General features: G+C 44.3%; 55 protein-coding genes. 22 read left to right on the top strand and 33 right to left on the bottom strand.

The annotated features are described in order from the left end of the window. Nucleotides 1-22: 22 nt before the first annotated feature. Nucleotides 23-223: a hypothetical protein gene (locus K0O23_RS14660; RefSeq protein WP_219878192.1), complete on the bottom strand. Its 201-nt coding sequence runs from the start codon at nt 221-223 to the stop codon at nt 23-25. A 283-nt stretch (nt 224-506) separates the two neighbouring features. Here K0O23_RS14660 and K0O23_RS14655 point away from each other — a divergent pair, with 283 nt between their 5' ends. Beyond that, nucleotides 507-1,964: a hypothetical protein gene (locus tag K0O23_RS14655; protein WP_219878191.1), complete on the top strand. Its 1,458-nt coding sequence runs from the start codon at nt 507-509 to the stop codon at nt 1,962-1,964. A 2-nt stretch (nt 1,965-1,966) separates the two neighbouring features. On the opposite strand, the gene K0O23_RS14650 is transcribed toward K0O23_RS14655, so the two are convergent. From K0O23_RS14650 to K0O23_RS14620, 7 genes are all read right to left on the bottom strand, one after another. Beyond that, entirely contained in the window at nt 1,967-2,683 is a 717-nt protein-coding gene (locus K0O23_RS14650) for a glycosyltransferase family 2 protein (RefSeq protein ID WP_219878190.1), read from the bottom strand. A gap of 178 nt (nt 2,684-2,861) precedes the next feature. Beyond that, complete coding sequence (locus tag K0O23_RS14645) at nt 2,862-4,652, bottom strand: acyl-CoA dehydrogenase family protein (protein WP_219878189.1); 1,791 nt, start codon at nt 4,650-4,652, stop codon at nt 2,862-2,864. Nucleotides 4,653-4,822: 170 nt separating this feature from the next. Then, nucleotides 4,823-6,001 carry a thiolase family protein gene (locus K0O23_RS14640; RefSeq protein ID WP_219878188.1) on the bottom strand — a complete coding sequence of 393 codons (1,179 nt, stop codon included), beginning with the start codon at nt 5,999-6,001 and terminating at the stop codon, nt 4,823-4,825. Between the two features lie 32 nt (nt 6,002-6,033). Continuing rightward, nucleotides 6,034-8,436: a 3-hydroxyacyl-CoA dehydrogenase/enoyl-CoA hydratase family protein gene (locus tag K0O23_RS14635; RefSeq protein WP_219878187.1), complete on the bottom strand. Its 2,403-nt coding sequence runs from the start codon at nt 8,434-8,436 to the stop codon at nt 6,034-6,036. A gap of 24 nt (nt 8,437-8,460) precedes the next feature. Then, nucleotides 8,461-8,895 carry a MarR family winged helix-turn-helix transcriptional regulator gene (locus tag K0O23_RS14630; protein ID WP_219878186.1) on the bottom strand — a complete coding sequence of 145 codons (435 nt, stop codon included), beginning with the start codon at nt 8,893-8,895 and terminating at the stop codon, nt 8,461-8,463. 179 nt (nt 8,896-9,074) lie between these two features. Further along, entirely contained in the window at nt 9,075-9,653 is a 579-nt protein-coding gene (locus tag K0O23_RS14625) for a hypothetical protein (protein WP_219878185.1), read from the bottom strand. A 174-nt stretch (nt 9,654-9,827) separates the two neighbouring features. Then, complete coding sequence (locus K0O23_RS14620; RefSeq protein WP_219878184.1) at nt 9,828-11,588, bottom strand: AMP-dependent synthetase/ligase; 1,761 nt, start codon at nt 11,586-11,588, stop codon at nt 9,828-9,830. Between the two features lie 223 nt (nt 11,589-11,811). Between K0O23_RS14620 and K0O23_RS14615 the strand changes: the two genes are divergently transcribed. From K0O23_RS14615 to murQ, 4 genes are read left to right on the top strand one after another with little or no spacing between them, the layout of a single operon-like run. Next, nucleotides 11,812-12,978, top strand: coding sequence for a formimidoylglutamase (locus K0O23_RS14615; RefSeq protein WP_219878183.1), 1,167 nt, complete (start codon nt 11,812-11,814; stop codon nt 12,976-12,978). 8 nt (nt 12,979-12,986) lie between these two features. Continuing rightward, nucleotides 12,987-13,247, top strand: a complete 261-nt coding sequence (locus tag K0O23_RS14610; protein ID WP_219878182.1) for a cytochrome b5 domain-containing protein — start codon at nt 12,987-12,989, stop codon at nt 13,245-13,247. A 25-nt stretch (nt 13,248-13,272) separates the two neighbouring features. Then, complete coding sequence (locus K0O23_RS14605) at nt 13,273-14,148, top strand: BadF/BadG/BcrA/BcrD ATPase family protein (RefSeq protein WP_219878181.1); 876 nt, start codon at nt 13,273-13,275, stop codon at nt 14,146-14,148. A 39-nt stretch (nt 14,149-14,187) separates the two neighbouring features. Further along, nucleotides 14,188-15,003, top strand: coding sequence for an N-acetylmuramic acid 6-phosphate etherase (gene murQ, locus K0O23_RS14600; RefSeq protein WP_219878180.1), 816 nt, complete (start codon nt 14,188-14,190; stop codon nt 15,001-15,003). Between the two features lie 66 nt (nt 15,004-15,069). On the opposite strand, the gene K0O23_RS14595 is transcribed toward murQ, so the two are convergent. After that, nucleotides 15,070-16,134, bottom strand: coding sequence for a hypothetical protein (locus K0O23_RS14595; protein ID WP_219878179.1), 1,065 nt, complete (start codon nt 16,132-16,134; stop codon nt 15,070-15,072). Between the two features lie 204 nt (nt 16,135-16,338). Between K0O23_RS14595 and K0O23_RS14590 the strand changes: the two genes are divergently transcribed. Beyond that, the gene (locus K0O23_RS14590; protein ID WP_219878178.1) at nt 16,339-16,908 is read left to right on the top strand and encodes a hypothetical protein; all 570 of its coding nucleotides are present in this window, start codon (nt 16,339-16,341) and stop codon (nt 16,906-16,908) included. A gap of 68 nt (nt 16,909-16,976) precedes the next feature. Here K0O23_RS14590 and K0O23_RS14585 read toward each other — a convergent pair whose 3' ends face one another. The 4 genes from K0O23_RS14585 to era form a co-directional block, all read right to left on the bottom strand. Next, a complete protein-coding gene (locus K0O23_RS14585) occupies nt 16,977-17,147 on the bottom strand; it encodes a hypothetical protein (RefSeq protein ID WP_219878177.1) in 171 nt (56 codons plus the stop codon). Nucleotides 17,148-17,350: 203 nt separating this feature from the next. Next, complete coding sequence (locus K0O23_RS14580) at nt 17,351-17,530, bottom strand: hypothetical protein (RefSeq protein WP_219878176.1); 180 nt, start codon at nt 17,528-17,530, stop codon at nt 17,351-17,353. A gap of 68 nt (nt 17,531-17,598) precedes the next feature. Then, nucleotides 17,599-18,912: a ribosome biogenesis GTPase Der gene (gene der, locus K0O23_RS14575; RefSeq protein WP_219878175.1), complete on the bottom strand. Its 1,314-nt coding sequence runs from the start codon at nt 18,910-18,912 to the stop codon at nt 17,599-17,601. Nucleotides 18,913-18,981: 69 nt separating this feature from the next. Further along, nucleotides 18,982-19,869 (bottom strand): GTPase Era, encoded by an 888-nt coding sequence (era, locus tag K0O23_RS14570; protein ID WP_219878174.1) that lies wholly within the window; start codon nt 19,867-19,869, stop codon nt 18,982-18,984. Between the two features lie 264 nt (nt 19,870-20,133). Between era and hemH the strand changes: the two genes are divergently transcribed. Continuing rightward, nucleotides 20,134-21,162: a ferrochelatase gene (hemH, locus tag K0O23_RS14565; protein ID WP_219878173.1), complete on the top strand. Its 1,029-nt coding sequence runs from the start codon at nt 20,134-20,136 to the stop codon at nt 21,160-21,162. 159 nt (nt 21,163-21,321) lie between these two features. After that, entirely contained in the window at nt 21,322-22,617 is a 1,296-nt protein-coding gene (locus tag K0O23_RS14560) for an amidohydrolase family protein (protein WP_219878172.1), read from the top strand. Nucleotides 22,618-22,684: 67 nt separating this feature from the next. On the opposite strand, the gene K0O23_RS14555 is transcribed toward K0O23_RS14560, so the two are convergent. From K0O23_RS14555 to glmM, 3 genes are all read right to left on the bottom strand, one after another. Beyond that, the gene (locus K0O23_RS14555; protein ID WP_219878171.1) at nt 22,685-23,266 is read right to left on the bottom strand and encodes an LOG family protein; all 582 of its coding nucleotides are present in this window, start codon (nt 23,264-23,266) and stop codon (nt 22,685-22,687) included. Between the two features lie 97 nt (nt 23,267-23,363). Further along, nucleotides 23,364-24,506, bottom strand: coding sequence for a cysteine desulfurase family protein (locus tag K0O23_RS14550; protein ID WP_219878242.1), 1,143 nt, complete (start codon nt 24,504-24,506; stop codon nt 23,364-23,366). A gap of 135 nt (nt 24,507-24,641) precedes the next feature. Continuing rightward, on the bottom strand, nt 24,642-26,033 hold the full coding sequence (gene glmM / locus K0O23_RS14545; RefSeq protein WP_219878170.1) for a phosphoglucosamine mutase: 1,392 nt from the start codon (nt 26,031-26,033) through the stop codon (nt 24,642-24,644). Between the two features lie 277 nt (nt 26,034-26,310). On the opposite strand from glmM, the gene mazG reads away from it, so the two are divergent. The 9 genes from mazG (at nt 26,311) to K0O23_RS14500 (ending at nt 34,672) form a co-directional block, all read left to right on the top strand. Continuing rightward, nucleotides 26,311-27,123: a nucleoside triphosphate pyrophosphohydrolase gene (gene mazG / locus K0O23_RS14540; RefSeq protein ID WP_219878169.1), complete on the top strand. Its 813-nt coding sequence runs from the start codon at nt 26,311-26,313 to the stop codon at nt 27,121-27,123. Nucleotides 27,124-27,644: 521 nt separating this feature from the next. Further along, a complete protein-coding gene (locus K0O23_RS14535; protein WP_219878168.1) occupies nt 27,645-28,517 on the top strand; it encodes a MotA/TolQ/ExbB proton channel family protein in 873 nt (290 codons plus the stop codon). Between the two features lie 18 nt (nt 28,518-28,535). Further along, complete coding sequence (locus K0O23_RS14530; protein WP_219878167.1) at nt 28,536-29,147, top strand: ExbD/TolR family protein; 612 nt, start codon at nt 28,536-28,538, stop codon at nt 29,145-29,147. Nucleotides 29,148-29,224: 77 nt separating this feature from the next. Continuing rightward, nucleotides 29,225-29,692 (top strand): ExbD/TolR family protein, encoded by a 468-nt coding sequence (locus K0O23_RS14525; RefSeq protein WP_317195697.1) that lies wholly within the window; start codon nt 29,225-29,227, stop codon nt 29,690-29,692. Nucleotides 29,693-29,694: 2 nt separating this feature from the next. Then, the gene (locus K0O23_RS14520) at nt 29,695-30,519 is read left to right on the top strand and encodes an energy transducer TonB (protein ID WP_219878165.1); all 825 of its coding nucleotides are present in this window, start codon (nt 29,695-29,697) and stop codon (nt 30,517-30,519) included. A 353-nt stretch (nt 30,520-30,872) separates the two neighbouring features. Then, nucleotides 30,873-31,703, top strand: a complete 831-nt coding sequence (locus tag K0O23_RS14515; RefSeq protein ID WP_219878164.1) for an energy transducer TonB — start codon at nt 30,873-30,875, stop codon at nt 31,701-31,703. A gap of 157 nt (nt 31,704-31,860) precedes the next feature. After that, on the top strand, nt 31,861-32,082 hold the full coding sequence (locus K0O23_RS14510; RefSeq protein WP_246597129.1) for a hypothetical protein: 222 nt from the start codon (nt 31,861-31,863) through the stop codon (nt 32,080-32,082). After that, nucleotides 32,072-33,019: a PstS family phosphate ABC transporter substrate-binding protein gene (locus tag K0O23_RS14505; protein WP_219878162.1), complete on the top strand. Its 948-nt coding sequence runs from the start codon at nt 32,072-32,074 to the stop codon at nt 33,017-33,019. Before K0O23_RS14510 ends, K0O23_RS14505 begins: the two co-directional genes overlap by 11 nt. A 57-nt stretch (nt 33,020-33,076) precedes the next feature. Beyond that, a complete protein-coding gene (locus tag K0O23_RS14500) occupies nt 33,077-34,672 on the top strand; it encodes a tetratricopeptide repeat protein (RefSeq protein ID WP_219878161.1) in 1,596 nt (531 codons plus the stop codon). A gap of 115 nt (nt 34,673-34,787) precedes the next feature. Here the strand turns inward: K0O23_RS14500 and K0O23_RS14495 are convergent, their stop codons facing one another. The 15 genes from K0O23_RS14495 to K0O23_RS14425 form a co-directional block, all read right to left on the bottom strand. After that, nucleotides 34,788-35,819: an RluA family pseudouridine synthase gene (locus K0O23_RS14495; protein ID WP_219878160.1), complete on the bottom strand. Its 1,032-nt coding sequence runs from the start codon at nt 35,817-35,819 to the stop codon at nt 34,788-34,790. A gap of 89 nt (nt 35,820-35,908) precedes the next feature. Then, nucleotides 35,909-36,523 (bottom strand): OmpH family outer membrane protein, encoded by a 615-nt coding sequence (locus tag K0O23_RS14490; protein WP_246597128.1) that lies wholly within the window; start codon nt 36,521-36,523, stop codon nt 35,909-35,911. Nucleotides 36,524-36,554: 31 nt separating this feature from the next. Continuing rightward, nucleotides 36,555-37,208 carry an OmpH family outer membrane protein gene (locus K0O23_RS14485; protein ID WP_219878159.1) on the bottom strand — a complete coding sequence of 218 codons (654 nt, stop codon included), beginning with the start codon at nt 37,206-37,208 and terminating at the stop codon, nt 36,555-36,557. Between the two features lie 13 nt (nt 37,209-37,221). Further along, nucleotides 37,222-39,714, bottom strand: a complete 2,493-nt coding sequence (bamA, locus tag K0O23_RS14480) for an outer membrane protein assembly factor BamA (protein WP_219878158.1) — start codon at nt 39,712-39,714, stop codon at nt 37,222-37,224. A gap of 8 nt (nt 39,715-39,722) precedes the next feature. Further along, nucleotides 39,723-40,466: an isoprenyl transferase gene (locus tag K0O23_RS14475; protein WP_219878157.1), complete on the bottom strand. Its 744-nt coding sequence runs from the start codon at nt 40,464-40,466 to the stop codon at nt 39,723-39,725. Between the two features lie 60 nt (nt 40,467-40,526). After that, nucleotides 40,527-41,297 (bottom strand): type IX secretion system protein PorG, encoded by a 771-nt coding sequence (gene porG, locus K0O23_RS14470; RefSeq protein WP_219878156.1) that lies wholly within the window; start codon nt 41,295-41,297, stop codon nt 40,527-40,529. A 48-nt stretch (nt 41,298-41,345) separates the two neighbouring features. Continuing rightward, nucleotides 41,346-42,365, bottom strand: coding sequence for a DUF6089 family protein (locus tag K0O23_RS14465; protein ID WP_219878155.1), 1,020 nt, complete (start codon nt 42,363-42,365; stop codon nt 41,346-41,348). 125 nt (nt 42,366-42,490) lie between these two features. After that, entirely contained in the window at nt 42,491-43,378 is an 888-nt protein-coding gene (locus K0O23_RS14460) for an NAD kinase (protein ID WP_219878154.1), read from the bottom strand. An 11-nt stretch (nt 43,379-43,389) separates the two neighbouring features. Next, complete coding sequence (locus tag K0O23_RS14455; RefSeq protein ID WP_219878153.1) at nt 43,390-44,781, bottom strand: BamA/TamA family outer membrane protein; 1,392 nt, start codon at nt 44,779-44,781, stop codon at nt 43,390-43,392. Between the two features lie 12 nt (nt 44,782-44,793). Next, nucleotides 44,794-45,459, bottom strand: a complete 666-nt coding sequence (locus K0O23_RS14450) for a CBS domain-containing protein (protein ID WP_219878152.1) — start codon at nt 45,457-45,459, stop codon at nt 44,794-44,796. Continuing rightward, on the bottom strand, nt 45,456-46,232 hold the full coding sequence (locus tag K0O23_RS14445) for an alpha/beta fold hydrolase (protein ID WP_219878151.1): 777 nt from the start codon (nt 46,230-46,232) through the stop codon (nt 45,456-45,458). Before K0O23_RS14445 ends, K0O23_RS14450 begins: the two co-directional genes overlap by 4 nt. Before the next feature lie 49 nt (nt 46,233-46,281). Next, the gene (locus K0O23_RS14440; protein WP_219878150.1) at nt 46,282-46,851 is read right to left on the bottom strand and encodes an anthranilate synthase component II; all 570 of its coding nucleotides are present in this window, start codon (nt 46,849-46,851) and stop codon (nt 46,282-46,284) included. Nucleotides 46,852-47,001: 150 nt separating this feature from the next. Further along, nucleotides 47,002-47,520 (bottom strand): CvpA family protein, encoded by a 519-nt coding sequence (locus tag K0O23_RS14435; protein WP_219878149.1) that lies wholly within the window; start codon nt 47,518-47,520, stop codon nt 47,002-47,004. A gap of 103 nt (nt 47,521-47,623) precedes the next feature. Further along, nucleotides 47,624-48,136, bottom strand: a complete 513-nt coding sequence (locus K0O23_RS14430) for a nuclear transport factor 2 family protein (RefSeq protein WP_219878148.1) — start codon at nt 48,134-48,136, stop codon at nt 47,624-47,626. A 96-nt stretch (nt 48,137-48,232) separates the two neighbouring features. Further along, nucleotides 48,233-48,694 carry a GatB/YqeY domain-containing protein gene (locus tag K0O23_RS14425; protein WP_219878147.1) on the bottom strand — a complete coding sequence of 154 codons (462 nt, stop codon included), beginning with the start codon at nt 48,692-48,694 and terminating at the stop codon, nt 48,233-48,235. Nucleotides 48,695-48,870: 176 nt separating this feature from the next. Between K0O23_RS14425 and K0O23_RS14420 the strand changes: the two genes are divergently transcribed. From K0O23_RS14420 to K0O23_RS14400, 5 genes are all read left to right on the top strand, one after another. Then, complete coding sequence (locus K0O23_RS14420; RefSeq protein WP_219878146.1) at nt 48,871-49,584, top strand: pyridoxine 5'-phosphate synthase; 714 nt, start codon at nt 48,871-48,873, stop codon at nt 49,582-49,584. Further along, entirely contained in the window at nt 49,584-50,612 is a 1,029-nt protein-coding gene (mnmH, locus tag K0O23_RS14415) for a tRNA 2-selenouridine(34) synthase MnmH (protein ID WP_219878145.1), read from the top strand. The genes K0O23_RS14420 and mnmH overlap by 1 nt, the downstream gene beginning before the upstream one ends. 5 nt (nt 50,613-50,617) lie before the next feature. Further along, nucleotides 50,618-51,670, top strand: coding sequence for a selenide, water dikinase SelD (selD, locus tag K0O23_RS14410; protein WP_219878144.1), 1,053 nt, complete (start codon nt 50,618-50,620; stop codon nt 51,668-51,670). A gap of 283 nt (nt 51,671-51,953) precedes the next feature. Then, complete coding sequence (locus K0O23_RS14405; RefSeq protein WP_219878143.1) at nt 51,954-52,724, top strand: alpha/beta fold hydrolase; 771 nt, start codon at nt 51,954-51,956, stop codon at nt 52,722-52,724. A gap of 299 nt (nt 52,725-53,023) precedes the next feature. Then, complete coding sequence (locus K0O23_RS14400; RefSeq protein WP_219878142.1) at nt 53,024-53,740, top strand: SAM-dependent methyltransferase; 717 nt, start codon at nt 53,024-53,026, stop codon at nt 53,738-53,740. Between the two features lie 161 nt (nt 53,741-53,901). Here K0O23_RS14400 and K0O23_RS14395 read toward each other — a convergent pair whose 3' ends face one another. Beyond that, nucleotides 53,902-55,365 carry a SusD/RagB family nutrient-binding outer membrane lipoprotein gene (locus tag K0O23_RS14395; RefSeq protein ID WP_219878141.1) on the bottom strand — a complete coding sequence of 488 codons (1,464 nt, stop codon included), beginning with the start codon at nt 55,363-55,365 and terminating at the stop codon, nt 53,902-53,904. Nucleotides 55,366-55,384: 19 nt separating this feature from the next. Beyond that, nucleotides 55,385-57,382 (bottom strand): TonB-dependent receptor domain-containing protein, encoded by a 1,998-nt coding sequence (locus K0O23_RS14390; protein ID WP_219878140.1) that lies wholly within the window; start codon nt 57,380-57,382, stop codon nt 55,385-55,387. Nucleotides 57,383-57,671: the final 289 nt, after the last annotated feature.

The following is a 57,671-nucleotide window of genomic DNA, read 5'->3' as shown; positions in this document are numbered from 1 at the left end:
CTCCTCAATATTCCTCCTCTTCTTAATAAATTATTTCAGCGGCTTTTCCCTTAACATGCTCAGGCTCGCTAAGCATCTCGTTTTGCTGCTGGTAATTTGTAAAAGAACTCTCCACAGGGTTAGTTTTCATAGTCGCATTGTCAGTTGCTATCTCCTCTTCTTTTGTGTATTTGCTAATAAGGATTATCCCCATAAACAAAAAGAGTTTGAGTATAGAATTCATAGTATGCAATGTATGCTAAGATGTACTTGGTTTAGAATATACATGTTTCCTATACTTAGGTATATTGGGTAAACACATAAATTATTCACCTATTCACCCAGTTATACTATGTCATCATACTTTAAAAACAGCTATATCTTTATATCTTAGAACAAACATATATACTGAAAAACTGACAAGTTCCACGCGAAACAATAGCTTAAAAACTATACTTGGCAACCAACTGCATCGTTAATACTTTTAAATCTTATCCTTATTAGATCTGACAAACTTACTTATACTTGTGAAACAGAACTTCCTCACTATACTTCTGCTGCTTAGCTTACTTGCTTACACAGGCAAAACATCGGCACAATCCAGAACTAGGGCATCAACAGCCTTTACATACCTGCCCGAAAAAGGAGAGTATCAATACAACCAGCGCATTGCGCATAAAACTATCCCTGTTTCGCAAAGCGAGTTTATCATACTTAGCAGGCAGGAAGTAAACAGTTATGCTGTAGAAAAGTATAATGCAGAACTGAAGAAGGGATGGCAGACTACTATACCTTTAAACCAAACTGAAACTGTTGAAGCTTTCTTTAAGTCTGCTGATGCCGCTATTGTTATTACACTCCGCACCAATGAAGCCACGCAGCAGCTTTTCGGGCACCGCATAAACCTGCAATCAGGACAAAAGCATGAGCCGGTTTTACTGCTCGAAGCTCCGCTAAAGGGCCGTAGAGCAGGTATAGCTGCATCTGCAGATGGCTCTAAACTACTTGCTTACCGCTACCATACCGACAACAACCATCAAATAAAGGATATCAGCAGCATACTTTACGACAGCAATTTTCAGAAAGTAGCCGAAACAAAGTATAACCTGAGCGATGTGCCGGGCATACTTACCGCAGACATAAAACTCAGCAACAGCGGGGAGCAATATGTTTGCCTGATCTCTGAAGAAATGAATCGCCTGACCGTACGGCAGTATACTCCTGGAATTAAAACAGCAAAAGTAATGAGCGTATTGGTAGGCGGCGTATACGATGGCATAAAAGTATACATCATGGACTCGAAATTTGAGCTGATGCCTGATAACAACACACTTTACGGCGCTGTAATGATAGCAGAAGAGGCAACCGGCAAATACTATAGCCTGAAAACTGTTAAGTTCGATTTTGAAGCCGATGATATGGTTTTTGCCGAAGAGTTCAGGTTTACTCAAGCCTATGTTGATAAAGTTACCGCATTCGACAAAAGCAGCTCAGCCACGCGCCTGGAAGATATTTACCTGTCTGACATCCTGCTCTCTTCAGAAAACAACCTGACAATAATTGCCGAGAAGAAGTATACTGAAGGCGGTGAGAATGCGCCATACTTTGCAAAAGAACTACACCTGTTTGCTTACGATGAGTACATGACTACAACCTGGAGTTCTGTATTGCTAAAACACCAGCAGGCACCCGCCGACGAAGCTTTTTCGGGTATTTCTTATAGTGCTTATGTAAGCGGCAACAATATACACCTGCTAACACTGGAAGAACTGAAAGGCAAGCACGATTTATACTTGCGGCAGATTGATACGAAAACAGGAAAAACCACCGCACCCAAAACAGTAGGCCTGAAAATGGCAGACGACATGAACCTGGCTTATGTAAAAGATTTTACTGCGTGGCTTACAGATAAAAATATTATCACTGTTGTACGGCCTAGCAAAAAAGCAAGTGGTTTGCAGCTAAGCCATATTTACCTAAGGTAAGTTTAGTAGTATAACCGGTGCTTTGGTTTGGCTGGCGACTGCTTTAGTTTCCTGGTAAACGATGCCAGTTGCAGGCACATGTGCGAAAAGCCAACGTAATTCACGATATCCACATACATGTTAAACTCTTTGCGTGAGCCGTGCAGCACACCGAGCTTGTCTACTTTATAAGTATTTATGGCAGACCATGGCATCCAGCGAACTACTTTTTTGTGACGCAGCATGTAGCGGTTGATAGCTACCTCCAGTTGATAGCACTTTAGCTTTTGCTTCTGGTTAAGTATACTTCTCAGGTCGGCAGTACAAAGTATACGCTCACCTGATAACAATACGTCGCTGCGATACCACTTTACAAACCAGGGCGAGTTAATGCGACGCAGGATGATCATATCTACAGAAGTATAATTCCGGTAAGCAGCCAGAGCATCTTCCAGTTCCTCTTTTCTCAGGCCCTGTAGGTCTGCATCCATCATCAGCAGCACATCGTGCTGCACATACCTGATACCATACTTGATTGCCGCCGTTTTCCCGCTGTTTTTCTGTAAACGCACTACATGCACGGCAGGCCAATGCGTCTGAATAAAATCGGCACTGCCATCTGTAGACCCATCATCAATACAGATAATCTGAGAAATATGACCGCAACCCACAATTACATTTAGTACCTCGCCAATTCGCTCACGCTCGTTATAGCAAGGTATAAGGCAGCTTACTTTCATAAGTATAATCAGGAGAGGTTAAGGTGCTTATCACAATACGTAAAACCAGATTACATTTCTATTCTTAACCATTATAATTTTCTTTTCTCCAGCGTTTTATACTTTTATAGAGGTGGCTGCCATAAAAAAAGGCTTCCTCCTGAAGAGAAAGCCTTTCCAAAGTATAAATGGTCAGAAATTAATAAACATATTCATTTGCCTCTATCAGTGCAGCAGCTATGCGGCGACGGGCTTCTTTTGTATTAAAGAGGTCTTTTTTAGTAAAGCGCTTCAGGCCCATGAATAACAGGCGCTGCTCATCACCTTCGGCCATGGCGGCAATGGCATCTTTACCAGCTATAAACGAAGCATCTACTGCATCATTCACAACCACGCGGGCAATATCAATCTGGTTGGCTGCAGCTTCCTCGCCTTTATTGCTTACAAGTTTTTCCACACGCAATAAAGTAGACTCGGCCACATAAGTTTTGATAGCCATATCTGCAATGTTCATCAATACTTCCTGCTCCTTCGCAAGCGACTGCATGTATTTTTGAACGGCTGTGCCGGCTACTAAAAGTATAGACTTTTTCAGGTTACGAACAGCTTTATACTCTGCGGCAAACAAACCTTCTTCTTCAGCACCGAAATCAGGAATAGCCATCAACTCATTTTGCACGTTCTGTGCAGGTCCCATCAGGTCAAGCTCTCCGTTCATGGCTTTCTTCAGGATCATATCCACGGTAAGCATACGATTGATCTCGTTGGTACCCTCAAAAATGCGGTTGATACGGGAGTCGCGATACGCACGGTCCATTGGGTAATCAGCTGAGAAACCGTAACCACCATAGATCTGCACACCTTCATCTACTACATAATCCAGCACTTCAGAACCTTCTACTTTCAGCATCGCACACTCCACGGCGAACTCACGGGCAGCACCAAGCAGCGCTTCGTTCTCGTCTTTGCCGGCAGCCATAAGCTCCTGCTCCATGCGGTAAATATCCATACCCGAACGGTACTGCGCAGACTCTACTGCGTAAATTCTGATAGCCTGCTCTGCCAGCTTATGACGGATAGCACCGAACTTAGAAATTGGAAGCTTAAACTGGTGACGCTCATTCGCATACTTCACTGAAAGGCTTGCAACACTTTTAGCAGCACCCAGTGTAGCAGCACAAAGCTTAATTCGGCCAATGTTCAGGATATTGAACGCAATAAGGTGACCTTTACCGATCTCGCCTAATACATTCTCTTTCGGCACTTCGCAGTCAGTTAAGAAAACCTGGCGTGTTGATGAGCCTTTAATACCCATCTTATGCTCTTCGTTACCAAGACTTAGGCCTGGATAATCTTTTTCAACTATAAAACCTGTAAACTTATCGCCATCTACCTGCGCGAAAACAATAAACACATCAGCAAAACCAGCGTTTGTGATCCACATTTTCTGGCCGTTCAGGATATAGTGCGTGCCGGCTTCGTTTAATACAGCTTTAGTTTTAGCTGCTAATGCATCCGAACCAGAACCCGGTTCTGTTAAGCAGTAAGCCGACATCCATTCACCGCTTACCAGCTTCGGAACATATTTTTGCTTCTGTTCTTCGGTACCGAAGTATAAAATTGGCAATGTACCGATACCTGTATGCGCTGCAAAAGCAACCGGGAACGAATGGCCTCCACCCACTGATTCAGTTACAAGTAAGGCTGTATTAAAGTCCATGTTAAGGCCGCCGTACTGCTCCGGAACAGATACTGCGAACAAACCAAGTTCCCCTGCTTTTTTCATCAGGCTTTCCATCAGGCCTTCTTCGTGGTTATCCAAGCGGTCAAGTAGCGGGGTTACTTCTTCCTGCACAAAGTCCAGACAGGTCTGGGCCATCATGCGCTGCTCTTCTGTAAAGTCTTCAGGCGTAAATACGTCCTGCGGATTCGTTTCCTTTATCAGGAACTCACCACCTTTAAGTATTGCGGCTTTATTTTGAGTTTCCATGGTGATGTATTTTTTAAGGTTTTGGATACAGTTATAGTTAGTTTTATTGTCCCCCTTTGAAGGGGGCTGGGAGATGACAGTCGTCTGCAGAAGTTATTGTGCATATCATTCTCAAAGTGTAATCATCCCCTACCCCCTTCGAAGGGGGACTTTGGGCTTTTGTCAAGTAATTACTTCAGTAATTCATAGATACCAGCCACACCCTGGCCGCCACCTACACAGGCAGTTACCAGGCCATACTTTTTGCCTAAGCGGCGAAGCTCATGGAACTGCTGTATACTTAGCTTGGCACCAGAACAACCCAGCGGGTGACCTAAGGCAATGGCACCTCCACTAATGTTCAGTTTGGCCGGATCAAAATCCAGATGGCGCATTACAGCGATTGACTGTGCAGCAAAGGCTTCGTTCATTTCGATCAGATCTATGTCGTTTAGCGTAAGGCCTGCCATTTTCAGAGCTTTAGGAACAGCAGCGATCGGGCCCATACCCATGATGCGCGGATCCACGCCACCTGTGGCATAAGTTACCAGACGCGCAATCGGCTCCAGGTTAAGTTCTTTTACCATACGCTCACTCATCACAATCACAAAGGCAGCGCCATCTGAGGTTTGAGACGAGTTACCGGCTGTTACCGAACCTCCTGCTGCAAACACCGGCTTTAGTCTTGCCAGGGCTTCAATAGAGGTATCAGCACGCGGACCTTCGTCGGTATCTACTACATAGCTGCGGGTTTTCTTTTTGCCGTTCTCGTCCAGGTAAGTTTCCTCCACGGTAATCGGCACGATCTGCTCTTTAAAGTAACCGTTCTTTATGGCGTTGATCGCTTTCTGGTGTGAGTTATAGGCAAACTCATCCTGGTCTTCACGTGAAACCTTGTAATCTGCAGCCACTGCTTCGGCAGTTAAGCCCATGCTCAGATACCAGTCCGGGTTGTTTTTGGCGATCTTATAGTTTGGCACTGTCTTCCAGCCTGCTGTTGGCACCAGCGACATAGACTCCGTACCACCGGCAACTATACAGTCGGCCATACCTGCTGAAATACGGTTGGCGGCAATGGCTATAGTTTCTAGGCCGGATCCGCAGTAACGGTTAACCGTCATACCACTAACAGAAAGCGGCAACGACAACAGAGAGATCATACGACCAATCTGAAGGCCCTGCTCTGCTTCCGGCACAGCGTTACCAACTATAAGGTCGTCTACACGCTCAGGGTCTAAGGCTGGTACAGAATCCATTAGGTGCTTGATGACATCGGCGGCCAGGTCATCAGGTCTGGTGAACCGGAACCCGCCACGACCGGCTTTACCCACGGCGCTACGAAATCCAGCTACGATATATGCATTGTTCATTTTGATGCTCATTTATAGTTTGACTATAGTTCCTAATTTCTTAGCGGCTTACCTGTTGTCAGGATGCTCTGTATACGCTCCAGCGTTTTACGCTCACCTGTTAATGACAGGAATGCCTCACGCTCCAGGTCCAACAGGTATTGTTCGCTTACCTCCGTTGGGGCAGACAAGTCGCCGCCGCACATTACATAAGCCAGCTTCTCTGAAATCTTTTTATCGTGTTCAGAAATGTAGCGTCCAGAGTACATAGCATTGGCACCCGTCAGGAACATACCTAAAGCACCTTTACCCTGTACTTTCACATTCGTGCGCTGTACCGGCTTTGTATAGCCACCTTCAGCCAGAAGTATGGCCTGCGCTTTTGCATCGGCTATCTGGCGGTTGCTGTTTATAGTTATGCCATCCGATTTGCGCATATAACCTAAGTCAATGGCTTCTTTAGCCGAAGTAGAGACCTTGGCCATACCTATAGTTAAGAATACGTTTTTAAGGTCGTTGTACTCGATGTCGCCTTCGGCATACATATCAGCTGCACGTAGCGTCATCTCCTTAGTACCGCCACCACCTGGTATCAAACCTACACCAAACTCAACTAAACCCATATAAGTCTCAGCGGCAGCCTGTACGTGGTCGCAGTGCAGGTTAAGTTCGCAGCCACCACCCAGTGTTAAGCCGTGTGGGGCACCAACTACAGGTATAGCCGAGTAGCGCATGCGCATCATGGCATCCTGGAACTGCTTGATCATGAAGTTGATCTCGTCGTACTCCTGCTCCAGGGCATACATATACACCAGGCCAAGGTTAGCACCCGCCGAGAAGTTAGCGCCCTGGTTACCAACCACCATGCCTCTAAAGTCCTTTTCAGCCAGCTCTACGCCTTTCATCAGGCCTTGTATTACATCACCACCCAGTGTGTTCATCTTCGAGTGGAACTCTACGTTCAGGATACCATCGCCTAAGTCAAGTACCGTTGCGCCGCTGTTCTTCCAGATCACGTTGTTGCCGCGCAGGTTATCCAGTATGATAAAGTTCTCAGCGCCTGGTATGGCTTTGTATTCTTTGCTTTGGATATCGTAATAGCGGCGCTGGCCATTCTGTACAATGTAGAAGGACTCTTTGCCGTGGTTCAGCATCTCCTCTACCCAGGCGGCAGGCTGATAGCCGTTTTCGATCATGCGCTGCACCCCTTCGCGGGCACCAATGGCATCCCAGTACTCAAACGGACCAAGCTCCCAGCCAAAGCCGGCACGCATGGCATCGTCTATTCTGTATAGTTCATCAGATATCTCCGGGATGCGGTTGCTCACATACTGGAACAGGCCATAAAGCGACTCGTTAAAGAATTGCGCAGCCTTATCTGTCTGCTTTGAGAAAGTTTTTACACGCTTTTTCAGGTCCTCGATCGGCTTCAGTACCTCCAGGCTTTGGAATTTAGGACGCTGCTTTGGCCCGTACTCCAGTGTGTTCAGGTCCAGCGTCAGGATCTCAGTCTTACCTTTAGCGTCTTTTGTTTTCTTGTAGAAGCCCTGGCCGGTTTTATCGCCCAGCCATTTGTTCTCTACCATTTTCTGCAGGTAGTCCGGCAGCTTAAATAGCTCACGCGACTCATCTTTCTCGCCTGTCTGGTAAAGTCCATTAGCTACATTTGCGAGCGTATCTAAACCAACTACATCCAGCGTTCTGAAAGTAGCCGATTTCGGACGACCGATGATCGGACCGGAGATTCTGTCTACTTCATCTACATTAAGACCAAGCTTGTTCATTACCTGCAGGCCCTGCATAATGGCGTAGATGCCTACACGGTTTGCAATAAAGGCTGGGGTATCTTTAGCCAGCACGGTGGTCTTACCTAAGTATAAGTCGCCGTAATGCATTAGGAAATCAACTACACTCTGGTCTGTTTCCGGAGTTGGAATTATCTCAAGAAGCTTTAAGTAGCGTGGCGGGTTAAAGAAGTGCGTACCGCAGAAGTGTTTCTTGAAATCATCAGAGCGGCCGTCCAGCATCATGTGGATCGGGATGCCCGATGTGTTGGAAGAGATAAGTGTACCCGGCTTGCGATGCTGCTCCACCTGGTCGTACACGATCTTTTTGATCTTCAGGTTCTCTACTACCACCTCTATGGTCCAGTCGGCAGTAGCGATGTCCTTCATGTTGTCTTCGAAGTTACCTGTTTGTATCAGGCTTGCATCTGACTTTCGGTAGAGCGGCGACGGATTAGACGCGATAGCAGCCTTTAGCGAACTATCTACAATACGATTACGCACGGCTTTACTTTCGAGCGTCAGGCCTTTTTTCTCTTCTTCGGGCGTCAGCTCTTTGGGCACGATGTCGAGTAGCAGCACCTGCACTCCGATGTTAGCAAAGTGGCAGGCAATGCGCGAGCCCATCACACCGGAGCCTAGTACGGCTACTTTCTTTATTATTCTCTTCATAGAATAGCGATAGTTGTCTATGGTTTAAAAGATATCTTTATTCTCAATCATGGTTTGTATGCGGCCGCAGACTTTAAAGAATACATCCAGTTCCTCCTGCGGTATCTGATCGCGTACTTTATTGTTAAACTGCTTAACAGTCTTCCGCGACACTTCTTTTTTCTCCAGGCCTTTCTTCGTCAGAAAAATTCTTACCAGGCGCTTATCACTAGGATCGGACACTTTAAAAATCAGTTTCTTCTCCTCCATGCTTTTAAGGATGCGGGTAAGGCTACGTGCCTCCAGACCTAGCAGGGGAGCAATTTTAGTAGCTGGTGTGCCGGCCTCCTGGTCTATGTTTAACAACACAAACCCTATAGATGTTGTGATATCGTTTTTGGCGGCCTCAGTATTGTACATGCGCGAAATGGCATGCCAACATACTTTCACATTATAGTCTACTGTTTCTTCTGGCTTCATGGGTAAGCATTGGTATATACCAAATATAAAAATAAATGTTATGCTTGCATACTATTTTCTATAATTTTTGTCGGCATGCATAAAATGTAGTACGGTAGAAGTGCTTTACAGATACTATAGTTTAACATATTCGCTGACAGGGCATAAAAAAAGCCCTCCGTTTGGGGAGGGCTTTTTTGTTACAAGCTGTCGAGTTCAGCTTCAGTATACATAACTCCTGGCGGTGGGATCAAAACGTCTTTTGCTGTTCTAAATTTGTGATTTGTGCTTTGCTTCATTTCCTGTGCTTCTATCAACTCCATCAAATTCCATATATTCTGCATTATCATCTCATCAAGATATCCTTTCATCCTTAATTCACCATTATACATCGTAAAGTAAATACTTACTTCAGGAGCATCTTCTGCATCATCCTCAGGAAACTTTAACTTATTAAAATCAATGGCATCAAAAATTTCATAAACCTTACTTATGCTAACAGAATCAAGCACACCTGTATAATTTGCTTTTATAGTTGGCATGTAACGTTCTCGCAAACGGTAGTGAAAAGTGTTGTCTGCTAATATTTCAATATCCTTATCAAATTCATCGCGACTCATTCCATAAAGAATTGAAAAAGTAATTTTTTTGAAATATACATTTCTATTAACCAAATGCTTTACAGGCTCAGAATCATCAGTAACTATAGTTTCACTTTGCTTTTGCTCCTTACAGGTAAAACAAAGTATAGCTAGAAGTATAAATACATATCTGATCATAGCAACTCCAATTAGGCTCATAAAAAAATCATCCTGAAAATACCCTAGTTAGTAGCAGAAGCTTAACCTCTCCCCAACTAGGATCCTTCCAGGATGACAAATAATTATAATGCAGATTGAAAGTATAGCCTAAAGCAACAATAAGCTAGTTACCTTCTCCGGCTATACTATAGCTTAAAACATACTATCAATTACATCGCTGTAATTAGTCGTAATATTTTTACGCTTCACTTTAAGGGTAGGCGTAAGTTCACCGGTTTCTACAGTCCACATCCTAGGTATCAACCTGAACTTCTTAATGGTTTCGTACTGTGCAAGGCCTTCGTTGGCTTTAGCGATCTCGCGCTGATATTTCTCCAGTATTTCAGGCTTTGTGATCATTTCTTCGTCAGAGGTATACTTTATACCTTTATGCTGGCACCAGTCCTGCAAGCCTAAGAACGAAGGAACAATAAGCGCCGCAGCATACTTTTGCCCCGATCCTACCACCATTGCCTGCTCAATAACAACCGATTCTTTCAATTTATTTTCGATAGGCTGTGGCGCCACATACTTGCCACCCGATGTCTTAAACATCTCTTTCTTACGGTCTGTGATCTTAAGGTACTTGCCTTCTATCAACTGCCCGATATCACCTGTATGGAACCAGCCGTCTGCATCAATAACTTCAGCGGTGAGTTCAGGTTTTTTGTAGTAGCCTTTCATCACATGCGGCCCACGGGTCAGTATCTCGCCATCTTCTTCAGCAATCTTTACTTCAACACCATCAATAGGCAAACCGACTGTACCAATCACATTATTATCAGCCTCAAAGCGGTTAACCGTAATTACCGGTGATGTCTCTGTTAAGCCATAGCCTTCCATTATCCGGATATTAGCCGCCCAAAACACGCGCGCCAGGCGAGGCTGCAATGCTGCGCCACCCGATACAATAGCAATAACGTTACCGCCAAGTGCCTCGCGCCATTTACTAAAGATAAGTTTGTTGGCCAGTTCCAGTTGCTTGTTGTACCACCAGCCCTGGTCTTCGCGGGTATCATATTTCAGGCCCAGTTCCAGTGCCCAGAAGAACAGCTTGCGCTTTATGCCTGTAAGCTCCATACCTTTGGCCACGATCTTATCATAAACTTTTTCCAGAAGGCGCGGCACAGTAGTAAATACATGCGGCTTCACTTCTTTCAGGTTTTCTGCCACCATCTCTATACTTTCGGCATAATAGATAGATACCCCGATGCGCATGTATAAGTATAAAAGCATCCGCTCAAAAATATGGCATAACGGCAGGAAACTCAGGGCGCGATGGGTACGGTTTACAGGTACGTAAGGCATTACCCCCTGCACATTGCTTACGATGTTATTATGTGTAAGCATTACGCCTTTAGGATTACCTGTTGTACCGGAAGTATAAATAATGGTAAGTATATCATCTGGCTGCACGGCAGCCTTTAATGGCTCTAGTTGTTGAGCATCTCCCCCTTTACCTAACTCCAGTACCTCAGTCCAGTGTTTTGCTCCGGGAATCTGATCAAATGTGTAAATTTCCTTTACACTTTCCATACCCTCCGTAGCAGCAGCCACCTTATTGTACAGAGAAGCATCTGCCACAAAGATCACCTTTACCTCTGCATCGTTAAATATATACCTGTAATCCTCTACTGTAATTGTTGGATACATAGGCACACTGATAGCACCAATCTGCTGTATACCAAAATCAGCAAAAACCCACTCCGGACGGTTAAAGGATATAATGGCGACTTTGTCATTCTTACCTAACCCTAATTTTAAAAGGCCCAGGCTAACGTTATTGGCATAATCCTGCACATCCTGCGTGCTATACTTTACCCAGTTGCCGTTTTCTTTAGCAGCCAGGCAATCAGGCTGAGGATAATTAGCTAGCTGATGAGACAGCAAGTCAATTGTACGGGTTATTTCCATGGTGTTTCAGGTTAAGAGTCGGTTTAGGTATTAGGCTTTAAAGTATTAAATATAGCTGTTACGGGTATTGTATATGCATTTTAGGCATTTTTTTTCATTTCTACCATGTTAGCAAGTATAATATTTAATAAAACTTATATTTTTATGAAATAAATTCGGCCTTATATCAAAGCAGCAGAAAAGCTGCTTTTTTTGTATTTTTGATTTCTCCAGACGTAACCGCATGAATCTTTCTATCTTTTTTGAGCCACTTAACGAAGACGTCTTCGTTAAGCTTAGCAAACCCCGCACGCTTGGCGCCTACATTAACCGCTTTGTTGGCAAGTTTCCGGATTGGCGCACTGCTGACATTGCCATACTTGGCGTGCACGAAAACCGCGGCTTTACCGGCGAAGAAAGTATGGAGGCAGTTCCTGCAAAGTCTCCAGCCCGTGCTGTGCGCAAAAAGCTTTACAGCCTGCTAAAAGGTAATGGCCGCTGCCAGATAGTAGACCTCGGCAACCTGAGGCCCGGCATTACACTGGACGATACATACCTGCGCCTGAAAGAAATAGTAGAAGTACTTATTTCGCACAATACCATACCCGTTATTATTGGCGGTACACACGACCTGGAGTATGGGCAATACCTTGGCTACGAGCACCTGGACCGGGTAGTTAACATGGTAACCGTGGATAGTAGCGTAGACATGACGGAAGATGTGGATGCCACAGCCAACAAAAAGCAGTTGCGCCAGATACTTATGCACGAGCCAAATTACCTGTTTAGCCTGGGCCAGATAGGGCACCAGCAATACCTGGTAGAGCCAGAGGTAATGGCAACGCTGGAGAAAATGCATTTTGAGTCGTATAGGGTGGGAGAAGTGCACCGAAGTATACAGGAGATGGAGCCTGTGGTACGCGTGGCCGACCTGCTTACGTTTGATATTTCGGCTATACGCCACCAGGATGCACCCGGCTACGAACCAGCCAACCCTTTTGGGCTAACCGGAGAAGAGGCCTGTCAGATTTGCTGGTACGCCGGCCTGAACGACTACCTAACCTCTCTAGGAATTTATGAGTACAACCCTGGGCTGGATAAGCGTGAGACAACTGCCATGACAATTGCAACCATGATCTGGTACTTTATAGAAGGCTTTTACCACCGCAAAAACGAGATAGACTTTAACAGCAAGCAATTTACCAAGTATGCCGTAGCCTTCTCCGACGACAACCCTGACCGCATGATCTTCTACAAAAGCAAGCATAGCGAGAAATGGTGGCTGGAGGTAGAGGCTCTGAGCAACGAAAAAGGCAGCCGCGTAGTACCATGTAGCTACGAAGATTACTTGCAGGCCATAAAAGGTGAAATTCCTAACCGCTGGATACTTACCCAGGCAAGAATCGGTTAAACTGAAGTATGGCATTACCAGAGTATACATTACAACAACTGGCATCCCGAAACGGACAGGACCGCGACGAAGTATGGGTCGCTTATAAAGGTGTTATCTATGATGTAAGAAAATCGAGGCTCTGGCGCGAAGGCAACCATTATGAGCACTGGGCTGGACAGGATTTAACAGAAGAATTAAAAGATGCACCGCATACCGAATATGTTTTTGATAAATTTGAGGCGATCGGCCTGGTAAAAAATTCAGTATACCTTAACGGCACTGTATAAACCAGAATAACTTTACTTGTAAACTATGATTTTAATTGCAGATAGCGGCTCCACTAAAACCGACTGGCGCCTGGTAACAGCCACAGAAACCTTTGGGCAAGTACAAACTATAGGGTTTAACCCGATGTATCAGGAAGCAGATGAGATTTATAAGGCCTTGCATGAGTCACTATTGCCACAACTGCAGCAAAAAACACCGGAAGCCATCTACTTTTACGGCGCTGGCTGCAGTTCTCCGGAGCGCAATAAACGTGTGGAAAATGCCCTGAAAATGGCTTTCCCGACTTCGGAGATACACGTAGACCATGACTTGATGGGCGCGGCGCGTTCGTTGTGCGGCCACCAGCCTGGCATTGCCTGCATACTTGGCACCGGCTCTAACTCCTGCCTCTACGATGGCACAGCTATTATAGACAACGTGCCTTCTCTGGGCTTTTTATTAGGCGATGAAGGAAGTGGCGCTTATATGGGCAAAATGCTGATAAAAGCGTTTCTGTATCGTGAACTCCCGGATGAACTTGCACAATCGCTGAAAAACCGGTTTAATTTAACCAAAAACGGGATACTTGATGAGCTGTATGGTAGCGCCGTTCCGAGCCGTTACATGGCATCCTTTGCTAAATATATACACGAAAAGCGCCAGCACCCTGTTATTAAGGCCATGATCTACGAGAGCTTTTCTGATTTCTTTGAGCACCACATCACAAAGTACGACAACTTTGCTGCGTTGCCTGTGCATTTTGTGGGCTCCATTGCCTTCCATTTTTCTGATACATTAAAACAGGTGGCAAAAAAGTATGGCGTAACCCTGGGTCAGATACTCAGCACTCCAAGCGAGGGCATGATTCTTTACCACCAGGAATTGTTGCAGGCGTTCGGCACACCAAATAAATCAGTATAGCAGCATTACCAAATTTATACTTCCTTTTTAGCATACCCCATGTCTACTACCGAATCGGCTTCTAATTATGACCGCCTGGAGCAAATGAGCACCAGGGAACTACTGGTAAATATCAACCGCGAAGATAAAACGGTACCAATAGCCATAGAAGCGGCCATACCCCAGATAGAGCGGTTAGTAGACGCTACAGTAGAAAAGCTAAGCCAGGGTGGCAGGTTGTTTTACATCGGAGCTGGTACTAGCGGCAGGCTTGGGGTTGTAGATGCATCTGAATGCCCTCCTACTTATGGCGTACCGCATGGCATGGTTATCGCGTTGATTGCCGGTGGCGATTCTGCTATCAGAAAAGCAGTTGAGTTTGCAGAAGACGATAAAAAGCAAGCCTGGCTGGACCTGCAACAGTACGACGTTACTGATAAAGATATTGTAGTAGGCATCGCGGCCTCTGGCCGTACGCCCTATGTAATTGGCGGACTTGAGCAATGCCGTGCTCAAAATATAACTACAGGCTGCATTGTATGCAATGCAGGCAGTGCTGTGGCAGCCGCAGCAGACTATCCCGTAGAAATAATCACAGGACCTGAGTTTGTTACAGGCAGCACCCGCATGAAAGCAGGCACGGCACAAAAGCTGGTTCTAAACATGCTCACCACCTCTACCATGATCAGGCTTGGCCGGGTAAAAGGCAACAAAATGGTGGACATGCAGCTATCTAATGTAAAACTGGTAGACCGTGGCACCCGCATGCTAATGGAAGAGCTAAAGCTAACCAGGCCAGAGGCTGCAGCGCTTCTTAAAAAGTTCGGGAGCGTGCGTGCTGCCATGGAAGCCTACCGTAACAACAACGGGCAATAAGTTAAAAAAATAAAGCGGGTGTAAAGTATAGCTACTTCACACCCGCTAAGTATAAATTCAGGCAGGTTATTCTGCGTCGGCTACTACAAAGTTCTCCAACATTACCTTGGCTGCTTCTTTGCTTGGCACCTGGTAATTTACCACAGACCACGCGTAGTTCAGCTTAAACCTTTTATCCGTCATGCTGTAGATCACCTTCTTCTTGTAGTCTTCAAAAGATTCCAGTCCCAGTTTTTTACGGTTAGCTTCCAGTGTGAGTAGTTCTTTTTCAGTGCGGTTCTCTTCCAGGTAACGTTTCATCTTATCAAGCGGCTCTTCATTCTCACAAGTGCTGCAGTTAATCTTTACATAAGCCTTAGAGCCATACTTACTACGGCCTACCTGCTGCTCTATCAGGTAAGCGGCAGCTTGCGGGCTTAGTCTACCCTGCTGCACGGCCGCCTCCAGTATTTTAGAGAAATCGTGGCCTTTTCTGGCTTTGGTCTGGCGTTGTATAATAATACTGAAACGCGGCAGTTGCTCCAGCGTGTCTCCTACCCCTATCAAGTCTTCACCGGGATACCCGTGATTTTCTACCCAACTCAGAAATTTCTTTGTATTGGCTGCTTCTATTTTATTTAATGTATCGCCATACACCCTTAAGCCACCTTTGGCTTGCCTGAAATACTGATCGCGGGCATATAATTCATCCAGGTCGGCACGCAGGTCGAGGTTTACCTGTTTTTCGTATTGCTGCCTATACTTGGGATACTTCCTTTTAAACTTGCGCCATTGCTTTGTAGACTGCAGAGAGTCAAATACAGGCCTGTTTTCTAAGTAGTCTATACTTACACCCTTTGCTGCAAGCTTCTCTAAATAACCAAGCGATTGCTTTTTGTCTTTCAGAAGCATGGCGCATACGGCTGCATTGTAATAATCGCGGGCAAATGGCGCAGGTACCACCTTAAAAGCCTCTCGATAAAGCGCAAGCGCGCCGGCATAGTCTTTCTGAAGTATACTCAGCTCCGCCTTGTTAATAACCGGATGATACACTTTTGTATAATCTGTTTCGGAGGCAAAAACATTGCCTGCCAACAGCACGAAAAAGAGGGCAACAGTAAAACGGGAAGCTATTAAAAGGATGTTACTCATGGTAAAAATCAGATTTTAGGGAAGCGTACTATTCATTCAACATACGTATAACGTCATTTTTCTGGTATCTCTTATATTTTAAAACAGTTTTAACAAGATAAGTTTCATACTTTAAAATTAGGTTAAAAGCTTCAACTTTGCCTGAGCCTTTCAAGTACATTAATCAAATACCCTAGCGCCTACTGCCTTACTTCAAGAACGTTTATGCATAACATAGAACCATACTATAACTGGATAGATAAATACTCCGCTTCCGAAGATCCGCGCTCTCCGCTTTTTGGCGCTGAGAATAACCTCACCTACTATACCAATACCATCTACGGCTACTATATACATCCGCAATGGGACGATATTGACTCTGAAACGCTATTTATTAAGATACTCTATACCGATTATGATCTGGGTTTTGCAGTAATAGAGTTTATTGGAGAATGGAACGACACGTTGAATAACGACATTATGAGCCTTAAACGCAACATACTAGACCCCATGATTACGGAGGGCATCAAACACTTTATACTAATCGGCGAAAATGTGTTTAACTTCCATGGGTCGGATGACGCATACTACGAAGAGTGGTTTGAAGATGTGGAAGAAGGCTGGATTGCGGCAATAGGCTTCCGTGACTTTGTATTTAACGAGATGCGTAACTATAACCTAGACTCATACATAAACTATGGCGGCAGCCTGGAAGATGTTTATTGGCGTACCTTTACCCCCAAACGCCTTTTTGCACTTGTTAACAGCATGATCCAAAAGAGGCTTGGCCCCTGAAGTACAAAGTATAAAAACAGTAAAGCCCGGTTATCCGGGCTTTACTGTTTGGCAGATTTTCAGACCAGTTACTGTATTACAGTAGTTGTATCATCCATGTCGTCAGCCATATCTTCGGCCTCATCTTCCATTTCTTCTACGGCTTCTTCTCTTTCTTCAGCCCTTTCTTCGGCTGGCGAGTCGCAAGAAGCAAATGCGAATAGACCGCACACGGCAAAAACATACAATAGCTTTTTCATTTTCCTATTTGTTTTAGTGATTGATAACAAATTTATGCCAGGTATTTACTTATTGCTTTATACCTGCCTACCTCCTTCATAGGAAATATGAAAACGAATACGCTGCTTACGAAATATAGTTTTAAAAAAATATAATAAGTAAAGGCCACCTTTATCGGGTGGCCTTTACTGCCTGGCCATGCGCCAGGTGGTTTCAGTTGATATTACAGAGCTGCCTCAGTAGTGTCAACAGGAACAGTAGTAGTATCTTCTTCCATTACTGGAGCTTCCTCTACAACAGTCTCTTCAGTAGTTTCTACCTCAGTAGCAGTCTCTTCTGCGTTGTTGCAAGATGCGAAAGCGAAAAGACCAGCAACAAATAGTAAACCGAATACTTTTTTCATGATGTTTAGGTGTTTTGATTAAATGAAGAGACAAATATAATACTATATTTTAATCACCTAATATTTTTCTATTTTTTCCTGAAGATTAATTTTACCGGAACCCCCTCAAAACCAAAGTGCTCACGCAATCTGTTTTCCAGGTAACGCATGTATGGCTCTTTAATATATTGTGGCAAGTTACAGAAAAACGCAAACGTTGGGTTATGCGTTGGCAACTGCGTGATATACTTTATCTTTACAAACTTGCCTTTGATTGCTGGTGGCGGATAACGTTCGATATCAGGTAATAGCAGGTCGTTTAGCTTAGAGGTTGGTATTTTCTGCGTTTTGTTATCATACACCTCCATGGCTTTCTCAACGGCTTTGTGTATACGCTGCTTGGTAAGTACAGATGTAAAGACAACCGGTACATACTTGATAGGCGCAATACGCTCCAGAATAGTTTCTTCAAACTCTTTGGTAGTGTTTGTCTCCTTCTCAACCAGGTCCCACTTGTTTACAAGTATAACAATGCCTTTGCGGTTCTTTTCAGCCAGTGTTATAATGTTTACATCCTGGGCTTCAATACCTCGGGTAGCATCCAGCATCACGATACAAACATCGGCGTCTTCCAGGGCACGAATCGCACGCATTACCGAGTAAAACTCAACATCTTCGCTTACCTTGCTTTTACGTCGCAAACCGGCTGTATCTACTATAATAAACTCTTTGCCAAAGGCATTGTATCTTGAGTGTATCGCATCGCGCGTTGTGCCGGCAATGTCGGTTACGATGTTGCGCTCTTCGCCTAGCAGCAAGTTCACAAAAGAAGACTTACCTGCGTTCGGGCGGCCAAGCACAGCTATTTTAGGAATGCCTGCGTCAGGATCTTCCACGCCTTCGTCTTTAAAGTGCTTTACTACCTCATCCAGCAGTTCGCCGGTACCAGATCCGTTCTGAGACGATAGTGGATAAATCTCCTCCCCTACGCCCAAGGCATAAAACTCACCCATCTGGTGCATACGCGCATTTGTATCTGCTTTATTGGCTACTACATAAATCGGCTTTTTGGAACGACGAAGAACGTTTGCAAACTCCTCGTCAAGACCTGTTAAGCCAGCATCCACGTCCACCATAAAAAGTATAACGTCGGCTTCGTTCATAGCCAACTCTACCTGGCGGTTGATCTCGGCTTCAAAAATATCGTCGGAGCCATGCACATAGCCACCGGTGTCAATTACAGTATAAAATTTTCCGCACCATTCGCCGTGGCCGTAGCTTCTGTCGCGGGTAACGCCGCTCACGTTGTCCATGATGGCTTTACGCTGGCCAATTAAGCGGTTAAAAAGCGTAGACTTGCCCACGTTTGGGCGGCCTACAATTGCAATGATGTTTGATGACATCGAATTAAAATAAAATAGTTAAAGTGCCCCCGGAGCACCTTGCCCCGAAGCTTTATGCTGTGCGCCTACTTACTCGCTGTAACCGAAGCGCCGAAGCAGCTTTTGGTCGGTTCGCCAGTTTTCGTTCACGCGCACATACAAATCAAGAAATACTTTTTTCTGGAAGAAGTCCTCCATATCCACACGGGCCTGCATGCCCACTTTTTTGAGTGCCTCGCCTTTATGGCCTATTACAATGCCTTTCTGGCTGCGGCGCTCCACGCTTATCTCAGCACGGATGCGGATAATGGCCTCTTCCTCTTTAAACTCCTCTATAACCACTTCGCAGCTGTAAGGAATTTCTTTTTTATAGTTAAGCAAGATCTTCTCCCGGATGATCTCGGACACAAAGAAACGCTCAGGCTTGTCAGTCAGTTCATCTTTAGGATAAAAGGCTGGATGCACAGGCAAATAATGCAGCAGGCGGCTAAACAGCTGCTCCAGGCCGAAATTGTGCAAAGCAGATATCGGATGGATCTCCGTCGGCTTCATCACTTCCTGCCAGTAAGCCACCTTCTCATTTACCTCTTCTTCTGTGGCTTGGTCAATCTTGTTGATCAGTAAAAGTATAGGCACCTCTGCATGCTGCAGGCGCTTGATCACATCGTCCTCGTCGTGCTTCTCGTAAATATCCGTCACGAAAAGTATAACGTCGGCGTCCTCCAGGGAGGTGCGCACAAAGCCCATCATCGATTCGTGCAGGGCGTACTGCGGTTTGATAATACCAGGCGTATCGGAATACACGATCTGGAAATCATCTCCGTTCAGGATACCCATGATCCGGTGCCGCGTGGTTTGTGCTTTTGATGTAATAATGGAGAGCTTCTCGCCTACCAGTGCGTTCATCAACGTTGATTTACCCACGTTTGGCTTGCCCACTATACTTACAAATCCGGCTTTATGCTGTGTATCGGCCATACTCTAAAATTTAAGGATGCAAAATTACTTCTTTTTTACGAGACTGCGGCGTATAATCTAATTAATTGTAAATGAGGGAGTGATGTCTGCAACTTATACTTTACTCCATTCCGGCAAATAATTTTACAGCCTCCTCAAACATTATCCCATACTTAAAGCTTTACAAGCAGCAGTTACTTCTCTATTGGTCTATAGATAATATCGATTTACAACAAACAACTTATACTTTGTATCTTTGCAAACCAGAAGAAGACAATTAGTTTAATGAACAAGAAAACCAGCGGCAAAATTGGCGTTTTACTAGTAAACTTAGGAACACCTGACACGCCTAATACGCCTGATGTAAGAAAATACCTGCGCGAGTTCCTGCTGGACAAACGCGTGATTGACATTCCTGCCATTGCACGCTATGCGCTGATAAACGGCATAATTGCCCCGTTCAGGGCTCCTAAATCCGCTAAAGTATACAAAGAGCTATGGACAGAACGCGGATCGCCGTTGCTGTACCATGGCCGCGACCTGCAGGAGAAACTACAAGCTTCACTTGGCAATGGCTACCATGTAGCTTTTGGAATGCGTTACCAGAGCCCAAGTATAAAAAGTGCTTTGGAGGAACTGCGCGAGCAAAGCGTAGACCGTATCATCGTGCTGCCGTTGTTCCCGCAATACGCTTCAGCCTCTACAGGATCTGTGCAGGACAAAATAATGGAGATTGTAAAGGACTGGTGGATCGTGCCAAGTATAAACTTTATCTCATCGTTCTGCGATGATCCTGGTTTTATTAACGCATTTGCAGAACTGGGTAAGCAACACATGGCACAGGATAACTACGACCATGTAGTGTTCAGCTACCATGGCCTACCGGAGCGCCATATACTTAAAGGCAGCGACCACGGCTATTGCAAGCTTGGCTCCTGCTGCAACAGCTATAATAAGCGTAACAAATACTGTTATCGCGCCGCCTGCTTTGCTACATCACGGTTATTAGCCGAGCAGCTTGGCCTGCGCGAAGACCAGTACACTGTAGCTTTCCAGTCCAGGTTAGGTAAAGACCCGTGGCTACAACCTTACACCGACTTTATTTTAAAAGACCTTCCGGCCAAAGGAATAAAGAAAGTACTAGCTTATAGTCCTGCCTTCGTAGCCGACTGCCTTGAAACCACCATTGAAGTTGGCGAAGAGTTTAAGGAGATGTTTTTAGAAGCAGGCGGTGAGAAGTGGCAACTGGTGGAAAGCCTTAACTCAAACCCGATGTGGGTGGAGGCAGTCAAGGAAATGATTCTGGCAAACTAAAGACTGGCAGGTTTTTAGTAAAATCCTATTCCTACATTTATTTCAGGTTAAACTGGTCAGCTATTAAAGCAGCAGTAGACCAGTTTAACCTGAACATTTCATCCGCTCCGAAGCCTCCCGTTTCTGCTGCTTAACGATTTCATTCGCTCATACAATACTATGAAGAAACCCTTTCTGACACTTACTCTTTTCTTTTGCTGTCTTTTTGCACATGCTCAAAATCTTTATGTAAAAAACGTAAACATTGTTGATGTTAAAGAAGGCACAATATCAAAACACCGGAATATTTTGATCACGAATGGCCGTATTGCATCTTTTAACCCTAAAAAGCGCCAGACACGCCACCATGCAGTAATTGATGGGAAAGACAGATATGTGATACCGGGACTTTTTGAAATGCACGCTCACATTGGCCCCCAAAACAAGTACTTTTTACAGGATTTTGTAAAGTTCGGCATAACCAATGTCCGTGTTATGGCAGGTAGCGAGGGAGTGCTCGCTTGGCGCGACTCGATTGACAATCTGTTACTAACAGGTCCGTCGTTGCAGGTTGTGTCACCGGTTTACGATGGCAACCCGCCCTTATGGGGCGAAGCGCATGCAGGCCCCATCCTAACCGATAAACACCAAGTACGCGAGCTGATAGCCAAACACAAGCAAATGGGCTACCAAGAGATAAAGGTATACAATCGCCTACCGGAGGATATATACCTTGAAATTTTGAAAGTCGCATCTGAAAAAGGCATTAAGGTGACAGGCCATCTACCTTATACTTTAAGCAAAGAGAATTTCGGAGACCCAAGGCATAACAGCCACGAACACCTCGACGGGGTTATACAGTATGCCACAGAGATTTCACCAGATTTTGAATCTCTGAAAGAAGAACGCACACGAAACGAACTGTACCTGAATTATGACAGCCTGCGACTTGCACCTTACGCCGCCAAACTCAAAAACAACAAAGTATGGCTTACACCTACCTTAAGTTTATACGCCAATATCAACAACAAAAAGGTAAAGCAGGAACTTAAGCAGCTGAGATCACAGCAATCTGTGCAAGGCCTCCTAGGCTGGTGGGAATCTTTACCTGCAAGTTTACAAGATAATTTTAAGCTGAAGTCTGATGTACACAGGCAATTTGTCCAGCATCATTTTTTAGATTATGCCGACTATATCTTAATAGGCACTGACTCCCCCAATCCTTACAATTTACCGGGGCTGGCGGTTCACCACGAAATGGAGTACTTGGCTGACGCAGGGTTTACCAATGCTGCAGTTTTGAAAATGGCCACTTACAATGCTGCGCGATACGCCAACCTCACTCAGGACTATGGTTCCATAGAAGCAGGCAAATACGCAAACCTTGTCATACTGGAAGACAATCCACTGCAAGACATCCGGAACACAAAAAAAATACACCAAGTAATACTAAAGGGGAAGCCACAGTTGGAGTAGTTTTTACTATATGCAGAAGAGCCTTCTACGTTTTGAAAGGTTGAAACCTTCACGGTACTCTTATACTTTATATTCTTCTAAAATCTACCCAGTAATCAGAAGTAGCATCTGCGTAAGCCCTGATCTTTTGTAGAAGCACCTCCGGGTTATCCTCTATGATCAGGTTTTCGCGCTGGTCATACTTTACAAAGCCTTCTGCTACGGTATGCTCTACCATCTCCAGAAATTTATCCCAGTAACCATTCGTGTTTAAGAAGGCAACAGGCTTTTTGATGATGCCCAACTGATTCCAGGTGATGATTTCGCAGATCTCGTCGAATGTACCGAATCCGCCGGGCATAGCGATAAAAGCATCCGACCTGGCAGCCATAATGGCTTTACGCTCGTGCATTGTTTCTACCACCACCAGCTCCTGCAGTCCGGTATGGGCCACTTCCCTATCTACCAGGCTTTGCGGAATCACGCCTATACCTGTACCTCCACTGGCTAAAATGGCATCGGCAATCACACCCATCAGGCCCACATTACCGCCACCGTATACCAGTTCTACACCTTGCTCCGCCATCAGCTCGCCAAGTTTTGCAGCAGCTTTGCTGTACACATCATTAATACCTGCGTTGGCTCCACAAAAAACGCCTATACTTTTCATTTTACACTTTATACTTTAACTAAAAATCAGTTTACAAAGAAAGGCTCCAACATTACTGCTGAAGCCTTTTTATACTTTATCTGAGGCTGTGCTATATTTAAGCCAGCTCCTTTTTATACAACTTAGCAAGCGTTTCAGCTACGTAGTCAATCTCTGCCTCGGTGTTATACTTACTGAACGAGAAACGAACAGAGCCGCGGGATGGATCTACGTTTAGTGCACGCAGCACATGCGAGCCCGCATTGGCGCCGCTGCTGCAGGCACTTCCTCCCGATGCCGAGATCTTGTTAATATCCAGACTAAACAGCAACATTTCGTTAATCTCAGAGGCAGGCAAATTCACATTTAACACCGTGTACAAACTCTTATCTCCAAACTCCGACATGCCGTTAAAGCTTATATCCTCCATCTGCTCACGCAGTTTATAGATCATTCTGTCTTTCAGCGACTGTATGTATTTGGCATGGTCGTCCATGTCGCGGTAAGCAATCTCCAGCGATTTAGCCAGGCCGATAATACCGTACACGTTTTCGGTGCCACCACGCATGTTGCGTTCCTGTGCGCCACCTTGTATCAGGGGTTGTATTTTTATGTTAGCATCACAGTATAAAAAGCCCACTCCCTTTGGCCCATGAAATTTATGCGCCGAACCAACTATAAAGTTAGCTCCAAGGGTTTGCACATCGTGTTTGTAATGCCCCATGGTCTGCACCGTATCCGAGTGGAAAACGGCATCATACTTTTTGCAGATTTCCCCAATCGCCTTAATATCGTTCAGGTTACCAATCTCGTTATTGGCATGCATTACAGAAACCAGTGTGCGTGGCTGGCTTGCTAGTAGTTCCTCCAGGTGCTCGAGGTCCAGGTTGCCGCGTTCGTCGTGGCGCAGATAACTTACCTGCACCCCCTCCTCTTTCTCCAGCAACTCCATGGTGTGAAGCACAGCATGATGCTCCAGTTTAGTAGAGATGGCGTGCTTTATACCATAGGCGCGACATGTGCAGCGGATAGCGGCATTGTCGGCCTCAGTACCTCCGGATGTGAAGAATATCTCGGCAGGAGAGGTATTTATTAAGGTAGCTACTGTTCTGCGGGCTTTTTCTATAGCAGAGCGCACTTCACGGCCATGCGAATGTATGGACGATGGATTACCAAAATGCTCAAGCATAAAAGGCGCCATGGCATCAAAAACCTCTTTATCCAGAGGGGTGGTAGCAGCATTATCTAAATAAACACGCATCATATTTTGGATTGAACTCACTATAAACGAACCACTAAAGTATAAAAAAAAGTTGCGCCAAAAGAGAAAAACACGTCGTTTACCCTCTGGCGCAACTTTAAATTGCTAATTATTCTATGTTACAGCAACAACACATTATGCCTTTACAGAGATAATCTCTTTGATATCTGTAATGATCTTATTTGCCAGATGCTCTGCCGTGGCATTGCTATCCGACTCCGCATAAATACGAATGATCGGCTCTGTGTTTGATTTGCGCAGGTGCACCCACTCTTTGTTAAACTCTATCTTAACGCCATCAATGGTGTTGATCGGCTGCTTGGCATAACGCTCCTGCATCTGGCGCAACACCTCATCTACATTTACCTCTGGGGTAAGTTCTATCTTGTTTTTCGAGATATAATAGTTAGGATAAGAAGCACGCAAGCGAGTCATGCTCATCCCTGATTTTGCCAAATGTGTCAGGAACAACGCAATACCAACCAATGCATCTCTACCATAGTGTAGCTCAGGGTAAATAATGCCGCCGTTACCTTCTCCGCCAATAATAGCGTTCTGGGCCTTCATCATATTTACCACGTTAACTTCTCCTACTGCAGCAGCAAAGTAATCGCCCCCGGCATTCTCAGTAACGTCGCGCAGCGCTCTCGTAGACGAAAGATTAGAAACAGTGTTGCCTTTCTGGTTTTTAAGCACGTAGTCTGCCACAGCCACTAAAGTATATTCTTCACCGAACATGCTGCCGTCTTCATTTATCAACGCCAGTCTGTCTACATCCGGGTCTACTACTATACCCAGGTCAAACTTGCCTTTTTCGATCACATTTGAGATCTCGCGCAGGTTTTCCGGCAATGGCTCTGGGTTGTGCGGGAAATTCCCATCCGGCTCGCAATACAGCTTTTCTATATTTTTAACGCCGAGGGCTTCCAGCAGCATCGGCACAGCAATTCCACCAGTGGAGTTCACACAATCAATGGCTACGCTAAAGTTCTTGGCTTTTATTGCTGCAACATCAACTAAAGGCAGGTCAAGTATAGCCTGAATGTGCTTTACCATAGAGTCGCTGTCTTTGGTATAGCTACCCAGCTCCATTACCTGCGCAAACTCGAACGCCTCTTTCTCAGCTATCTCAAGCACCAGTTTACCTTCTTCCTCAGAGATAAACTCGCCTTTATGGTTTAGCAGTTTTAAAGCGTTCCATTGTTTTGGGTTATGGCTGGCAGTAAGTATAATTCCTCCGCCTGCTTTCATATCCGGCACTGCCATCTCTACAGTAGGCGTAGTAGACAGGCCCGCATCTATAATATTAATACCAAGGCCCTGTAGGGTAGCACAAACTAATTTGTTTACCATTTCGCCGGAGATGCGCGCGTCGCGCCCTACTACTATGGTGTTATTACCTGTTGTTTTTAATACCCACGTACCAAAAGCAGCAGCAAATTTCACAACATCTACTGGTGTCAAGGCTTCTCCTGCCCGTCCGCCAATAGTACCGCGAATACCGGAAATAGATTTTATTAAAGTCACTTTATGTAATTTATTTAATGCCACAAAAGTAGCGAAAAATGTGAGACTTTCAGAAGTACTTAAACCTGTTCTTAGGCAAAAACTGTCGCACATAGCAATGGCAGCTTTTAAGAAATCGCCAGCAGCTACGCAAAATCAGAAGTGAAACGAAGTCTTCCAAAAAATAAGTATAGCTTAACCTAAAGCTTATACTATAAAGTGTTCTTATACTCAGACTAGCGTGGCAGCTGCGCTAACCAAAACCTGTATGCCTCTGTTTTTTATTATCTTTGTTGTTATGATAACTCCATTAACTTTTGACGACAGCCCCCGCGGGAAACAATTACAGGCCTTTAACCGAATGCTGGATGTAATGGAAGAACTCCGCGAAAAATGCCCCTGGGACCGGAAACAGACACTTGAAAGCCTGCGGCATCTTACTATAGAAGAAACTTACGAGCTATCAGACGCCATACTTAAGAACGACCTGCCGGAGATCAAAAAGGAGCTTGGCGATATCATGCTGCATATGGTGTTTTATGCCAAAATAGCGTCGGAGATGAACGCCTTTGATATAGCAGATGTACTGAACGGCGAATGCGAAAAGCTCATCTTCAGGCACCCGCACATTTACGGCAACACCAAGGCCGAAACCGAAGAGCAAGTAAAGCAGAACTGGGAAAGACTGAAGCTTAAAGAAGGCAACAAATCGGTGCTGGGTGGTGTTCCGGCCTCGCTGCCAGCCTTGGTAAAAGCCATGCGCATTCAAGAAAAAGCAAGGGGCGCCGGATTTGACTGGGACGACAAGGCCCACGTATGGGAAAAAGTGAAGGAGGAACTAAACGAGTTTGAAACAGAGTTTAATGTAGAAGACTTTTCTAAAATAGACAAAGCACAAGCCACGGCAGAATTCGGTGACCTCATATTTTCATTGATAAATTTTGCCAGATTTATTGATATAAACCCCGAAGAAGCGCTTGAAAGAACAAATCTAAAGTTTATCAGCCGCTTTCAGTACATAGAAACAGAGGCCGCCAAAGATGGCAAGCAATTACAGGACATGAACTTGGAAGAAATGGATTATTATTGGAATAAGGCAAAAAACCTGTAGGCACGCATACAAGTTTGGTATACTTTATCTATATTTAAACCACTTTTCTTAATTAAATAATAAGCTATTTATATCGAATATACTTTTAGTTAACACATATAGCATACTTTGTTGTAGCTAGATTGCAACAAGGGCAAAATCCTAAAAGCCAGCCTATTTTCCTTCATTAATCAAGTGCAAAGCACAGTTAATCAGATTACCCAGGATAGTTGCCATTGGCAGGAACAGAATATGCATGTTAACTAGCGTTATATGCTTTGTATAAGTTGATAAAATATTTAGTTTTGTAGATGGACAGTAATGCATAAGCGTATACTGCTTATATTTTGGCATCATAAACACTTTAGAACAGGCTTAAAAAAGCTGATTTTTTAAAAATTTACAGGCTTTAATGTTTGAAAATTGTAGAAAAAGCAGAAATTGCAATTTAAATAAAGAACTAAAAGCGAAACAATTACATTTTATATTACACAAACAATTTTAATACAACACAAACAGCTAAACTTTAAACTTTAAACAAAATGGAAAAAAAGACTGCAGTAGTAAGCAAAAATGCTAATGTAGAAACCAGCGGCAGCACAGCAAGCTCAATATTTGCCACTATCGTTATCCCAATAACGTTTGTGGTTTGTGTGCTTATCTATATGTTCGTGCTTGGTAACCCTGCTAACTTTGAAGGCGGAAGCAACGAAAATCACCCACTTCCTGGTAACTACCTTGGAATTGTTTACAAAGGTGGTTGGGTAGTACCTGTTTTAATGACGTTAGTACTTCTGGTATTCATCTTCGCAATTGAGCGTGCTTTAACTATCAGCAAAGCAAAAGGTACAAAGAACGTTGCAGGTTTCGTACGTACAATTTCTGCTAAATTAAATCAGCGTGATATCAATGGCGCAATTGCTGCCTGCGATACTCAGAAAGGATCTGTTGGTAACGTGGTAAAAGCTGGTCTCCTTAAGTATAAGGAAATGCAGAACGAGCCAGAGTTGCTTAAAGCAGAGAAAATAGCTGCTATTCAGAAAGAGATTGAAGAATCTACTTCTCTTGAATTGCCAATGCTTGAGAAAAACCTTGTGATTATCTCAACTATCGCCTCTATCTCAACTCTAACAGGTCTGGTAGGTACGGTACTTGGTATGATTAAAGCGTTCTCGGCTCTTGCAGCTTCAGGTACTCCAGATGCTACTGCCCTTTCTAACGGTATCTCTGAGGCCTTGATCAACACAGCACTTGGTGTAACTGGTTCTGCTATCGCGATTATTGCTTATAACTACTTTACAAGCAAAATCGACGAACTTACGTATAGCATAGATGAGGCTGGTTTCAGCATTATCTCTACGTTCGCAGCACAGCACGAAACAACTGGTGCTCCAGTAAGACCACAAACTGTTTAATCGACTTAACACAAGAAAATGCCTAAAGTAAAAGTAAAAAGAACCAAACCTACATTGGACATGACGCCAATGGTGGACTTGGCCTTCTTGCTGGTTACTTTCTTTATGCTAACAACAAAGTTTTCTCCGGAAGAAGCGGTGGTCGTAGATACGCCATCGTCCGTTTCAGAGATCAAACTTCCTGAAGCCAACGTAATAACTATAACGGTTGATAAAAACGACCGGGTATTCTTTGGAGTTGATGGAAAGCAGACAAAGGAAGCATTACTCAACAAGATGGCAGGCAAGTACGGTGTTAGCTTCAGTCCGGTAGAAACCGAAACGTTTTCGTTAATATCTAACTTCGGTGTTCCGATGAACAGGCTTAAGTCTTACTTAGCCATGGAGACTGACGCCCGTAAGAAGTATGATAAGACCTCTCCGGGTATTCCAGTTGACTCAACAAATAATGAGTTGGCAGACTGGATACTTCAAACACGTTTGACTAACCCTAAAGTGGTAGTTGCCATCAAAGGAGACTCTGATGTAAGCTACGAAACGGTACAGAAGGTTATCAATACGCTGCAGGACAAGAAGGTAAACAGGTTTAACCTGATTACAGACATGGAAAATAGACCTACTAACCTTTAACAGAAAGGAGCTAAAAAATGGCAGAAGTACAAGAAAAAGCCGACTCCGGTAAAGGTGGGAAGAAAAGATCCAAGAAAATGTCTGTCCACCTGGACATGACACCAATGGTTGACCTTGCCTTCCTTTTGCTGACATTCTTTATGTTGACGACAACTTTCAGCAAACCGCAGACGATGGAAATCAACATGCCTATCAAGGATGTTGATGAAAGTGAGCAAATTGCGCTGAAAGCTAGTAACGCGATGACCATTATCCTGGGCGAGAATGACAAACTGTACTACTATTTTGGTCTTGGCGATCCTGCTGAGAACCCGGAAGTACTGGAGTCAGATTATTCAGGAAACGGTATCCGTAAAGTGCTTATATCGCCACGCGTTAAGTCTAACGACAAGATGACTGTGATGATAAAAGCAATGGAGAAATCCCGTTACAAGAATGTAGTCGACATTTTAGATGAGTTAAAAATAACTGATACAAGAAAGTTTGCCCTTGTTGACATTACTGACAACGACAAGCAACTTGTAGAGCAAACATTTGGACAATAATTATGGACGCAAGTAAGTTATCAAAAGCATCGCTTGATGATATCGTCTTCGAAGGACGAAATAAAGCATACGGTGCCTACCTACTTCGCAAAATTTACAGTACGCATGTCCTGAAGGCCGCAATTATCGCTACTATCTTATTCTTTATCTTTATCAGTATTCCACTGATCCAAAGAATAATAGCCGGCGATGAAGAGGAAGTAGTGGTAGAGCGAATTGTAACTGAAGTAGAACTGGCCCAGCCACCTCCAATAGATGAGGCAACGCCACCACCGCCACCGCCGCCACCGGATCTTCCACCGCCTCCGCCGCCAGTGCGAGCCAGTGTTAAATACACTCCGCCGATTGTAAAGCGTGATAATGAAGTGGTAGAAGAGGAAGAGATTCCGGATGTTGAAGTATTGGCAGAAGTTGATGCCGGTGCTAAAACAGTTGAAGGCGTAAAAGGTGCTCCGCTTGATTTAGGAGACATTGACGGAACAAGCGACGTAGTTGCAGAAGCTGTTGAAGAAAAACCTTACACTTACGTAGAGCAGATGCCATCTTTCCCTGGTGGAGAAATGGAAATGCTTAAGTACTTAAGTAAGAATATTCGCTACCCGGCAGCTGCACAGCGTGCCGGAGTTGAAGGTCTGGTAGTACTTTCGTTCGTAGTGAGTAAAACAGGTGAAATCTCTGAAATCCAGGTTGTGAAAAACCTTGGAGCTGGTACCGACGAAGAAGCTATGCGTGTTGTTAAAACAATGCCTAAGTGGACTCCAGGAAAGCAGAACGGAAGAGCAGTACCTGTTCGTTACACGCTTCCAGTACGATTCACGATCAAATAAGCATATTTAATGCAAATAAAAAGGCCAGCTGGTTAATCCGGCTGGCCTTTTTATTTGATAGCACTTATAAAAAAAAAAAATGAGAAGTATAAAGTAAAAGTTAAGAGCAGATCACTACCTGCTTTATAAAAAATAAAACAAATGATAAAGACTGCACAAAAAAACAGTTAAATGATAATTAACCAGTAAAATAACTCTCAATTCTGGCTTTAAGTGCTCTCACATCATGATTTGAGCAGATCTGCAGGATGTACAGGCGTAAAATTGTAGCAAGCAAACCGGTATTAACAGACTTTAAGAACAACCGGCAGGCATGAGACAATATATACTTTTCATCTAAAAAATCAAGAGCCATGGAAAAGAGCTATTATTTAAGCGCTACCTTTAACGAGGTAATCTTTGCAGACAGAAACAAAGGATACGGAGCTTACCAACTGCGCCGGGTGTACGACAGGAATGTTAAATTTGCTGTGGTATGTGCAACAATCTTATTTGCTGGGGCATTGCTAACGCCACTTATCAAAACTAAATTCTTCCCTGCTGCTGCAAAAGAGAACAAGCCATTCGAAAGAGATCTGGGAACTGTAGTTGTGTTAGATAATATCCCTATCCCGGAAAAGCCTAATGTTGAAGAACAAGTAGCAGTGGCACCCAAAGAAAAAGTAAGAACAGAAGCGTACGCTGCACCTAAGGTAGTCCCCAATAATGCTGATGTGCCTGAAACAGAACTTGCAAACCAGGAAGATTTGAAAGGAGCCGCTTTTAGTAGCCAAAAAAGCGATGGAGTTGAGTTAGCTACACCCAATGCAGTAATTACAGATAAAGTGCCGAATGGGTTAGATGCAGGAACAGGCGAAGAATCGAACAACAATATTTTTATTTATGTTGAGGAAATGCCTGAGTTTAACGGAGGGGAAAAAGCCATGATGAATTACATTGGCAAAAAGATAAATTACCCAAGTTCAGCGCAAAGGGAAAACATTCAGGGCCTTGTTGTCGTTACTTTTGTGGTTGCTCCTAATGGAGAAATACGCGATGCCAAAGTAGTAAAAGGCCTTGGCTATGGTACAGACGAAGAAGCCTTAAGAGTAGTAAGTGGAATGCCAAAATGGAAACCCGGCAAACAAAATGGCAAGCCTGTATCAGTAAGGTATACTTTACCTATCAGATTTAGCATGAGATAATAATTATTTTGAAACGGGAAAGCATGAGCATATAAGCGGAATTATATGCTCATACTTTCATTTGTAATCCACAAACGTTAATTTTAAGGGTTAAACAATAATCCGATAGCTATTACCAAGAATGCTTAGACCTCGTCGAAATAAACCATCCGGTAATATGGCACAAAAATTTGTGCGTATATTCAGTCTGCTAATGACATTGCTTTATGTTGGCCTCGGAATATTTCTGATCACCATAGATAAGGCAAAATTAAATCTAAATATTTCGGATGAGGTGAGAATGGTACTAGGTGGAGTCCTGATCCTATATGGTGCAGTACGTTTTATACGAGTTTATCAGGTAAGCAAGAAATCTAGAAGATACAGGGATGAAGAATAAGATATTTAATACCATCTTTGGTGTAGCAATAACATCAATTCTATTGTCCTGTGGTGGAAATGACCCTAAAAAAGAACTTGACACGCCAACTACAGGAAGTATAAAGATAAGTGTAGATGAGTCTTTTCAACCTATTATAGAATCCCAGATCAGCACATTTGAAGGCATATATAAATATGCTAACATAGATGCCGCTTACAAAGCCGAAGGTCAGGTTGTACAAGATATGCTAAACGATAGCACACGTGTTGTTGTACTCTCCAGAGAATTAAATGATGGAGAGAAGGCTGTTTTTGACAAGTATAAAAGGATACCGCGTACTACAAAAATTGCAATAGATGCTGTTGCACTAATAGTTAACAAAAACAACAAAGACACACTGCTTACAATTGATGAGTTAAAAAAGATCTTTTCAGGTAAAGTAAAGACCTGGAAAGAATTGAATGAAGATTCGAAACTAGGAGACATCACAATTGTATTTGACAATAATAACTCCAGCACAGCACGGTATGTACGTGACTCTTTAATTGCTGGCCAGCCATTACCGTCTAACACTTTTGCTTCGAACTCACATAAAGCGCTGATAGATTATGTCAATCAAAACGAAAATGCATTAGGTGTTATAGGAGTAAACTGGATCAGCGATTTTGATGACGCAAACGTTATCGGCTTTATGAACAAAATAAAAGTAGTTGGTATCAGCCGCGATCCTGCTCCATTCTCAACAGACAGTTATTTTCAACCTTATCAAGCATACATCGCACAAGCCGAATACCCCCTACGCAGATATCTGTATGTCATTAGTACTGAAGGCCGTACAGGTCTTGGCACAGGATTTGCATCATATGTAGCAGGTGACAAAGGACAACGAATTATACTTAAATCGGGACTAGTGCCTGCCACAATGCCAGTACGGGTTGTTGGTTTTAGAAACTAAGGCCTTTTTTACCTATCACAAACAAACAATTACAGAAACAACTAAACCTAAATTACAATGACGAAGAATTGGAAGTATATCGCCCTTATGGCGGCAGCCTTTCCTGCAACAGCAGCGTTCGCACAATCAGGAGGTGCAGGACAGAAAGCCGTTGATTTAGAGCGCTATGAAGAAGCTAAATCTATTTATAAATCTCAACTAGGATCAAAGGATGCCGATAAAGCATACTTTGCAATGGGAGATATTTACCTGAAAACGGAGAAGCCAGACTCAGCAGCTTACTATTTTAATCAGGCTCTTGCCAAAAACTCTAAATCATCTATAGCTCATGTTGGCTTAGGTAAACTCGCGTTACAGAAAGGCAATATGGCTGCAGCCGAAAATCATTTTAAAGATGCTTTAAAAAGAGGCAAGAAAGACTCTTATGTACTTACAGAGATCGGTGAAGCTTATGTAACTGCTCCAAATGCTACAGAGGTGCAGATAAACAAAGGCATTGAGTATTTGAATCAAGCATTACAGCGCGATAAGAATAACGCCGAAGCAAGTGTTGTACTTGGTGATGCATACCTTGCTGTTAAGAAAGGCGGAGAGGCTATGACAGCCTATGACAGAGCGATTCAGCTTGATAACCGTTTTGCTAAGGCTTACTTAAGAAGAGGCCAGTTATACACCAGTTCGCGCAACTACAACGAGGCAGAAGAGGCTTTCAAAAAAGCTATAGAAATTGATCCTAATTATGCTCCTGCTTACCGTGATCTAGGTGAGTTATATTACTTTGCAGGTCAGTATGATAAGGCTTTATCTACGTTCCAAAAGTATGTGGATATGGCTGAGAAAACGCCGGAAACCCGTGCGAAGTATGCTTCGTTCCTGTTCCTGACTAAGAACTACGATCAAACATTGAAAGAAGTAGAGCAGGTATTACAAAAAGACCCTGCTAATACTGTAATGAATCGTTTAAGAGCTTATTCGTACCTTGAATTAGGGCAGCCTGAAAAAGCATTGGAGGCAATGAATACTTACCTTCAGAAGGTTGATAAGTCTAAGCTTATTTCTAGTGACTATGAGTACTATGGTAAGATTTTAGGCAAGAATAACCAGAATAAGCAGGCTATCGAGAACCTGAACAAGGCAATCGCGATGGACTCATCTAAGGTAGAGCTTTACTACGATCTTGCTAACCTGTATGCAAAAGACAAGCAGTTTAACAAAGCTATCGAAACATACCAGATTAAGCAGGATAAGCATGGAGTATCTAACACAGATTACTTCCATATGGGTAATGCTTATATGATGTCTGAAGACTATAAGAAAGCCGATGAGACCTATGCTAAAATTACAGAGACAAACCCTACGTATGCGTATGGCTATATCTGGAGAGCACGTGCTTTAGCAAACCAAGACCCTGAAACAGAGCAAGGCTTAGCAAAGCCAATGTATGAGGAGTTCGTAAAGCAGGCCGGATCTGATACAGAAAAGTATAAAAAAGAGCTTATCGAAGCGAACACGTATTTAGGTTATTATTATTACCTGAAAGGCGATCGTGAGAATGCTGTTAAGCATTATTCTGTTGTGAAGCAATTAGACCCTGCCAACCCTCAGGCTGAGACTGCACTGAATGAAATCAACAAGTCTGCTAAGAAAAAGTAATTAGCAAGACTATAAAAAAGGAAGGCCTGCTCATATGAGCAGGCCTTCCTTTTTTATACCTGTTTTTGGTTAACACTCCCCAATAATACATATCAGTATATACTTTTACATAAAGTTACTCAGCATAGAGTTCCCATTTTTCAAGCACTTGTCTGAAGTCATCAGGTAGATCGGTATTAAACTGCAGAAACTCCTTTGTTACCGGATGTATAAAGCCTAGCGATTTAGCATGCAATGCCTGTCTGGGCATAAGCTTAAACGCATTATCTACAAAAGCCTTGTAGGTACCTGTAGGCATACCAGTCAGTATCTTATCTCCGCCATATGTGGCGTCTGAGAAAAGAGGGTGGCCAATATACTTCATGTGTGCCCTGATCTGGTGCGTACGCCCTGTCTCGAGGTTACACTGTACTAGCGTTACATACTTATACCTGCGCAGCACTTTATAATGTGTTACAGCGTGTTTTCCGTAGTCTCCTTCAGGATATACCGCCATTACCTTACGGTCTTTTACGCTTCGCCCTACGTGGCCTTTAATAGTACCTGCTTCTTCTTTTACATATCCCCATACCAAAGCATAGTATGTTCTTTCTATACTGTGATCATAGAATTGCTTTGCAAGGTAAGCCATACTATAATCCGTCTTGGCAATAACCAAAAGGCCTGATGTATCCTTATCAATGCGGTGCACCAAGCCCGGCCTACCTTCACCATTTTGGGTCGTTGGCAGATTTTGCAAATGGTATACTAATGCATTTACCAGTGTGCCATTCCAGTTATTATAGGCCGGGTGCACTACCATGCCTGCAGGTTTATTAACCAGTAACAGTTCCGTATCTTCGTAAAGTATATCTAGTGGTATGTTTTCCGGAGAAATATCTGTATCGCGGGGTGGCTCTGCCAGCGTAACCGTAATAACATCTTCAGGCTTTACTTTATAACTTACTTTTACTGGTTTTTGGTTTACCTGAACTGCTTCTGATTTAATGGCGCCCTGCAGCTTATTACGTGTAACGTTTGGCAAGCGATCCATCAAGAACTTATCAATCCGAAGCAGGCTTTGCTTCTTGTCTACCACAATCCGGTGGTGCTCGTACAATTCATCAGAATCTTCTGCTGTTTCTTCCTGATCTAAATAATCAACCACGTTTATTACTTGCTTGGACTAAAACAAAAAAGAAAGCCGAAGTAAATACATCGGCTTTCTCAAACTATAAATTTTATACTTCTGCTAGATTAGTTCTTCTTCTTTACAGGAGATTTAGTAGCAGATTTTGCTGGTGTTGTAGCAGCAGGCTTAGCAGCAGCTGGCTCAGGTGTTTGCTGCGCTTTAGCAGGATCTACACCTAATTTCTTCAGCACAAGAGGAGAAATATCACCGTCCTCTGGGCCTGCAAGCAATGCTTGGTTGCTGATAACATAAGTAAAGCCGTTCTCTTTTGCTACATCTTTAATTGCCTTATCAATCTTAGCAATGACAGGATCAACTAATGTTTTCTCTTTTTGCTGCAAAGACATTTGTGCGTTGCGCTGAAACTCCTGAATAGAGTTGTTCATGTTCATCAACTCCTTCTCTTTATCTTCGCGGATAGTCTTATCCATTGTAGGTGCGCCTCTCTCATAAGCCTGCAGTTTAGCTTCATACTCACTGTATTTGCCCTTTAGCTGGTTTTCTAATTGAGTGCTATGCGTTTTAAGTTCAGACTCAATTTGCTTACTTTCTGGCAATTGTAGCAGGATGTATTCTACATTAGTATAACCAATTTTAAGGGGCTGGTCGTTGCTTTGTGCGAAAGACGCAAAGCTGATCAGTAAGAACGCTACTACTAGGGTTTTGATTTTGTTCATCATTGGTTGGTTAATTTAAAATAATATTCAGTTTCTAGTTTTTAGACTTCTTTTTTGGTGCCTGTTTGCTGTTATTATTTTGCTGCAGGCTTTGCTGCTCTTCTGTTTCCGGTAAGTTATCCGGATCATCAGCAGTATTAGTAGCCGGCCGTTTTCCTGGTGTGTTCTGCCTGTCGGAAGCTAAGCCAAGCTCTTCCAGTACATATTCTGTATAATCATGTACAGGATTCGTGTAAATCATTACCAGATCGCCGGACTTATCAAACATGATCTGCAGGCCTTTAGCTTTGGACACCTTTTCTACAGCTGTAAAAACCTCGTCCTGTATGGGCCGCATTAACTCCTGTCTACGCTTAAACATCATGCCTTCGTAGCCAAATACTTTTCGCTGATAATCACGTAGTTCGGTGTCCTTCTTGGCGATCTCCACCTGGCGCTTCTTCTTCATTTCTTCTGTCAGAAGCACTTCTTCGGCTTTATAGTCCTGTTTTAGCTTATCAACCTGCTGTTGTAAAATCTCTATTTCTTTCTGCCAGGCATCGGCGTACTTGTCCATCTCCTGCTGCACTTTGTTATATGCAGGCATTTTGCTCAAAATAAAATTTGAGTCAATATAACCAAACTTCTGTGCTTGCGAAATATGCGCAAGCAAAAAGCTTGTTAAAAAGATGAACAAAAACTTTTTCATACTAATTCCTTATTTAGCGTATCTGCTGGCCTATGATAAAGTGGAACATACCACGCTTATCATTTTCACCACCTGGTAAAGTGTCCAGTCTCCAACCATAGTCAAAGCCAAGCATACCAAACGCAGCCATAAATATTCTGGCACCAACACCCGTAGAGCGATACAGCTTAAACGGATTAAATCTTTCATAAGACCCAAAGTTGTTACCTGCCTCCACAAACGCTAGTCCATAAATAGTGGCAGCCGGGTTTGGAGATATCAGATAACGCGCTTCAAGCACAAATTTATCATATGCAACACCACCTGCAGAACGCAATGTCTGATCATCAATGTTTACAACTCGCTCATCGTCGTAACCGCGTAAGCCAATGAACTCTGTTCCTACAAATATGTTGGCACCACCAAGACCAGAACCACCTAATTTAAATCGCTCAAAGGGCCCTATCTGCTCATCAGCGCTATAAGTGCCCAGGAAGCCAAAGTGTGCTCTTGTGTTCAACACCAAATTTCCTGCCAGGTTTATAAAGTATGAGGCATCAAACATAAACTTATTAAACTCAATGAACTCATACTGGTTTTTCCTGTCTGCAAATAGAGAGTATGGTGGCGTAAGATTCATACTTAACGAGATAGAAGAACCGCGCCGTGGGAACGTTGGGTTATCTATGCTGCTACGGCCTACAGTATTTACAAGCGAAATACTGTTAGAGGTACCATTATCAAATCTTTGACTGCCAAAGCCCTGGAACAACGGATAGTTGTTCAGGTTATAACGGTTAAACGATAAAGAGTGGTTCATGTAAAAGAAGTCATCCGGCCAGTTCAGACGGCGACCTAAGCTAATAGCAGCACCATCTACGTTCAGGCGCTGGTCTGCATCACCAGGAATTCTTCTAACCGTTTTAAACAAGCTTACAGAAAACGAATTACGCTTACGGCCACCCAACCAAGGCTCTGTGAACGACAATGAGTAAGACTGGAAATATTTACCGTTTGCCTGTACGTTAAGCGATAAACGCTGGCCATCGCCACTTGGAATTGGTCTCCACTCCGACAGGTTAAACAACTTGCGTGTAGAGAAATTGTTAAGTGTAAGCCCAACAGTACCTACGGCGCCAATAGGGCCACCCCAACCACCAGATAAGCTGATTTGGTCGTTTGGTCTTTCTACTACACTGTAGTTAATATCTACCGTGCCATCCGCTTGGTTTGGTACCGGCACCATACCGATTTGTTCCGGGTCAAAGTAGCCAAGGCCGGCTAGTTCGTTACGAGATCGAATTAAATCGTCGCGACTATACTTCTGGCCTGGTATGGTACGTAATTCACGCAGAATTACATGGTCACTCGTTTTATCGTTACCGGTTACCCTTACTTTGTTAATGGTTGCCTGAGGTCCCTCAAAAACACGCATTTCCAGATCAATAGAGTCTCCTATAATAGCTACCTCTACAGGATCAATGCTTGAGAACAAGTATCCGTCGTTTTGATAAAGGCCGGACACATCTATACCACCTGTCGGATTGTAATTAATTCGTTTCTCCAGTTCCTGCTGGTTGTATACATCGCCCTTCTCAATGCCCAATACCCGTGTCAGGTAAGCGTCATCATACAGGTAATTTCCTTTCCATACAATATTACGGTAATAGTAGCGGGTTCCTTCATCTATCACTAAACGTATACCCAGCCTGTCATCGCTGATTCTATAAACAGAGTCAGAAACAATAACAGCGTCGCGGTAGCCTTCTGAGTTGTAAAAATCGAGCAGAAGTTCTTTGTCTGTTTCGTATTCTGCTTTCTGATACTTTGATGAGGTAAATATCTTATAGAACTTCTTCTCTTTTGTTTTCTTTAGCTGGCGCTTCAGCTTTTTGTCCGTGAATGTCTCGTTGCCTACTATATCTATCTCCCCGATTTTAACTTTATCACCTTTGTCAATGGCAATATCAAGCACTACACTGTTAGGCAACGTAGTAGATGGGCGCTGCACTATATTAACTTTTGCGTTCAGGTAGCTTTTTTCGCTGTAGTACTTGCGGATGGCATTTCGGGTGCTGTTCAATACGGCATCCGTTACAATCTTACCTTTCTGAAGTGGCACTTTACCCTTCAGTGCATCTGCCTGTGTCTTGTTTATACCTGTAAATGCAAAATCAGCTAAGCGGGGACGCTCCGTCAAACTAAAATTTAACCAGATACGGTCTCCTTCTGTTTTAGTGATAAATACCTCAACATCGCCAAGTATGCCCTGCTCCCACAGTTTTTGTATTGCGCGGCTGATATCCTCACCTGGTACGGTAATCTCATCGCCTATCTTAAGGCCTGTAATAGAAACCAGCGCAGAAGGCACCAGGAAGTTTGCTCCGCTTACCGTAATATCAGCTATTATGTACTGCCGGGGTTGGGAGTAATCGACAGGGTTTGTTTGCGTAGCGTTGTTTAAAACTTGGGAGAAAGCTGTGCCTGCCATTAACAGAAACACAAATACCCAGATGCATCTTGCCATTAATATTTTCACTTGGTTAGTTGTTCACTTGTTTTTCCGAACCTGCGCTCACGGCGCTGATAAGAAATGATTGCCTCAAATAAGTGCTCTTTTCTGAAATCGGGCCAGAGCAATTCTGTAATGTATAGTTCTGTGTATGCCATCTGCCACAGTAAAAAATTACTGATGCGTTGCTCTCCGCTTGTTCTTATCAGTAACTCCGGATCGGGCATACCAGCAGTTGACAAATAATTTGCGACCGTGGACTCATTAATGTCTTCAGGCTTTATATTACTTTGACCCACCTCAATTGCTATTCGTTGCATTGCTTGCGTAATGTCCCAGCGTCCGCTATAGCTCAGGGCAAGCACGAGTGTCATTCTGGTGTTTTGCTTAGTAAGCTCAATAGCCTCCATCAACTCTTTTTGGCAAGAGGCCGGTAAACTGGCAGTGTTACCAATAGTTTGTAAGCGGATATTATTTTTATTCAGGGTAGCAGTTTCTTTCCTGATAGTAGAGACCAGCAGCTGCATCAGCGCAGAAACTTCTGTAGCTGGTCTTTTCCAGTTCTCTGTAGAAAAAGCATAAAGTGTTAAATACTCCACTCCCAGCTCAGCAGCGCTCTCCACAGTTTCGCGTACTGCGGTTATGGCGCTCTGATGGCCAAATATGCGCAATCCTCCCCGCTGCTTTGCCCAACGTCCATTTCCGTCCATTATAACGGCAATGTGCCTGGGTAAATTGTTTAAGTCAACTTTCTCTTTAAGATCCATTAAAGCACAATTTCCTTGCAAGTTACAAAAAGCAAGGCAAATTTGTGAAACATTAACTTTCTAATCTAATATTCCTGGCTTGTTTTTGTAAGGAGGCGGGCAATTAACGCGATAGATAGTGTAAGAAAGGCTAATTCCGTTGTAAAAATACCAGTCGTTGTCAAAGGGATTTGCTACACGCTTTCCATCAATTTCGAAAACATTATCCAGGCGATCCATGATCAGTTTGCGGGCGCCAAATTCGAGACCGAGGTTCCAGTGCTTGCTCAGTGCATACTTTACACCTACCCCAAACGGGATAGAGACAGCCACATTCGTTTCGAAAGGCTTGTTAAGCGTAGGCTGCAGGTCAGGATTTTCAGTAGTTACTTTTATATTATATAATAAGCCTGCAACCCCGGCAAAAAAATATGGCGATACACGGGGGCTCTGGCTAAGATCGTAATAATCAAGAAAGTTATACTCACCTATCAAAGATAGTTCAGCAAAGCTCATGCGAGCCTCTGCCTGGCGCCAGTTATGTAATGGCAGGTCATAAGCTTCGTCGCTGAAAGTATTATCGTCTATAATCCGGTGGCTTAGCATAAGTCCTCCCCTTACTGTAATCGGGCTGGAAATATCTCTGCGGTAAAAAGCCGTGATAGCAGGCTGATTGTTTAGGAACCTGTAATTAGGGGAAAGTTCTCCCTTGTAGTTTGCGCCACCTATGCCAAACCCTATCTCGCTGGTTGTTACCGGGGACTGCCCTAAAACTTGATGCGTAAAAAAAAGACTCCCTATTTGCTGTAAGGCACAAATAAGGAGTACTTGTTTGAATATTCTTAATGTCATGAAAATCTATTACGGAGTTTAGAGAAGAACGATAATATGTTCTATCTATTATCTAAACTTCGGACTTCTAATACGTGGAGCAAGGATGTAGTTCAGGGTCAGGTTAGTGGTGATGTACCAATCATCGTCTGCGTCATTACCTCTTCTTTGATTAGCAATAGTTCCGTAACTAGGCCCGCCTCCAAGACCGCCAATGGCATAAGGAGTACCATTTGGATCCGGGAAAACATTAAAACCACTAGCCGCGCTTCTATCTGAAAGCAAAGCTGCTGCTTTAGGGTTACTTCCGCCGCCCGCTAATATATCATCTTTATTCGCGTAGCCGCCACTAGAATCGTCCAGGTAATCTGTAAATGTTTTTCTCCAGCCTACTTCCAGGTTTAAGTCCCAGTTTCTATCAAGCTTGTATCTTACGCCTAAACCAAATGGAATAGAAATACCTACACGTTTGTATGGCTCAGGATAATCCCCATCTGCATATTGCCCGGCTGTACCAAGAGGTTGTAGTTCATACCATCCGGTTGGAATATCGTCGGCTGGGTTAAGTGTTCCCTGTCCCTCTGCGTAGTATGTACCTCTTTCGTAATAGGCTTTTGGATTATGATGAAACACTGCAATTCCTACAAAACCATAAGGAACGAAGTCCGGACGGCGGCGGTACGTCTGGCGGTTTTCAAATAAGTCCACTATAACTACGCCACTAAGCTCTTTGATATCATTTCGGAAAGAAAGGTTTCGCCCGAAGCGACCTACGTTTTCAGCCTCGTTTTGAGAGGCACTCAGCATGTCGTCACCCATTATTCGCATCCAGTTTAAGCCTCCTCTTACCGATATTCTAGGAAAGTACCTGTAAGTATAAGTTATACCTACATTAGGTCTTGTTGATTTAAAGCGCAAACTGGTAAAGTCTGGCTCCGGCACAATATCCCCAAAGTAGTTTGAAGCCCCCAAGCTTAAACCTACAGACCCGTACCTCTTTCTTTGCGTAAATCGCTGCGCATCTGCCTCGGTAGCCGCCAAGGTAATCGTGAAAATAAGCAGCAGAACAAGGGTACAAATTTTTCTCATAACAAAAGCATTTCTTAAGGATGGAGATTCTTTGAACTAAACAATTACCCCAACTTACTATAGCAAAAACAAAAATAACTATTTAACTTTATTAAAGAAATCATATTTGATATATTTAATACAATTTACTTTAGGAGTATATTCCTTTTATCAAGGCCCCAATTTAATTTGCTACGCAGTGTAGATAAAAAGTTTACATGGTTTAACTTTACCAGCCGGGCTGCAAAATTCTCCCTCCTTACAGCCAACTGCACCGACATATCTACCGGAGTAGACCTTGAATCCAGAGAAGCGAGGTAACTGCTGCTTCTGCCCTCTACCTCAAACGAGATAACGCTGCGGTCAGATACGATCATCGGGCGCACGTTAAGATTATGGGGACATACGGGCGAAATAACAAAATTGTTGGTCTGCGGTAGCACTAAGGGCCCACCACAACTTAACGAATAGCCAGTTGACCCTGTAGGGGTGGCAACTACGAGTCCATCTGCCCAATACGAATTTAAATATTCACCATCTATATACGTATGAACCACTATCATAGCCGAGGTATCACGCTTTAATACGCTAAACTCATTTAATCCGAAGTTAATGCCGTCAAAAACCTCCTGATCAGAATCCACCCGGATCAGGGCACGGTCATCTAAGGTATAGTGGCCTTTATAAATGGCATCCAGCGCAATGTTTATACTATCGTAAGGGATGGTTGCCAGAAAACCTAAACGCCCGGTATTGATTCCTAGTATAGGTATCTCCTGCGCACCCACATAAGTAACAGAGTCAAGAAGGGTACCGTCGCCGCCAATGCTCAGCACTATGTTTACATCCTCCAGTTTATCGCCACGACTAAATGTTTGAATGCCGGTAGGCAGGTTTAATGTATTTTTAAGATAGGAATGAAAATGCTCTACTAAAAAAAGTTCTGCTTTGCGCCTGTTCAGTTCATCAAAAAGCACCTGTATAAAGGGTGCAATATTGTCGCTGAATGGTTTTCCTAGTATCGCTATTCTCATATATTTTCGTATTAAAAAGGTATTCTCCCACTAAAGTATAAACCGCAGTTTCCTTCACGGTTCAATGTATATTCCATACGTAGCACTATGTCGTAAAAAGTGACTACATGAAGCCCCAGGCCGCCACCTGCCAAAAAATGGTTGGTTAAGGGGTTGCCTTCCTCAAAGGTGTTATCTACTACATATCCTGCATCCGCAAAAGCGTTGAAGTATACGGACAAAGGTATATTGTTAAACTTCGGGTTATTTATAAATTTAAGCTTTATACTTTTAATATCCAGTAGCTGGCGTGTAAGCCCCTGCTTAAAAAGCCCGTAATGCTGCCCTCCTACTATGTATAACTCGTACCCCCTTACATAAGACCGATAGCCAAGCGCAATATTATCAGCAAAGGCATAGTCGCCGGCCAGTCTCAGTTGCCCTTCCGCACCTATCATGTAAGAATACTTATCTGAAAGCTCTGTGTAAAGCACATACTTTGCACGGGCAGTAGTAAACGGAGTACCGGAATCCTGCAGAAAGAAAGTATAGGCTACACCTGCTTCAAAGTAGCTGCCCGCTGTTGGGTAAACAAAGTTATTGCGCTGGTTTATTACTTTATAAAACTCCAGGCGCATGTACTGGCGCTCCTGTAATGCATTATGATAATACTCCGGGTTAAGGCGAAACACAGAATCTGATATCTGCTCGTTGTGGTAAGACAGCCGCAGACCTTGCTGCCGCTGTACGCTTTGCCGGTGTATAATGCCTGCCACAAAGGAGCTTCTTTGGATGGGCAGCGCTTCCTTCTGCTCTACAAAACGCTGCTTGTTGTTAAAATTGGTATAACTGGTGGCACGGCTCCTGTAATCTGACACCGCAAACTCAGCTCCCAGGTTATACTTGCGAATGATGTAGGGAACCCGATAAGACAACTCCAGACGCTTGTTAAAGCCTTGTTGCACCCGCAGGCGCACATCCTCGTTCCGGCCCCTGAAGTTACGGCGAACCAGACTCAACCCATAGTCTATGCGGCTCCAGTCTTTTCGTTCTAGCCAGGCATTAAAGTTGCGTTCTGCAAAATCAAGTATGGGGATAGGATAAAGATAAAAGCGTTCCTGTACATGGTAAGTTACCTGCACTTTCCCATCAGCACAAGTATAAGCCATGTTCACATAGTGGAATAGCCGTAGGTTAAAAATACGCTTTCTGTTTTCTTCCAGTAAAGGCTCTATTTCTGCGGCAGCAATAGTATCGCCAGCAGCAAAAGTGAGTTCGCCCAGCATTACATTATCTTTGGTAATTTCGTTGCCGGTCAGCGTTATACTTTCTATTACTACAAAAGGCGTATCGCACGGCATAGCGCAGGCCACAGCTGCAGGCAGGTACAGGCAAAGTATAAAGATCAGCGCACGTAGCCTCATGTACGCTTCAGCCTAAATATCCAGGTATTTGAACAACATATCCAGCCGGTCGCGACCCAGATCGTTGTCAGAGGTGTCGTTAAACTGGGCTGTGATGCGGTACTCGAAACGCTCTAACGTGGCAATAATACGCGTGAGGTCAGTCGTGTTCAGCTTAAGTGTAAGCTTAATTTTGTAGGGGTCCATTTCATCCGGTGACACATAGGCGCTCAATATCTTGGTGTTCTCCTCCTCTATCAGGCGGCTTATCTGGCTCAGAGAGTAATCGCGCTCCGGCATAGACAGCACCAGTATACTACCCTGCCCCTGCAGCGCAGACATTTGCCCAAATGCAGCCAGGGTATCGTTAATAGTAATAATGCCCATATAATCCTGCTCCTCATCCAGCACAGGCACCACCTGAATTTTATTCTTGATAGCTGCCTCCATCACATCGTAAAAATGCTGGTTTTGCTGCACAGAAACATCCTGGTACTCCAGCTCAAGGTCTTTAAGCTGCTGGCTACGGTTTGGCAGGTCGATAAGTGTAACCTCGGTTGCCAGGCCCTTATACTTACGGTTGCTTACTACAGGTAATTCGTTTACGCGGAACTCATCCATCCAACGCAAAGCCTTTTCTACGGTGTCGTATAGCTTTAGCGGCGGGATCATTTGGTTGATGAGTTCTTCTGCGATCATGTAGTAATGGCGGTTAAGGGTGTTTTGGCTAAAAATTTATCTAAGATACTGTTAAACTTCTCCGGATGTTCCATCATTGGTGCATGTCCGCACTTATCAATAAAGTATAACTCGGAGTTAGGGATTAACCTATTAAACTCATGCGCTACCATTGGCGGCGTAATCGTATCGTTCAGTCCCCATATTAACAACGAAGGCACCTTGATGTTTGTGATATCTTTGGACATATTATGTCGTTGCGCCGATTTTGCGATGGCAATAATGCGCAGGCACTTGGCATTGCTGTTGGTAATATCAAACACCTCGTCTACCAGTTCTTTCGTAGCGGTTTCGGGGCTGTAGAACGTATAGGCTACACGCTCTTTTACATATTCGTAGTTGCCGCGTTTCGGGAAAGAGCCACCCATCGAGTCCTCGAACAGGCCGGAGCTTCCGGTTAGCACAAGGCGTTTTACTTTATCGCCATTCTTTAAAGTATAAACCAAAGCCACGTGGCCACCCAGCGAGTTACCAAGCAGGGTCATGTCCTTCAGGCCCATATGTTTTACAAAGTCTTCTACAAACGACACCAACCCAGGAACCCCCGCCTTATGCAGCGACATTTCATAGATTGGCATAAGCGGGATAACTACACGGTAATTCTTAGAGAAATGGTCTACCACGCCATGCCAGTTACTTAAAGCACCAAACAAGCCGTGCAACAATACCATCACCTCGCCTTTACCTTCGTCTATAAATTTAAATCCGGCTTCTTCTCTAATCTGTAATTCCATTTAATGTATACTTTGTAACAGAAACGTATTTTTAGGCTAATACGATTAACTAGCCTGCAATATTAACAATACTAACCCAATTTTTGAGCATCTGCAAGCCATAAGTGGTCAAGGCAGCCTCCGGATGAAACTGCAAGGCATATAACGGCAGCGATTTGTGCTTAAAAGCCATCAACTCGCCTTCTGAAGTATGAGCCAGCGGAAGTATACTTTCAGGGGTGTGACGCAGCACCAGTGAGTGGTAACGCACAACCTCTGTTTTGGATGGTATACTTTCAAAGATCGGGTCTGATTCGCAAATAACTTCAGACACCTTGCCATGCATAGGCTTAATTCCTTTCTCAAGCTTTGCCCCGAAAAACTCTCCAAGCGCCTGATGGCCCAAACAAATACCCAGCATAGGCACTTTTTCGTGGTAATACTGGATCAAATCCATCAAGTTACCGGCCTGCCTAGGTGTACCCGGCCCCGGCGAAAGCACTACCGCCGTTACAGGCATCTTTTTAATTTCCTCCAGCGGCACATCGTTGCGCACCACCTTTGCCTGCACTCCTGCCTGGCCAAAATAATCTACCAGATTGTAAGTAAACGAGTCAAAGTTATCGAGCAGGAGAAGCATATGAGTACTTTAATTGTTGATTGTTGGATGGTTAAAAGTTGAGTTGCTTATAATTTGTGGCTTCGTAGCTGGCAAGACGCAAAGTATTGCGTCTCTACATTCCCGTACACGAATAACCAACAACTAATAACGACATTGCCTTTCTAACTCCTAAAAGTGCTGCTTCAGTGATGTGATAAGCGCCTTTACGAATGGTAGTACATAACTTAGGATATCCAGGGCGTATGGTGTTGTTTTTAGCACTATGGGGTAAACCATAGAGGCATCTGCTGTGTCTTTTGAAATGCTGATGCCGGCCATATCCGACACGTAAAGCAGCAAGCTCAGAGCAACGCACCACTTCAGGGCACCAAGTATACTTCCCAGTACATTATCAAACAGGCCAAACGGTGTAAAGTCGATCACTTTTTTTAGCAGGATTCCACCCAGATGAATTAGCAGGATAATGCCCACAAAAACCACCAGGAAAGTAACATAAGGCAACAAACCGTGTGCATCGCCGATAACACCTTCCATTACGGGCAAGGCCGTATCGAGCAGTTTTAAGCCGCCAAGTATGGCCAGCACCAACGCTACCAGCGACACCAGTTCCAATAAAAGTCCTTTCCGGAAACCCTGGAACGCGCCCCAAAGTATAGGCAGCGCCAGAAAAAAATCAAACGTACTCAAGGGTGTAAAGATCTAAAGTATAAATGCCGCAGCCCTGTAATTTATACTTACAAAACTACGGCATCTAATTTAGCTAATTACAGGCAAAAGCTGTAAAAATAATTTACTTTAAATTGGCTGGCACCGGCGTAACCTGCGCCAGGTAACTAGAATACGACACAAAGAAGATCTTCCACTTGCCGTCTACCTTTATCAGCTCCCACGACTCTTTACCCCAGTTCTGCGGCTTGTCGTCTACCCATAAACTATAGTCAAACGTGACGGAGGCAATAAGCAAGTCGTTCTCAACTTTAACGTTAAAAAACTTCTCCTCTACCTTGCCTTTCGTGGTTACAATAAACTTTATAAAATCTTTGTAGGATGATGGGTCCAGAGCTTTTTTATCGGGATAGTACTTTTTTACAAAGGTCATCGACTTATCATCTGTAATACCCAGCCAAGGGATGGAATCGTAGAGGAAAAGCTGGTTGAAGCTAACGCTGTCTTTGTTGATAATACTTTTGCGGAAGGTTTCTACTACCGCCCGAATCTGTTGCTTATCCTGGTCGTTTTGCGTTTGCGCCATAGCTGGCACCATTAGCAACACAAGGGCTGCCCACAGTAAGATTTTTTTCATAGAGTTCAGGTGTGTTAATCAGCAATTAAAGATAAGTATAATTGCGGTGACCCCACATTCCTGAACCCTGAAAAACAACAACTTATACTTTGCCTTTTAAAAATCAGTATTGTTCAGCAGGTCGCCAACTGCAGTAGAAATGGCACGACCGTCAGCCTGCCCGGCAAGCTCTTTAGAGGCAACTCCCATTACTTTACCTAAGTCGGAAGGGCCAGTAGCACCTACACGCTGAATGATCTCCAACAGTCGCACGCGTAGGTCGCCTTCGTCGAGCTGTTTTGGCAGATAATCTTCAATTACGCGCAGCTCTGTAACCTCAATCTGCTCCAGGTCTGTACGTCCTTGTTTGGCGTAAAGCTCCGCAGACTCACGGCGCTGCTTGGCGGCCCTGTTCAAAAGCTTCATCTCTGTATCCTGGCTAATGCCTTCGGTGCCGCCTTTTTCTGTTTCGGCCAGCAATATCAGCGATTTTATACTTCTTAATGCCTGCAAACGGGCTTTATCTTTAGCCAACATGGCTTCTTTAATGTCGGCGTTGATGCGGTCTTTTAATGACATAGTTTTTATGTGTTTATACTTATACTGTTGAGAATCTGCTACAAAATGCTGGTGTGTTGCTTATACGGGAATACGGCAAAGAGTATAAGCTTACATCTTTGCCAAATTTCCACTAATTTAGTCATTCCATACTTGTAAGACGAGAAAGAGCCGGATAAGGCTACAAATCTGTTATCATGACCAAACTGAGTGTAAATATAAACAAAATTGCCACGCTCCGTAACGCCCGCGGCGGCGACAGGCCAAACGTAATGCAGGCCGCCAAAGACTGTGAGCGTTTCGGAGCAGAGGGCATAACAGTGCATCCGCGCCCCGACGAACGCCACATTCGTTACCAGGATGTGTACGACCTGAAAGAAGTGGTTACTACCGAATTTAACATAGAAGGCAACCCGACACCTGACTTCCTGAAGCTGGTAAAGGAGATAAAACCAGCGCAGGCTACCCTGGTGCCCGATGCCCCTGATGCCATTACCTCCAACGCCGGATGGGACACGCTGAAGCACAAAGACTTTCTGACGGACGTGATCCTGGAACTGAAGGAACTGGGCATCAGAACTTCCATCTTTGTTGACCCTAACGAGAAAATAATTGAAGGCGCCGCACTGGTTGGCACAGACAGAGTAGAGCTTTACACAGAAGACTACGCTAGGAACTATTTTAATAACCGTGAGCAGGCCATAGCACCATACTTAGCAGCCGCCAGAAAAGCACAGGAGTTTGACATTGGCCTGAACGCCGGCCACGACCTGGACCTGGACAACCTGAAGTACCTGCACGATACCCTACCGGGTTTGCTGGAGGTAAGTATAGGTCACGCCCTTATCTGCGATGCCTTATACTTTGGCCTGGAAAATACGATCCAGCGTTACCTTCGTGAGCTTAAGTAGTGGTGCAAAGTATAACCATAGAAGAATTTCTTCGGCTGTCAGAAAAGCTGCCTGTGCTGGATGCCCGTGCTCCAAAAGAATATGCCGTTGGGCACATACCGGCAGCACAGAGCTTCCCTATTTTTTCGGATGAGGAACGTGCTACGGTTGGTACCGCCTACAAGCAGCAGGGCCACGACCCGGCAGTACTGATCGGGCTGGATCTGTTCGGACCCAAGATGTCTAAGTTCGTAAAGCAGGCAGTAAAGCTAGCCCCTGAAAAAGAGTTGTTGGTGCATTGCTGGCGCGGCGGCATGCGCAGCGGTGCCATGGCCTGGCTCCTCGATTTTTCGGGCTTTAAAGTATACTTGCTGCAGGGCGGCTACAAAGCTTACCGGCAGCACCTGCACCAGCAATTCGAGAAGCCCCACAAGCTGCTTATACTTAGCGGCTTTACAGGCAGCGGTAAAACGGACTTATTGCCGTACTTACAACAACAGCACCAGCAGGTAATAGACCTCGAAGGACTTGCCAGCCACAAAGGCTCTGCCTTCGGAAGTATAGGCATGAACCCGCAGCCAAGTACAGAGCATTTCGAGAATTTGCTGGGCACCGAGCTACTAAAGCTTGACAGTACAAAACCAATCTGGCTCGAAGACGAAAGTATAAGTATAGGCAGAGCGCAAATGCCAAAGCCATTCTTCGATCAGATGCAGCAATCTCCAGTCATTGTGCTGCAGGTGCCACTGCAGCTACGCGTACAAAAACTAGCCGAAGAATATTGCCGCACCGATAAAGCCATACTTACTGCAGCCATACTTAAAATAAAGAAACGACTGGGAGGGCTTGCCACCAAAGAAGCACTGGAGGCCATTGAAACCGGCGACATGGAGAAAATGGTAACCATTGCCCTTACCTACTACGACAAAGCTTATACTTTTGAACTCGCCAAAAAGCAGCACATGTTGCAGCTAGAACTACAAAGTATAAACCCCGAAGAGAACGCCGCTAAAGTACTTGCTTTTGCTAAACAACATCATTTGATTTAAACCTCATGGAAGAGACATCCTCTCAAAGTATAAAACTTACCCAGTACAGCCACGGTGCCGGCTGCGGCTGCAAAATATCGCCTAAAGTGCTCGACTCTATCCTGCACTCCGATATAACCTACCCCGAAGAGAAGCGCCTGCTGGTAGGCAATAGCTCCCGCGACGATGCCGCCGTGTACGATATCGGGAACAACCGCGCCGTGATCAGCACCACCGACTTCTTTATGCCGATCGTGGATGATGCCTACGACTTAGGAAGAATCGCCTCGGCTAACGCTATTTCGGATATATATGCCATGGGAGGCACACCTATGATGGCGATTGCCGTGCTGGGCTGGCCAGTAGATAAACTGGCCCCCGAAGTTGCCAAACTAGTAATTGAAGGCAGCCGCAGCATTTGCCACGAAGCTGGCATACCATTAGCAGGTGGCCACAGCATCGATAGTCCCGAGCCTATCTTTGGCCTTGCTGTAACCGGCATGCTCGACATCCCGAACCTGAAGCGCAACGACACCGCCACCGCCGGCTGCGAGTTATACTTAACCAAACCCCTTGGCGTAGGCATACTTACTACTGCGCAGAAGAAAGCTATACTTAAACCTGAACACGCACAGCTTGCCCCACAGCAAATGATGCAGCTGAACAAAATTGGAGCAGAGTTAGGCCAACTGCCACAGGTAAAAGCCATGACAGACGTTACTGGTTTCGGCTTGCTGGGTCACCTTTCCGAAATGTGCGAAGGCAGCAACTTAGCAGCAGAAGTACACTTTGATAAAGTACCTGTACTGCCGGAAGCACTAGAATACCTTGCACAGAAAGCCATACCAGGCGGCACGCACCGTAACTTCGATAGCTACGGGCATAAAATAGCAGACCTCACTCCAGAACAGAAACACCTGCTCTGCGACCCACAAACCAGTGGGGGTCTTTTAGTTGCTGTAGAGCCAGCTGGCAGAGAAGAGGTGTTGCAGCTGTTCCAAAAGTATAACCTGCAGTTGGAGCCGCTTGGGGTGCTAATGGAGCGTGGTAGTGAAGAGAAATTAATCAGGGTGATTTAAAAGAATTATAACCTTTTTTTGTCATCCAGAAAGGATCTTGGTAGAAGGGAGGTTAAGCCACTGCCATAACACACCCCTGCCCCTCTCAAGAGGAGAATTTCTGTATGAGATGCATAAAGAGTATCGACTTTGTAGTTTAGCTTAAACTCCTTTCTACCAAGAACCCTCTACTGGATGATAAATTTAAGAGGTCAGTCATTTTATACTTTCTATCACAGCTTTAATCAACCAACTTAACCTATACTTTCGTAAGCAAAGAACTGACAACAGAGCAAAATAACACATGAAACTACACTACAAAGAAATGGGTCACGGACAGCCGCTGCTAATACTGCACGGTTTGTTTGGCACATTAGATAACTGGGCAACCCTGGCCAAGCGACTGGCAGAGCATTATAATGTATTTCTGGTAGACCTGCGCAACCACGGCCGCTCACCGCACAACGAAGAACATAACTACGATGCCATGGCCGATGATGTGTTGCGCCTGGTAGATGAATTGCAGATTGCTACTCCGGCTATTATGGGCCATTCCATGGGAGGCAAAGTAGCTATGAAGTATGCACTGAAGTACCCAACGCGCCTTACTAAGTTAATTGTAGTTGACATTGCCCCTAAAGCCTACCCACCACACCACGATGAAATTATAGATGCATTGCAATCTCTGGACCTGAGCAAGGCAACCAGCCGCAGTGAGATAGACACCCAGCTAGCTAAAAGTATAAGCGACGAGGATGTGCGCCTGTTCCTGATGAAGAATCTGTATCGCAAAGAGGATAATACCTTTGGCTGGCGCATGAACCTGGATGCTCTTGAGAAAAACTACGAATACATAGCAGCCGCAATTACCGCAGACGTTCCTTTTAAAAAGCATGCACTGTTCATAAAAGGCGGCAGATCTGGTTACATCAAACAAGAGGATATTTATGGCAGTATAGAGCACCTGTTCACTATGGTAGAAGTAGAAACCATACCGAACGCCGGCCATTGGGTACATGCAGAAGCCCCTGACGAAGTATATGAGCTCGTTACCAGATTTCTGGAAACCGACTAGGACCGGTGATTAAGGAGATTAAAAAGATTAAATTGATGTAGAAGGTTTAGTTTAGAACTATCGCATCTGATCTTATTCGGATACGTCCATTGCTATAGTCTGAAAGATGCAAAAATATTACTACACTACATCCTTTTACTTCACGTCCTGAGGGCAATCCTAATAATCAATTGAATCCCCTTAATCTGTGGTTAACAATCCTGATAAAGACAAAAGTATAAACTGCCATCGCTACCAAAGCCGTGGCAGTTTTCGTTTAAAGCACTTCTAACAATAAACAATGTAGTTACCTTTGCCCTATGAAAAAGACCGGCACTTTATACTTAATACCTACCATACTTGCAGAGGGAACCCAAGACCAGGTAATTTCTCCGCAGGTAAAGGAAACGGTGCAACAACTGACATACTTTATAGTAGAGAACCTGCGCACGGCACGGCGTTTTGTCAAAAGCATTTGCCCGGAGTTGGTAATCGAACAGTTAAATTTTGTGCAGGTTGATAAAGATGCCACACCAGCACAAGTACAGGCTTCTTTAAAACCGCTAATCGAGAAAGGAATAGATGCCGGCATTATTTCAGAGGCTGGTTGCCCGGGCATTGCAGACCCGGGTGCAGAAATAGTAAAATATGCGCACCAGAAAAGTATAAAAGTAGTGCCCTTTGCCGGCCCGTCGGCTATACTTCTTAGCTTAATGGCCAGCGGCTTTAACGGGCAACAGTTCGCCTTTCATGGCTACTTACCAATAGAAAAAGGACCGCGCCTGCAGGCGCTACGGCAACTAGAGAAGGAAATGCAGCAGCGTAATCAAACGCAGATCTTTATGGAGACGCCTTACCGCAACAACAAACTGCTGGAAGACCTGCTCACGACTTTACACCCCGAAACAAAGCTCTGTATTGCTGCCAACATCACCTCCCCAGAACACGAGTTTATCCAGACAAAGACCATACAGCAATGGAAGGGCAAGTTGCCGGACATTCATAAGCAGCCTGCTGTGTTTCTGATTTATAGGTAATTCGACACGCAAGCTCTTACCGTACTTTAACAGGAGCTCTTTGCAGCAAAAAAGAAAAGCCACCGGAAACCGGTGGCTTTTACAATGAAGAAGACTACTACTTCGTAATCTATCTATCTACTTTATTAACCAATTTCATTTTATACTCCTGAGGCCATGCGTTACTGCACATCCCACCATACCCTGGTATAGTTATGGTCTGCGCCCTGGCGTTTGATTACTTCATCGTAATTTGACTCATTAAGTGCTCTGGCATTAGACGGATAGCCCATTCTGCGCGGGATACCTCTGGTATCTACAGCATCCGGAGCGGCTGTTAGCACAGGGTATCCTGTTCTTCTCCAGTCGGTCCAGGCTTCGAAACCATTCTGATATTGGTGCACCCACTTCTGTGTGATGATTTTTTCTAAACCGTTTCCTGCTGTGTAAGCAATCTCAGGCTGTGCAATAAACCCCGAATACTCAGCTTCGTTGTATACACCCCAGAATTGCCATGACGCCTTGATGCCATCATAGTATAAGTCGGCGGCCGTAACCCCGCTAGGTATCGTAAAGCCTCTGTTTACAGCCTCAGCTTTTGCAAACAATACCTGGGCATAAGTAAATATCGGAGCAGCTGAACCTGCTGCCTGTAAGGCATTACCTATACGGCTATAAACACCCGGAATATTTTTGGCGGCAGCACTGCCGTATGGCAATGGCTTAACCTCTCCATTCAACACCTCGCCATACACAAACACTCTTGGGTCTTCTGTCTCTATCATGTAGTTCCCTAACCTGGTGCTAATGGCATAGTCGTTACGATTGTCGTTAGAATAGTTCTCGTACCATGGGTTCCAGTTGTGCGGGTCGCTGCCGATGAACTGATAGGTTACGTTTTGCGTGTTGCTCTCGATAACTCCAGCATTTAATGCAGCTGTCATCTCAGTCTGGGCTTTGCCTGGGTTAACCTTCATTAACCGCAGCGACATAAAAAAGCGTGCAGTATTGGCAAAACGCTTCCAGGCAGCCATGTCGCCTCCTAACAGTATATCGCCTGTTACACCTGCTTCGCCTACGTTTATCATTGCCTCAGCCTCTGTCAGTTCCTTAAGCAAGTCGGCATAAATATCTTCCTGCTTATCAAACTTAGGCTGTAGTACCTCATTACCCTTCAGTGCCTCAAAGTATGGTATATCACCGTAGTTATCCGTCAAGAACCAGAAATAATATGCTTTTAGAATACGTGCAACAGCTACCTGGTTATTCTTAGATCCATTTCCGATATCTGCCAGTTTGCTGTCCTCATTGTTCAGGTTGATAATCGTCTGCAGGTTATATAACGGGCCTGTATACCATGCTGTCCAGGCCAGGTTTCTGACGTTGTAAAGAGAAGCAGCCGGATAAGGCCCCTCCGACAGGTACTGCGAGTAAAAGTTAAGGTGCACAGTAGAGTAACCGGCCACATTACGGATCGGTGTGTTCCATACTGTAAATGGCAGCTGCTGCAACGAGAAAGTAAGCAAGGTGCGTGTTGGCGCCTCTGTTACCCTTCTTGGATCTATGTTCGTGTCATCGAAATCGCTCGGGTCGCATGCGACTATGCCAAAAATAAGCGCGATGAAAAGTATGATTTTATTTTTCATGGGATAATTCATTTAACAATTACAATCTCACTCTTAAGTTAACACCCATGGTGCGGGTAGATGACAACTGGCCACCTTCATACCAGGTATTTTCAAGTTCTGATGGGTCGATTCCGAACTCTTTGGCAGGTGCGCTTATCAACCATGCGTTGCTTACCATCAGGCCAAGGTTTGCACTCTTGATCATGCTGCCCAGAACTGACTTAGGCAATTCGTATCCCAGGCGCACTTCGCGTAGCTTTAGGTAAGAACCGTCAATTACATTAGCATTGATATTATCGCGCTGCAACGAAGTATAGAAGTAAGTCCTGGCAGGGATGTAAGTTTCATTTGGTTTGCCGCTTACGTCTTCACCACTGATCTTGGTGCCCGGCGCATAAACACCTGGTATCAGGATACCACCACCGTTAGATGGAAAATCTCTCCAGTCGTTGCCTTTATCGTTTACACCAACAGTGTTTTCATGTAAGCCCGTACCGTATCCGTACAGTTTGGTTAAGGAGTGGAAAAGGCCACCCTGCTGGAAGTCGAATGAGAAAGCCAGGCTGATGCCTTTGTAGCTGATGTTGTTAAACAAACCACCTGTAAAATCTGGCTGTATTGTGCCTCTTTCTTTGTTGATCTCATATAATGGAATACCGTTAGAGCCAACTAATACACGGCCTTGCTCGTCGCGCTGCCACATACGGCCAACCAGCATACCCCACTCCTTACCAACACGGTGTTCTAAACGAGTGTCGTTACGCTGTGTGCTGGCAAGGTATGTCTGTAACCCGTCAGCCAACTCAACAATTTCAGAACGGTTCCTACCAAAATTAAGCGCTACATCCCAGGTAAAGTCGCCACGTAAAGGAGTAGCAGTAATAGCAGCCTCTATACCTTTTCGCTGTATTTTACCTGCGTTGATCTGGTAGGTACTAAAGCCTGTGGCAGGGTCAATGTTAAGGCTCAGTATCTGGTTTTCGTTATCATCCTGATAGTATGTAAATTCTAAGCCCACTACGTTAAAAAAGCGCAGGTCTGTACCAATCTCTCTTGATGTTGTAAGAGCCGGCTTAATTTTTCCCGTTCTGTACTCATTACCAATCTGGGCAGACGGGGTTGAGCCATAAGGAGGTTCGTTATCAATAGCAGTAAATACTCTGTATGGCGCCAGGTCGGCACCAACCTGCGCCCATGATGCTCTAAGCTTACCACTTGTCAGCACATTTTTAAAAGCATCGCTGTTAATAAGCTCTGTAAACACAAAGCTACCGCCAATAGATGGGTACAAGTATGAGTTATTTTCTACAGGCAATGTAGAAGACCAATCATTTCTTGCTGTTGCATCTATAAACAGGAAGCTCTTATAGCCAAATGATGCCCTGCTGTAGATACTGCGCACAGTTTGCTTGCTATAGTCCCTATCAATAAGCGGACGGGCAATAGAGTAGGCAATATCAAAGGCGTTCGGGAAGCTTAGGCCACCCTGCGTTTCTTCGCTTAGCTCGCTCAGGTAGTTTCTGCGGATGTTGCCACCCACCAAAGCATCAACTGAAAAGTCGCCAAATACACGTTTGTACAGCAAGTTAGACTCGTAATTCATTTCACGAACTGTATTCTGATAGATAGAGTAACCGTCTGTGTTAAGGCCGCCAGAAGCAATTCTAAAGTCACCCTCTGTGTTTCTCTGGCTCATTCGGGCAAATGATTGCCAGCTAAAGTTATCGTTAAACTTATAGTTAAGCCCCAGGTTACCCACTAGGCGGTTAGAGTTTGAAGTACCGTAGTTTTCGTTGATTACAAAGTATGGAGAATCCCAGTACTGCGGCGCCAGGTACAGATCCGGGTTGCCGGTACCGTTCGGGTCACCAATGTTCCACGATTGAAGTGAGCCATCCGGGTTGCGGTAATTTTTAAGCCTTCCAAAATCCAGCTGTCGTTGGAACCACTGGTTAAAGTTCTGTGTCACGTTCAGTCCATCCAGTCGGTATCCTTCCTGCGGCCTACCTTCCTGTCTGTTGGATGTAAAAGACATGTCAGCAGAAGCCGTTAATCTTTGAGTGATATCAAGAGATGTGTTAAGCCCGACCTGGTGCTGGTTACGCTCTGCATTCGGAATGATAAGCGTACGGGTTTGGTTAGCATAAGTAAGCCTGTATAAGTAGTTATCAGCGCCACCGCTAAACGCAATGCTGTTATTGTAATTAACTCAAGTTGCGTGATAGTACACGCGGTTTAACACAAAAAATCTGTTCTGCCAGCGGCTGTTGTACGTTTTAAAGTTTGCAGACTTAATTCGTAACAGCCATGACAGAACAGACCAT

The organism is Pontibacter aydingkolensis, assembly GCF_019443125.1.
GTDB classification, from domain to species: Bacteria; Bacteroidota; Bacteroidia; order Cytophagales; family Hymenobacteraceae; genus Pontibacter; species Pontibacter aydingkolensis.
This window is presented reverse-complemented; position numbering and strand designations above follow the sequence as displayed.

Excerpts from the sequence above, each read along its gene's own strand:
- K0O23_RS14660 (WP_219878192.1), bottom strand. The coding sequence starts at position 223 with ATGAATTCTATACTCAAACTCTTTTTGTTTATGGGGATAATCCTTATT.
- K0O23_RS14650 (WP_219878190.1), bottom strand. The coding sequence starts at position 2,683 with ATGAAAGTAAGCTGCCTTATACCTTGCTATAACGAGCGTGAGCGAATT.
- K0O23_RS14645 (WP_219878189.1), bottom strand. The coding sequence starts at position 4,652 with ATGGAAACTCAAAATAAAGCCGCAATACTTAAAGGTGGTGAGTTCCTG.
- K0O23_RS14640 (WP_219878188.1), bottom strand. The coding sequence starts at position 6,001 with ATGAACAATGCATATATCGTAGCTGGATTTCGTAGCGCCGTGGGTAAA.
- K0O23_RS14635 (WP_219878187.1), bottom strand. The coding sequence starts at position 8,436 with ATGAAGAGAATAATAAAGAAAGTAGCCGTACTAGGCTCCGGTGTGATG.
- K0O23_RS14630 (WP_219878186.1), bottom strand. The coding sequence starts at position 8,895 with ATGAAGCCAGAAGAAACAGTAGACTATAATGTGAAAGTATGTTGGCAT.
- K0O23_RS14625 (WP_219878185.1), bottom strand. The coding sequence starts at position 9,653 with ATGATCAGATATGTATTTATACTTCTAGCTATACTTTGTTTTACCTGT.
- K0O23_RS14620 (WP_219878184.1), bottom strand. The coding sequence starts at position 11,588 with ATGGAAATAACCCGTACAATTGACTTGCTGTCTCATCAGCTAGCTAAT.
- K0O23_RS14615 (WP_219878183.1), top strand. The coding sequence starts at position 11,812 with ATGAATCTTTCTATCTTTTTTGAGCCACTTAACGAAGACGTCTTCGTT.
- K0O23_RS14610 (WP_219878182.1), top strand. The coding sequence starts at position 12,987 with ATGGCATTACCAGAGTATACATTACAACAACTGGCATCCCGAAACGGA.
- K0O23_RS14605 (WP_219878181.1), top strand. The coding sequence starts at position 13,273 with ATGATTTTAATTGCAGATAGCGGCTCCACTAAAACCGACTGGCGCCTG.
- murQ (WP_219878180.1), top strand. The coding sequence starts at position 14,188 with ATGTCTACTACCGAATCGGCTTCTAATTATGACCGCCTGGAGCAAATG.
- K0O23_RS14595 (WP_219878179.1), bottom strand. The coding sequence starts at position 16,134 with ATGAGTAACATCCTTTTAATAGCTTCCCGTTTTACTGTTGCCCTCTTT.
- K0O23_RS14590 (WP_219878178.1), top strand. The coding sequence starts at position 16,339 with ATGCATAACATAGAACCATACTATAACTGGATAGATAAATACTCCGCT.
- K0O23_RS14585 (WP_219878177.1), bottom strand. The coding sequence starts at position 17,147 with ATGAAAAAGCTATTGTATGTTTTTGCCGTGTGCGGTCTATTCGCATTT.
- K0O23_RS14580 (WP_219878176.1), bottom strand. The coding sequence starts at position 17,530 with ATGAAAAAAGTATTCGGTTTACTATTTGTTGCTGGTCTTTTCGCTTTC.
- der (WP_219878175.1), bottom strand. The coding sequence starts at position 18,912 with ATGTCATCAAACATCATTGCAATTGTAGGCCGCCCAAACGTGGGCAAG.
- era (WP_219878174.1), bottom strand. The coding sequence starts at position 19,869 with ATGGCCGATACACAGCATAAAGCCGGATTTGTAAGTATAGTGGGCAAG.
- hemH (WP_219878173.1), top strand. The coding sequence starts at position 20,134 with ATGAACAAGAAAACCAGCGGCAAAATTGGCGTTTTACTAGTAAACTTA.
- K0O23_RS14560 (WP_219878172.1), top strand. The coding sequence starts at position 21,322 with ATGAAGAAACCCTTTCTGACACTTACTCTTTTCTTTTGCTGTCTTTTT.
- K0O23_RS14555 (WP_219878171.1), bottom strand. The coding sequence starts at position 23,266 with ATGAAAAGTATAGGCGTTTTTTGTGGAGCCAACGCAGGTATTAATGAT.
- K0O23_RS14550 (WP_219878242.1), bottom strand. The coding sequence starts at position 24,506 with ATGCGTGTTTATTTAGATAATGCTGCTACCACCCCTCTGGATAAAGAG.
- mazG (WP_219878169.1), top strand. The coding sequence starts at position 26,311 with ATGATAACTCCATTAACTTTTGACGACAGCCCCCGCGGGAAACAATTA.
- K0O23_RS14535 (WP_219878168.1), top strand. The coding sequence starts at position 27,645 with ATGGAAAAAAAGACTGCAGTAGTAAGCAAAAATGCTAATGTAGAAACC.
- K0O23_RS14530 (WP_219878167.1), top strand. The coding sequence starts at position 28,536 with ATGCCTAAAGTAAAAGTAAAAAGAACCAAACCTACATTGGACATGACG.
- K0O23_RS14525 (WP_317195697.1), top strand. The coding sequence starts at position 29,225 with ATGTCTGTCCACCTGGACATGACACCAATGGTTGACCTTGCCTTCCTT.
- K0O23_RS14520 (WP_219878165.1), top strand. The coding sequence starts at position 29,695 with ATGGACGCAAGTAAGTTATCAAAAGCATCGCTTGATGATATCGTCTTC.
- K0O23_RS14515 (WP_219878164.1), top strand. The coding sequence starts at position 30,873 with ATGGAAAAGAGCTATTATTTAAGCGCTACCTTTAACGAGGTAATCTTT.
- K0O23_RS14510 (WP_246597129.1), top strand. The coding sequence starts at position 31,861 with ATGGCACAAAAATTTGTGCGTATATTCAGTCTGCTAATGACATTGCTT.
- K0O23_RS14505 (WP_219878162.1), top strand. The coding sequence starts at position 32,072 with ATGAAGAATAAGATATTTAATACCATCTTTGGTGTAGCAATAACATCA.
- K0O23_RS14500 (WP_219878161.1), top strand. The coding sequence starts at position 33,077 with ATGACGAAGAATTGGAAGTATATCGCCCTTATGGCGGCAGCCTTTCCT.
- K0O23_RS14490 (WP_246597128.1), bottom strand. The coding sequence starts at position 36,523 with ATGATGAACAAAATCAAAACCCTAGTAGTAGCGTTCTTACTGATCAGC.
- K0O23_RS14485 (WP_219878159.1), bottom strand. The coding sequence starts at position 37,208 with ATGAAAAAGTTTTTGTTCATCTTTTTAACAAGCTTTTTGCTTGCGCAT.
- bamA (WP_219878158.1), bottom strand. The coding sequence starts at position 39,714 with ATGGCAAGATGCATCTGGGTATTTGTGTTTCTGTTAATGGCAGGCACA.
- K0O23_RS14475 (WP_219878157.1), bottom strand. The coding sequence starts at position 40,466 with ATGGATCTTAAAGAGAAAGTTGACTTAAACAATTTACCCAGGCACATT.
- porG (WP_219878156.1), bottom strand. The coding sequence starts at position 41,297 with ATGACATTAAGAATATTCAAACAAGTACTCCTTATTTGTGCCTTACAG.
- K0O23_RS14465 (WP_219878155.1), bottom strand. The coding sequence starts at position 42,365 with ATGAGAAAAATTTGTACCCTTGTTCTGCTGCTTATTTTCACGATTACC.
- K0O23_RS14460 (WP_219878154.1), bottom strand. The coding sequence starts at position 43,378 with ATGAGAATAGCGATACTAGGAAAACCATTCAGCGACAATATTGCACCC.
- K0O23_RS14455 (WP_219878153.1), bottom strand. The coding sequence starts at position 44,781 with ATGAGGCTACGTGCGCTGATCTTTATACTTTGCCTGTACCTGCCTGCA.
- K0O23_RS14450 (WP_219878152.1), bottom strand. The coding sequence starts at position 45,459 with ATGATCGCAGAAGAACTCATCAACCAAATGATCCCGCCGCTAAAGCTA.
- K0O23_RS14445 (WP_219878151.1), bottom strand. The coding sequence starts at position 46,232 with ATGGAATTACAGATTAGAGAAGAAGCCGGATTTAAATTTATAGACGAA.
- K0O23_RS14440 (WP_219878150.1), bottom strand. The coding sequence starts at position 46,851 with ATGCTTCTCCTGCTCGATAACTTTGACTCGTTTACTTACAATCTGGTA.
- K0O23_RS14430 (WP_219878148.1), bottom strand. The coding sequence starts at position 48,136 with ATGAAAAAAATCTTACTGTGGGCAGCCCTTGTGTTGCTAATGGTGCCA.
- K0O23_RS14425 (WP_219878147.1), bottom strand. The coding sequence starts at position 48,694 with ATGTCATTAAAAGACCGCATCAACGCCGACATTAAAGAAGCCATGTTG.
- K0O23_RS14420 (WP_219878146.1), top strand. The coding sequence starts at position 48,871 with ATGACCAAACTGAGTGTAAATATAAACAAAATTGCCACGCTCCGTAAC.
- selD (WP_219878144.1), top strand. The coding sequence starts at position 50,618 with ATGGAAGAGACATCCTCTCAAAGTATAAAACTTACCCAGTACAGCCAC.
- K0O23_RS14405 (WP_219878143.1), top strand. The coding sequence starts at position 51,954 with ATGAAACTACACTACAAAGAAATGGGTCACGGACAGCCGCTGCTAATA.
- K0O23_RS14400 (WP_219878142.1), top strand. The coding sequence starts at position 53,024 with ATGAAAAAGACCGGCACTTTATACTTAATACCTACCATACTTGCAGAG.
- K0O23_RS14395 (WP_219878141.1), bottom strand. The coding sequence starts at position 55,365 with ATGAAAAATAAAATCATACTTTTCATCGCGCTTATTTTTGGCATAGTC.
- K0O23_RS14390 (WP_219878140.1), bottom strand. The coding sequence starts at position 57,382 with ATGTCTTTTACATCCAACAGACAGGAAGGTAGGCCGCAGGAAGGATAC.